This is a genomic window from Candidatus Benthicola sp., assembly GCF_058719085.1.
In genome coordinates this window covers 1-57,671 of record NZ_JBZQEK010000068.1, presented here as the reverse complement: position 1 = coordinate 57,671, position 57,671 = coordinate 1, and the positions used below count along the sequence as shown (strand labels likewise).

General features: G+C 67.7%; 53 protein-coding genes and 1 tRNA gene (1 of these 54 running past the window's edge). 3 read left to right on the top strand and 51 right to left on the bottom strand.

The window, feature by feature from the left end:
- Positions 1-1,421 carry part of the coding region annotated (locus tag AC36XV_RS05720) for a TonB-dependent receptor domain-containing protein (protein WP_492202719.1) on the top strand (this coding region is incomplete at its 5' end). 353 nt of the annotated region lie to the left of the window's left edge, so 1,421 of the 1,774 annotated nt are shown.
- Between the two features lie 91 nt (positions 1,422-1,512).
- Here the strand turns inward: AC36XV_RS05720 and fbp are convergent.
- The 4 genes from fbp to miaB are packed head-to-tail and all read right to left on the bottom strand — an operon-like array spanning position 1,513 to position 6,730.
- Positions 1,513-2,517 carry a class 1 fructose-bisphosphatase gene (fbp, locus tag AC36XV_RS05715; protein WP_492202718.1) on the bottom strand — a complete coding sequence of 335 codons (1,005 nt, stop codon included), beginning with the start codon at positions 2,515-2,517 and terminating at the stop codon, positions 1,513-1,515.
- A 39-nt stretch (positions 2,518-2,556) separates the two neighbouring features.
- The gene (locus tag AC36XV_RS05710) at positions 2,557-5,022 is read right to left on the bottom strand and encodes a DNA internalization-related competence protein ComEC/Rec2 (protein ID WP_492202717.1); all 2,466 of its coding nucleotides are present in this window, start codon (positions 5,020-5,022) and stop codon (positions 2,557-2,559) included.
- A 59-nt stretch (positions 5,023-5,081) separates the two neighbouring features.
- A complete protein-coding gene (locus tag AC36XV_RS05705; protein ID WP_492202716.1) occupies positions 5,082-5,348 on the bottom strand; it encodes a lipopolysaccharide assembly protein LapA domain-containing protein in 267 nt (88 codons plus the stop codon).
- A complete protein-coding gene (gene miaB, locus AC36XV_RS05700; protein WP_492202715.1) occupies positions 5,345-6,730 on the bottom strand; it encodes a tRNA (N6-isopentenyl adenosine(37)-C2)-methylthiotransferase MiaB in 1,386 nt (461 codons plus the stop codon). The genes AC36XV_RS05705 and miaB overlap by 4 nt, the downstream gene beginning before the upstream one ends.
- A 172-nt stretch (positions 6,731-6,902) precedes the next feature.
- On the opposite strand from miaB, the gene AC36XV_RS05695 reads away from it, so the two are divergent.
- The gene (locus AC36XV_RS05695; RefSeq protein WP_492202714.1) at positions 6,903-7,643 is read left to right on the top strand and encodes an alpha/beta fold hydrolase; all 741 of its coding nucleotides are present in this window, start codon (positions 6,903-6,905) and stop codon (positions 7,641-7,643) included.
- 29 nt (positions 7,644-7,672) lie between these two features.
- On the opposite strand, the gene AC36XV_RS05690 is transcribed toward AC36XV_RS05695, so the two are convergent.
- The 4 genes from AC36XV_RS05690 to alr form a co-directional block, all read right to left on the bottom strand.
- Positions 7,673-8,770 carry a hypothetical protein gene (locus tag AC36XV_RS05690; RefSeq protein ID WP_492202713.1) on the bottom strand — a complete coding sequence of 366 codons (1,098 nt, stop codon included), beginning with the start codon at positions 8,768-8,770 and terminating at the stop codon, positions 7,673-7,675.
- 110 nt (positions 8,771-8,880) lie between these two features.
- Positions 8,881-10,152, bottom strand: a complete 1,272-nt coding sequence (locus AC36XV_RS05685; protein WP_492202712.1) for a hypothetical protein — start codon at positions 10,150-10,152, stop codon at positions 8,881-8,883.
- Positions 10,149-10,580, bottom strand: a complete 432-nt coding sequence (locus AC36XV_RS05680; RefSeq protein WP_492202711.1) for a cytidine deaminase — start codon at positions 10,578-10,580, stop codon at positions 10,149-10,151. Before AC36XV_RS05680 ends, AC36XV_RS05685 begins: the two co-directional genes overlap by 4 nt.
- Positions 10,581-10,623: 43 nt before the next feature.
- Entirely contained in the window at positions 10,624-11,769 is a 1,146-nt protein-coding gene (alr, locus tag AC36XV_RS05675) for an alanine racemase (RefSeq protein ID WP_492202721.1), read from the bottom strand.
- Between the two features lie 86 nt (positions 11,770-11,855).
- Between alr and mazG the strand changes: the two genes are divergently transcribed.
- The gene (mazG, locus tag AC36XV_RS05670; protein ID WP_492202710.1) at positions 11,856-12,689 is read left to right on the top strand and encodes a nucleoside triphosphate pyrophosphohydrolase; all 834 of its coding nucleotides are present in this window, start codon (positions 11,856-11,858) and stop codon (positions 12,687-12,689) included.
- On the opposite strand, the gene AC36XV_RS05665 is transcribed toward mazG, so the two are convergent.
- The 43 genes from AC36XV_RS05665 to frr all read right to left on the bottom strand — a co-directional run bounded on the left by AC36XV_RS05665 (position 12,676) and on the right by frr (position 57,580).
- Entirely contained in the window at positions 12,676-12,957 is a 282-nt protein-coding gene (locus AC36XV_RS05665) for a hypothetical protein (RefSeq protein WP_492202709.1), read from the bottom strand. The genes mazG and AC36XV_RS05665 overlap by 14 nt on opposite strands.
- A 70-nt stretch (positions 12,958-13,027) precedes the next feature.
- Positions 13,028-14,329 (bottom strand): asparagine--tRNA ligase, encoded by a 1,302-nt coding sequence (gene asnS / locus AC36XV_RS05660; RefSeq protein WP_492202708.1) that lies wholly within the window; start codon positions 14,327-14,329, stop codon positions 13,028-13,030.
- A 73-nt stretch (positions 14,330-14,402) separates the two neighbouring features.
- Complete coding sequence (gene recG, locus AC36XV_RS05655) at positions 14,403-16,481, bottom strand: ATP-dependent DNA helicase RecG (protein ID WP_492202707.1); 2,079 nt, start codon at positions 16,479-16,481, stop codon at positions 14,403-14,405.
- A gap of 1 nt (position 16,482) precedes the next feature.
- Positions 16,483-17,439, bottom strand: coding sequence for a signal recognition particle-docking protein FtsY (gene ftsY, locus AC36XV_RS05650; RefSeq protein ID WP_492202706.1), 957 nt, complete (start codon positions 17,437-17,439; stop codon positions 16,483-16,485).
- 14 nt (positions 17,440-17,453) lie between these two features.
- A complete protein-coding gene (locus AC36XV_RS05645) occupies positions 17,454-19,403 on the bottom strand; it encodes a hypothetical protein (protein WP_492202705.1) in 1,950 nt (649 codons plus the stop codon).
- A gap of 92 nt (positions 19,404-19,495) precedes the next feature.
- On the bottom strand, positions 19,496-20,848 hold the full coding sequence (locus AC36XV_RS05640) for a M23 family metallopeptidase (protein ID WP_492202704.1): 1,353 nt from the start codon (positions 20,846-20,848) through the stop codon (positions 19,496-19,498).
- Between the two features lie 39 nt (positions 20,849-20,887).
- On the bottom strand, positions 20,888-22,141 hold the full coding sequence (ftsZ, locus tag AC36XV_RS05635; RefSeq protein WP_492202703.1) for a cell division protein FtsZ: 1,254 nt from the start codon (positions 22,139-22,141) through the stop codon (positions 20,888-20,890).
- Positions 22,120-23,346: a cell division protein FtsA gene (ftsA, locus tag AC36XV_RS05630; protein ID WP_492202702.1), complete on the bottom strand. Its 1,227-nt coding sequence runs from the start codon at positions 23,344-23,346 to the stop codon at positions 22,120-22,122. The genes ftsZ and ftsA overlap by 22 nt, the downstream gene beginning before the upstream one ends.
- Positions 23,343-24,077 carry a cell division protein FtsQ/DivIB gene (locus tag AC36XV_RS05625; RefSeq protein ID WP_492202701.1) on the bottom strand — a complete coding sequence of 245 codons (735 nt, stop codon included), beginning with the start codon at positions 24,075-24,077 and terminating at the stop codon, positions 23,343-23,345. Before AC36XV_RS05625 ends, ftsA begins: the two co-directional genes overlap by 4 nt.
- On the bottom strand, positions 24,074-24,967 hold the full coding sequence (murB, locus tag AC36XV_RS05620) for a UDP-N-acetylmuramate dehydrogenase (RefSeq protein WP_492202700.1): 894 nt from the start codon (positions 24,965-24,967) through the stop codon (positions 24,074-24,076). The genes AC36XV_RS05625 and murB overlap by 4 nt, the downstream gene beginning before the upstream one ends.
- Positions 24,954-26,345, bottom strand: a complete 1,392-nt coding sequence (murC, locus tag AC36XV_RS05615) for a UDP-N-acetylmuramate--L-alanine ligase (RefSeq protein WP_492202699.1) — start codon at positions 26,343-26,345, stop codon at positions 24,954-24,956. The genes murB and murC overlap by 14 nt, the downstream gene beginning before the upstream one ends.
- Positions 26,338-27,450 carry a UDP-N-acetylglucosamine--N-acetylmuramyl-(pentapeptide) pyrophosphoryl-undecaprenol N-acetylglucosamine transferase gene (locus AC36XV_RS05610; protein WP_492202698.1) on the bottom strand — a complete coding sequence of 371 codons (1,113 nt, stop codon included), beginning with the start codon at positions 27,448-27,450 and terminating at the stop codon, positions 26,338-26,340. Before AC36XV_RS05610 ends, murC begins: the two co-directional genes overlap by 8 nt.
- Positions 27,451-27,453: 3 nt before the next feature.
- The gene (gene ftsW, locus AC36XV_RS05605) at positions 27,454-28,602 is read right to left on the bottom strand and encodes a putative lipid II flippase FtsW (protein ID WP_492202697.1); all 1,149 of its coding nucleotides are present in this window, start codon (positions 28,600-28,602) and stop codon (positions 27,454-27,456) included.
- Positions 28,599-29,999: a UDP-N-acetylmuramoyl-L-alanine--D-glutamate ligase gene (gene murD, locus AC36XV_RS05600; protein WP_492202696.1), complete on the bottom strand. Its 1,401-nt coding sequence runs from the start codon at positions 29,997-29,999 to the stop codon at positions 28,599-28,601. Before murD ends, ftsW begins: the two co-directional genes overlap by 4 nt.
- Complete coding sequence (gene mraY, locus AC36XV_RS05595; RefSeq protein ID WP_492202695.1) at positions 29,996-31,102, bottom strand: phospho-N-acetylmuramoyl-pentapeptide-transferase; 1,107 nt, start codon at positions 31,100-31,102, stop codon at positions 29,996-29,998. Before mraY ends, murD begins: the two co-directional genes overlap by 4 nt.
- Entirely contained in the window at positions 31,102-32,460 is a 1,359-nt protein-coding gene (locus AC36XV_RS05590; protein ID WP_492202694.1) for a UDP-N-acetylmuramoyl-tripeptide--D-alanyl-D-alanine ligase, read from the bottom strand. Before AC36XV_RS05590 ends, mraY begins: the two co-directional genes overlap by 1 nt.
- A complete protein-coding gene (locus AC36XV_RS05585) occupies positions 32,457-33,920 on the bottom strand; it encodes a UDP-N-acetylmuramoyl-L-alanyl-D-glutamate--2,6-diaminopimelate ligase (protein WP_492202693.1) in 1,464 nt (487 codons plus the stop codon). The genes AC36XV_RS05590 and AC36XV_RS05585 overlap by 4 nt, the downstream gene beginning before the upstream one ends.
- 70 nt (positions 33,921-33,990) lie before the next feature.
- Positions 33,991-35,946 (bottom strand): penicillin-binding protein, encoded by a 1,956-nt coding sequence (locus AC36XV_RS05580; RefSeq protein WP_492202692.1) that lies wholly within the window; start codon positions 35,944-35,946, stop codon positions 33,991-33,993.
- A gap of 16 nt (positions 35,947-35,962) precedes the next feature.
- Positions 35,963-36,325 carry a hypothetical protein gene (locus tag AC36XV_RS05575; RefSeq protein ID WP_492202691.1) on the bottom strand — a complete coding sequence of 121 codons (363 nt, stop codon included), beginning with the start codon at positions 36,323-36,325 and terminating at the stop codon, positions 35,963-35,965.
- Complete coding sequence (gene rsmH, locus AC36XV_RS05570) at positions 36,322-37,260, bottom strand: 16S rRNA (cytosine(1402)-N(4))-methyltransferase RsmH (protein WP_492202690.1); 939 nt, start codon at positions 37,258-37,260, stop codon at positions 36,322-36,324. Before rsmH ends, AC36XV_RS05575 begins: the two co-directional genes overlap by 4 nt.
- 30 nt (positions 37,261-37,290) lie before the next feature.
- Entirely contained in the window at positions 37,291-37,722 is a 432-nt protein-coding gene (locus tag AC36XV_RS05565; RefSeq protein ID WP_492202689.1) for a division/cell wall cluster transcriptional repressor MraZ, read from the bottom strand.
- A 220-nt stretch (positions 37,723-37,942) separates the two neighbouring features.
- A complete protein-coding gene (locus tag AC36XV_RS05560) occupies positions 37,943-39,697 on the bottom strand; it encodes a tetratricopeptide repeat protein (RefSeq protein WP_492202688.1) in 1,755 nt (584 codons plus the stop codon).
- A gap of 110 nt (positions 39,698-39,807) precedes the next feature.
- Positions 39,808-39,882 (bottom strand) — tRNA-Val (locus tag AC36XV_RS05555).
- 6 nt (positions 39,883-39,888) lie between these two features.
- Entirely contained in the window at positions 39,889-40,149 is a 261-nt protein-coding gene (locus AC36XV_RS05550; protein WP_492202687.1) for a hypothetical protein, read from the bottom strand.
- Position 40,150: 1 nt separating this feature from the next.
- Complete coding sequence (locus AC36XV_RS05545) at positions 40,151-41,155, bottom strand: peptidase MA family metallohydrolase (RefSeq protein WP_492202686.1); 1,005 nt, start codon at positions 41,153-41,155, stop codon at positions 40,151-40,153.
- 38 nt (positions 41,156-41,193) lie between these two features.
- Positions 41,194-42,168, bottom strand: coding sequence for an RluA family pseudouridine synthase (locus tag AC36XV_RS05540; RefSeq protein ID WP_492202720.1), 975 nt, complete (start codon positions 42,166-42,168; stop codon positions 41,194-41,196).
- On the bottom strand, positions 42,140-42,691 hold the full coding sequence (gene lspA / locus AC36XV_RS05535) for a signal peptidase II (protein ID WP_492202685.1): 552 nt from the start codon (positions 42,689-42,691) through the stop codon (positions 42,140-42,142). Before lspA ends, AC36XV_RS05540 begins: the two co-directional genes overlap by 29 nt.
- Complete coding sequence (locus tag AC36XV_RS05530) at positions 42,678-43,061, bottom strand: TraR/DksA family transcriptional regulator (protein WP_492202684.1); 384 nt, start codon at positions 43,059-43,061, stop codon at positions 42,678-42,680. The genes lspA and AC36XV_RS05530 overlap by 14 nt, the downstream gene beginning before the upstream one ends.
- A 34-nt stretch (positions 43,062-43,095) precedes the next feature.
- On the bottom strand, positions 43,096-46,338 hold the full coding sequence (gene ileS / locus AC36XV_RS05525; protein ID WP_492202683.1) for an isoleucine--tRNA ligase: 3,243 nt from the start codon (positions 46,336-46,338) through the stop codon (positions 43,096-43,098).
- Between the two features lie 28 nt (positions 46,339-46,366).
- On the bottom strand, positions 46,367-47,197 hold the full coding sequence (locus AC36XV_RS05520) for a purine-nucleoside phosphorylase (RefSeq protein ID WP_492202682.1): 831 nt from the start codon (positions 47,195-47,197) through the stop codon (positions 46,367-46,369).
- Positions 47,194-47,754, bottom strand: coding sequence for a DivIVA domain-containing protein (locus AC36XV_RS05515; protein ID WP_492202681.1), 561 nt, complete (start codon positions 47,752-47,754; stop codon positions 47,194-47,196). The genes AC36XV_RS05520 and AC36XV_RS05515 overlap by 4 nt, the downstream gene beginning before the upstream one ends.
- Positions 47,751-48,455, bottom strand: coding sequence for a YggS family pyridoxal phosphate-dependent enzyme (locus AC36XV_RS05510; RefSeq protein ID WP_492202680.1), 705 nt, complete (start codon positions 48,453-48,455; stop codon positions 47,751-47,753). Before AC36XV_RS05510 ends, AC36XV_RS05515 begins: the two co-directional genes overlap by 4 nt.
- A 128-nt stretch (positions 48,456-48,583) precedes the next feature.
- The gene (locus AC36XV_RS05505; protein ID WP_492202679.1) at positions 48,584-49,309 is read right to left on the bottom strand and encodes an energy transducer TonB; all 726 of its coding nucleotides are present in this window, start codon (positions 49,307-49,309) and stop codon (positions 48,584-48,586) included.
- Positions 49,310-49,313: 4 nt separating this feature from the next.
- The gene (locus AC36XV_RS05500) at positions 49,314-49,754 is read right to left on the bottom strand and encodes an ExbD/TolR family protein (RefSeq protein ID WP_492202678.1); all 441 of its coding nucleotides are present in this window, start codon (positions 49,752-49,754) and stop codon (positions 49,314-49,316) included.
- A gap of 3 nt (positions 49,755-49,757) precedes the next feature.
- The gene (locus AC36XV_RS05495) at positions 49,758-50,180 is read right to left on the bottom strand and encodes an ExbD/TolR family protein (RefSeq protein WP_492202677.1); all 423 of its coding nucleotides are present in this window, start codon (positions 50,178-50,180) and stop codon (positions 49,758-49,760) included.
- Between the two features lie 33 nt (positions 50,181-50,213).
- The gene (locus AC36XV_RS05490) at positions 50,214-50,888 is read right to left on the bottom strand and encodes a MotA/TolQ/ExbB proton channel family protein (protein ID WP_492202676.1); all 675 of its coding nucleotides are present in this window, start codon (positions 50,886-50,888) and stop codon (positions 50,214-50,216) included.
- A 100-nt stretch (positions 50,889-50,988) separates the two neighbouring features.
- Positions 50,989-51,846 (bottom strand): diadenylate cyclase CdaA, encoded by an 858-nt coding sequence (cdaA, locus tag AC36XV_RS05485; RefSeq protein WP_492202675.1) that lies wholly within the window; start codon positions 51,844-51,846, stop codon positions 50,989-50,991.
- Positions 51,843-52,724 (bottom strand): dihydropteroate synthase, encoded by an 882-nt coding sequence (gene folP, locus AC36XV_RS05480; RefSeq protein ID WP_492202674.1) that lies wholly within the window; start codon positions 52,722-52,724, stop codon positions 51,843-51,845. The genes cdaA and folP overlap by 4 nt, the downstream gene beginning before the upstream one ends.
- 7 nt (positions 52,725-52,731) lie before the next feature.
- Positions 52,732-54,726 carry an ATP-dependent zinc metalloprotease FtsH gene (gene ftsH / locus AC36XV_RS05475; protein ID WP_492202673.1) on the bottom strand — a complete coding sequence of 665 codons (1,995 nt, stop codon included), beginning with the start codon at positions 54,724-54,726 and terminating at the stop codon, positions 52,732-52,734.
- Positions 54,727-54,758: 32 nt separating this feature from the next.
- Entirely contained in the window at positions 54,759-55,343 is a 585-nt protein-coding gene (hpt, locus tag AC36XV_RS05470; RefSeq protein ID WP_492202672.1) for a hypoxanthine phosphoribosyltransferase, read from the bottom strand.
- A complete protein-coding gene (tilS, locus tag AC36XV_RS05465; protein ID WP_492202671.1) occupies positions 55,336-56,742 on the bottom strand; it encodes a tRNA lysidine(34) synthetase TilS in 1,407 nt (468 codons plus the stop codon). The genes hpt and tilS overlap by 8 nt, the downstream gene beginning before the upstream one ends.
- On the bottom strand, positions 56,700-57,026 hold the full coding sequence (locus AC36XV_RS05460; RefSeq protein ID WP_492202670.1) for a hypothetical protein: 327 nt from the start codon (positions 57,024-57,026) through the stop codon (positions 56,700-56,702). The genes tilS and AC36XV_RS05460 overlap by 43 nt, the downstream gene beginning before the upstream one ends.
- Positions 57,023-57,580 carry a ribosome recycling factor gene (gene frr / locus AC36XV_RS05455; protein ID WP_492202669.1) on the bottom strand — a complete coding sequence of 186 codons (558 nt, stop codon included), beginning with the start codon at positions 57,578-57,580 and terminating at the stop codon, positions 57,023-57,025. The genes AC36XV_RS05460 and frr overlap by 4 nt, the downstream gene beginning before the upstream one ends.
- Positions 57,581-57,671 lie beyond the last annotated feature (91 nt).

The following is a 57,671-nucleotide window of genomic DNA, read 5'->3' as shown; positions in this document are numbered from 1 at the left end:
TGTTCAACCCGCGCGTCGGGTTCAACTGGGACATCGACGCCGAGCAGACGCAGCAGCTGCGCGGCGGAGTCGGAATGTTCACCGGTAACCCGGCGTACGTGTGGGTGTCGAACGCGTTCAGCAACAACGGTACCGGGATCGGGATTCTGCAGTGCGGCCCGAGCAACCCGAACGGCTTCGCGCCGGCCTTCAATCCGGATCCGTTCAGCCAGAACCTGAGCTGCGTCGACGCAGCCGGGAACCCCACGGTGGGCATCGGGGATGGCGACTTTCTCGGCGAGATCGACCTGATCTCGGGCGACACCAAGTACCCGCAGGTCATGCGCGCGAACCTCGCCTACGACCGTCGGCTCCCGAAGGACTTCCTGCTGACGCTGGAAGGCATCTTCAACTGGGGCGTGAACGACTACTTCATCGTGAACCGCAACTACGCGGCCGACGGGTCGGGAAGCGCCTTCGCCACCGATCCGAACACCGGCCGCGTGCTCTACGGCACTCAGCTGGACGATGGACGGTCGCTGCCCAACTACTTCCGGTCCAACGTGTACGGCACCGGCAGCGTGGGCGTGTTCGAGCTTCAGAACACGAGCGAGAACTACTCGTACAACCTCACGGCCGGCGTGCAGAAGTTCATCGGGCAGGATCTTCGTCTGACGGCGGCCTACACGTACTCGCACGCCGAAGACGTCCAGAGCTTCACCTCCAGCCGCGCCACGTCGAACTGGCGGTTCGGCCGGGTGAACGCGGGCGACCAGCTGGTGGACGTGGCGACGACGTCGTCGTTCGACCGCCCCAGCAAGGTCACGGCTTCGGCCACCTACGAGTTTCCGTGGAAGGACTGGCCGACCAAGCTGTCCCTGATCTACATCGGCTACTCGGGCACACCGTACACCTACGTCTCGGGCGGCTCCAGCGGTCGGGGCGACCTGAACGCGGACGGATTCAACGGGAACGACCCGGTGTACGTGATCACCGGACCCAACGATCCGCTCATGAACTTCAACAGCACGGCGGACGCGCAGGAGTATGACGCTCTGATCGCGGCGAATCCGTGTCTGAACGAGCAGCGTGGACAGATCATGGAGCGGAACAGCTGCCGGAACCCGTGGCAGAACTTCCTCGACCTGATGGTCAGCCAGGGGCTCCCGCCGATCGCCGGCAACAACCGGTTCTCGGTGCAGCTGGGGATCTACAACCTCCTCAACCTGCTGAACAGCGATTGGGGCCTGATCGAAACGGCCGGCGGCGGCGTGTTCTCGACGCAGACGATCGTGCGGGTGACCGATTCGGAGAACGGCGTGCCAAACTTCGACTACAGCGGTCCGACGCCGGAGGACACGTTCGTCAACAACGGCGACACGAGGAACTCGTGGCAGCTGCAGCTGTCGATTCGCTACGAGTTCGGATCCGAGATCTTCTGATCGCGCACTGACACACGGCTGAGAAGCCCATAACGAGCGGGGGGCCGGCGATCGTCGCCGGCCCCCCGTTCTTCATTCCGGCCGCGCCCGACTACGGGTCCCGCGCCAGGTACTCCCCGGCCAGCTCCACCCACTCACGGTTGCCCATATACAGAGGCGTACGCTCGTGAAGCTCTACGGGCTCGATGGACAGGATGTCGCGCCTTCCGTCCGTCGCGCGCCCCCCTGCCTGCTTGCAGATCATCGCCAGCGGGGCGGCCTCGTACAGCAGCCGGAGCTTCCCGTTCGGGTTCTTGCTGTCGGCCGGATACATGAAGATGCCGCCGTACAGGAGGGTGCGGTGGAAATCCGCCACCAGGGAGCCGACGTACCGGTGCGAGAAGCCGCCTCCGCTTCCGTTGTCTCCCCGGAAATACCCGATCAGCTCCTGCTGGCCCGGACCCCAGCGCCCGAAGTTGCCCTCGTTGGCGCTGTAGATCTTCTTGCCGGGCTCGGGGATGCGGATATCCCTGTGAGACAGCAGAAACTCCCCGATGGAGGGATCGAGCGTGAAACCCGCCACGCCGTTCCCCGTCGTGTAGACCAGAACGGTCGAGGATCCGTACATCACGTAGCCCGCGGCCACCTGTCGGTAGCCCCGCTGAAGACAGTCCTCCAGGGTACCGTCCCGCCCCTCGCTCACCCGGCGGTGAATCGAGAAGATGGTCCCGATCGAGATGTTGGCGTCGATGTTCGAGCTGCCGTCCAGGGGATCGAACAGGAGCACGTACTCCCCGGTCGGGAACCGCTCCGGGATGCGGATCAGCCCTTCCTCCTCCTCGGAGGCCATCACGCACAGCTGACCGTTGTGATCCATGGCGTTGAACACGACATCGTGCGCGTACTCGTCCAGCTTGCGGACCTCTTCGCCGTGCACGTTCTCCGTGCCGGTCATCCCGAGGATGTCCACCAGCCCGGCCTTCGTCACCTCGCGGTGGATCAGCTTCGCGGCGAGGGTGAGGTCGTACAGGATGTTGGAGAGAGCCCCCGTTGCACCGGGATGGCTGCGTTCCTGCTCGATGATGAAGCGTCCGAGGGTGACGACGTATCGGTCCATACCAGCCTCCACGGGGTGAGCCCTGCGACACGCTATTTCTCATCCGTCCCGAACGTCAAGACGCGTGCCACCCGCGCGGAACGGCTGCCAGGCCGGTTCTCCCCTGATTCTCCAGCCACTGCGAGGATCGACCTCGATGCAGACCGTACCCTCACGATCCGTTCTCCAGACGCGCGGTACCGATGCGGCCTCCAGGCGGTGAAGAACCGTGGGGTGCGGATGTCCATATGCGTTTCCGCGCCCGGCGGAGATCACCGCGAGGGACGGGCGGACCGCTCCGAGAAAGGCAGCAGACGTCGAGGTCCGGCTTCCGTGGTGCCCGATCTTCAGCACGTCGGCGCGCAGCGAATCCGGCCCCCAGGCGGACAGGATGACCCGTTCCTCCTCACTCGTGGCATCGCCGGTGTTGAGATAGACCAGCGCTCCATCGATGGATACGCGCAACACCAGGCTCGTCTCGTTCGCCTTCGGAGCGGGGGCCTCCGGGGACGAGGCAGTCTGAGATCCGGAATCGAGCGGGCCGAGCACGCGCACGCTGACGTTGTCGAGTCGGTAGAAATCTCCGGGCCTGGCAGACATCCACCGCATCCCTTCCTCCCTGACCAGGGCCAGAAACCGCTCGTAGGCGGGCGTAAACACCGGGTGACCGGAGTCGAGAACGCGAAACACCCCCATGCCCTCGTGAACGGCCGGAAAGCCGCCAACATGATCGAGATCCGGGTGCGACAGCACGAAGAGATCGATGCGACGGGCCCCGAATCGCCTGAGCAGGGGCAGTATCACGTCGCGTCCGGCATCGCGGCGGCCGAAGCTCGGTCCGGCGTCGAACAGGATCCACCGCCCCTTCGCGGTCCGGAGGGCGGCGGCATCTCCCTGGCCGACGTCCACGGTGCACAGCAAGGCGGCCCCCCCGTATCCGTACCGCTGCAGCGCCGGCCCTCCGAGGAGCACGGCCGCGCCCAGGGCCGCGGGCCACAGACCCGGACGGAGTCGCCTCCACCTCAGGCTGCTCCAGCCGCCGACGCAGAGGAGCAGGGCGCCGAACCAGAACCACCACCCGGGCGTCGCCACGCGGATGTGTCCCCCTGGCAGACCGGCGATCCACTGAACCAGCATGACCATCCAGCGGAGAATGACGGTGGCCGCCGCAGCACCGAGCTCCCGCAGGGGAGAAGGCAAGAACAGGGTCATGGCCAGCGCTGCGATGGCTGCGGCCACGAGCGGGGTTCCGGCGAAGTGGGATGCCAGGGCGATCGGGGCCGCATGCTGAAAATGTGCTGCCGAGATCGGAGCCGTGGCCAGAAAGGCGCCGAGACTGCTGAAGCAGGCCAGCCCGACGAGCCGCAGATGTCTGCGCATACCTCGCGGTAGTCGACTCATCCACCGAAGCGTGCCGCCCGTGGTCGTCCCGGCGAGACTCGACCGTTCGAGGCTTCTCCATGTGGCGGCGCCGGCCCCGAGACCTGCGAAGCCCGCGAAGGACAGCTGAAAGCCGGGCTCCACGAGCGCCAGCGGATCGCGGATCAGAACGATGACCGCCGCGAGACCGAGCACGTCCCAGGGTCTTGCTCTGAGCCCCCGCGTCTGCGCCGACGACCAGCCAGCCAGGAGAATGCTCGCGCGAACCGCGGAGGGCGGAGCGCCGATCGCTCCGACGTACAGAGCCACCAACAGCGTCGCCCCCACCGCCGCACCGGACGGTCCGAGGGCCGATCGCAGGAGGAGAACCAGGGCGCCCGCGATCAGGCCGACATGCAGACCGGAGATGGCCAGCAGATGGGCGAGTCCAGCATCGGCGAACTGGCGGCGGACCTCGCCCGGCAGCTCGTCTCGTTCGGACAGGACCAGCGCCCGCGCGATCGGGCGGACGTCCGATGGAAGGCTCCGTTGCAGGCGCTCCGACGCGGCGGCTCGCGCGCGCACCAGGATCCCGCCGACCCCGGATCCATACGTCGCCGTCCCCGCGGGCGCGGGAACCGGACCTCCCAGTCGGCCGACCACGATTCCCTCGCGGTTCGGGCGTCGCGGCCAGTTCCCACGGTGACCCAGTCCGACCCACTCGCCCCGCACCTGTACGCTGGCCCCGACGGGCAACCGGTTCGCCACGGAGTCGATCCGGGCGATCAACCGATCGATCCGGCAGTGCCGGCCGTCGGGCACCCGCTCGACGAGTGCGCTGGCCAGCGTGATTCGGACCGAGCGACCCGGAGCCGTCGCCTCGCGCACCACTCCGAGTGCCCGGATTCCGTCACCGCTGTTCAGATCACGCGTACAGGCGCTCCGAACCGGCAGGGCCGCGGCCGCTCCGATCAGGAGACCCGCGAGCACAGCGCTCGAGAAAGGCCCGATCGTCCCGCGAAGTGTTCGGGGTCCGGGCCTGCGCGCAAAGCGCACCACGAAGAGGAGGGAGAGGATCGCGAGAGCGAAACCGGACCCGGGAAGGGCAAAGCGACGGACGGGGATCCACGGATACGATTGCAGACCGACGGCGATGCCGAGGGCCATCGCCAGGGCGAGGAGAAGGAGGGGCGCGGCGCGGCGGGGGCTGACGCCGGATCGGCGGCTCAGGGCTCCTCGGACGCGCCGCCGAGCGCGTCACGGTATCGCTTCAACATTCGCCGTGTCCGGAGGTCCGCCCTCAGGCCGGCCAGGAACACGAGCAGCATCCCGATCGCGATCGATCCGAACACCACCACGGGCAGCGACAGCGAGTCGATCGTCACGATCCACAGTCTCACCGGCACGCGGATTCCGCCGTTCTGGACCGCGAACAGCGCGGCCACGGCCGAGAAGGCGGCGACCAGCACCATGCGTCGTCCCACCGAGCTCACGTCACCACCGTCCCTCGAAAGGTGGCCCCGGTGGTGGAATCCAACCGGACGGTGCGGTAGGTATTCGTCCATGTCTCCGGTCCCGGGAAGGCCACCACCTTGCCCGTATCCGTCCGGCCGAGCACGTCGCCGTCGCTTCGCGCGCGACGCTCCACCAGAACCTCGGCCACCGCGCCCACCTCCGACTCGTTGATCTGGCGCTGAATGCGGCGGTGCAGGCCGATCACGTCCTCGAGGCGCCGGGCCGCGATGTCGTCGGCCACGAAGTCGGCGGCGGGGAATCGCGTGGCCGGCGTCCCGTCCCGCGGCGAATACCGGTACAGAAAGGCGTCATCGAAGCGAACGGACTCGAGCAGGGAGACGGTCTGCTGGTAGTCGGCCTCCGTCTCGCCGGGGAAGCCGACGATCACATCGGTGCTGAGCGCGATACCCGGGACACCCTCTCGCACCCGGTCGACGGTTTCCAGGAACCGCTCCGCCGTGTATCGACGCACCATGCGACGGAGTACTCGATTCGAGCCCGACTGGACCGGCAGGTGCAGCTGCGGGCACACGGCCGGTTCCTCGGCCATCACCCGGATCATCGCGGGCGTCACATCGTTCGGATGCGGCGACGTGAACCGGACTCGCCGCACACCCTCCACCTTCGCCACTGCGCCGAGCAGTCGAGCGAAGTCCCAGTCTCCCGATCGGTAGGAATTCACCGTCTGCCCGAGCAGGGTCACCTCCGTATATCCGTCCTCGACGGCCGCTCTCACCTCGGCGAGAACGGCTTCCGGATCGCGGTTCTTCTCCGCGCCTCGCACGTAGGGCACGATGCAGAAGGTGCAGCGGTGATCGCAGCCGCGCTGAACCGTGACCCACGCGGTCACCCCCTCCCGCCGCACAGCGGAAATGCCCTCGTACCCCTCGCGCTCATCCAGCGCGAGCAGCGCCTGCCCCCGGGACACGCCTCCGAATCGAATCTCCTCGACGAGCTCGCCCAGCCTCCGGTACGAGTCAGGGCCCGCCACGATGTCCACTCCCGAGGTGTCGTCCAGGAGACGCTCCCCCATTCGCTGGGCCATGCATCCCGTCACCGCGAGCACGAGATCGGGACGGTGTCGGCGAACGGCCTGCAATTGTCCGATCCGTCCGAGGACCCGCGTCTCCGCATGTTCGCGGATGGCGCACGTGTTGATCACGATCACATCGGCGCGTGAAGGATCGTCGACCGTGACGTAGCCCCTGCGAGCCAGCGCACCGGCCATGATCTCGGAATCGCCGATGTTCATCTGGCAGCCATACGTTTCGATGAACGCGCGGCGGCTCGCCGGAACCGGACCCGGCGGCCCGGTTCCTTCCTTGCGACGCAACGAGACCCACGCGGTCGTGCTCGCCAAGCTCGCTCTCCAGCAGGGTAGAGGGTTCGATCAATCCGTTATCAACCGAATGAACCTACCGGGCGGGGCGGGCGCGGTCCACAGACACGGCAGGCCGCGGGCGCGGCCGGCCGCCGTGGTCATGGCCGCAGCGCATTGCCTGCACCGGTGACCGTTCGTAGGATCCCGGATCATGGCGAGGCACGAGCGATTCCGGTACGGCGACCTCGAGGTGCCGGTGGAACTCCTCGGGGAGGGAGAGCCCCTGGTCTTCCTTCCGGGGCTCGGGGTGCACCCGAGGTACTATCGGGAGGGCCTCGCCCGGCTCGCGAGTCACTTCACGGTGGTCGTGCCGGACCTGTCCTTCCAGACTCACCCGAGCCTTCCCGAACGAGTGGACCCGTATCGGGATCTCCTCGAGGCCCTGGCCGATCGCTACGCGCCAGCCGCCTGCCGCGTCGGCCACTCCTACGGTGGTTTCCTGGCCCTGCTCGGCTCGGCTCCTGCCGTCGCCCTGTCGCCTCTGATCCCCCTCGACGTCGGCTGGGCAAGCAAGTTCGGCCGAGCGGTCCGCCTCCAGCTCAGGGAGTACCTCGGCCTGGAGGGACGACGGGGAGTGCCCTGGGCCTGGAACATCTTCCGGGACTACGTGGGCACCGCGATCCGCCGCCCTGCCTCCCTGTTTCCGGCCGTGTCGGAGACGCTGCACTGCCTCACGAGCGCCTTTCGGCCCACGGCACCGAACGCACACATCGTGGTCGCGGATTTCGACCACCTGTACCGGCCGGACGAGTACGAGACGTTTCTCGCCCGATCCCCGGGCACCCGGATCGTCGTCCGGCGGGTCCCGAGGGGTCATGCGTGGCCGGTGACCCACCCCGATCTGCTGGAGCGCGAGGTGCTGCGGGCCGTGGGAGAGAGCCGGGCCGCCTGAAGAGGAGCCCGGGCGGCGGCGAGCGGCCGCTATTGCGTGCTGATGCCCACCGAAAACGAGAAACGCTGGAAGTCTTCCTGCGTTCCCGTGGTGGCGAGATCCCCGCGACTGCCGATCTCGCCGGAGAAATCGATCGCGGCCCGACCCTCGGCCAGCCGCAGGCCAAAGCCGAACGTGAAGGCCTGTTCGGACAACGGCTCGAACCCGCGCTCGTAGAACGGCAGGTCGGTGTACCGGTAGCCGGCCCGCAGAGGTGTGGGCATTCCGAGCAGACGGAACCCGATGTACTCCGCTCCGCCACCGATCCAGGTCACGTCCGCTGATTCTGCGCCGAGCACCGACACGTCCGTGTCCGACCAGCCCTGCCAGCCGCCGGCGACGGTCACGAGCAGGGACTCCGTGAGGGCGGCGCTGCCTCCTCCCGCGAACTCGACCGGCAGGTCGAACTCGATCGTCGGAAGAGCGATTCCGAAGGTGTCCTTCTTCGCTTCCAGATTCGTGTAGGTCGTGACCGCGGCCGACAGCACCAGGCGTCGTCCCAGTTCACCGGTCACGCCGGCCCGGAAGCGCCACCCGTTGAAGGCCCAGCGCGCATCCCCCGTGGCGCCGCCGATCTCGTTGGACGGATCCCCTACGGCGGGATCGAACACCCTGCGCAGGACCTGTCGCAGGCTGCCCGTCACGACGCTCCCCTCGACGCCGACGGCCAGGGGACCGAATCGCCGCACGAGGTCGAGCCCGATCGAGCTGACTCCGCCGTCGTTCTGTCGCCTCTCGGAGTACGGATAATCGCCGAACCCCGTGCGCAGAGTGTCGGTCAGCACGACGTCCCAGTCCTGGTCCAGCTCCGAGTTGATGTTGAAGCCCACGGTCCATTCCCGGTACGGCAGAACCCCCTGAACGACCGCGTAGCGGCTTCGACCGGTGGACTGGTTCCCCTCGGCCGTCATGAGCGTGACGGACTCCGGCGCCAGGGTACCGCCGATCGCCGGACTGTTGAACAGGGCCAGATCGGCGGGATTCCGCGAGGAAAACGAGCCCCCGAAGAGCCCCATGCCCGTCCCCCCGAGGGCGGCCGCCCGGGCGTCGAGAGAGGGGACCGGATACCCGAGCCCGAGATCCGTCACCGGAGTCTGCCCGGCGAGAAGCGACGGAGCGCACAGCACGGCCAGGACCGCGAGACAGGCTCGCCTGCGCGCGCCGACCGCAGGTCGAAGTCGAGAACCGCGCCGCGCGATCACGGAAACAGGAAGGACGGGTTCGGAGTGAACAGCAGGTGAACCACCGGTTGCAGCCCGGGACCGTCCTCGGCGGAGAAGAACTCCCAGTACCCGAACTGGCGATTCTCCGGCACGGGCAGAATCCCGACCGCGAAGTCGGGGATCGAGTCCGCCGGCGACTGGCTCCAGAAGCGAACCAGCGCGGTGATGTCGTACTGCATGGTGACCCCGCCCGCGAGCGAATCAGGACGGAACAGGATCTGTCCCCCGAGGAGCTGACCGATCGGGGTCTTCTCACCGAACACGAACGGATCGGCGAGCAATCGGACCGCCTGAGCGAAGGCGTTCTCCTTCAGGGGAAACGGTTCGGGCGGAGCGGACGTCGGTCTGAATTCCAGCGTTGCGCGGTTGATCGTGGCTCCGCGGAGCTCGAGAAGACCGAGGCTGTCGGGGAGCTCAAACGTCATGTAGTACCGCGCCGAAGGCATGCCGGCGAGGCGCAGCCGGGTGGTCGGGTCCGGCGTCGAAGGATCGAAGATGAACGAGGCCGGCACGGCCCCGCGTGCGACCGACACCACCGTGTCGAGGCTCTGCAGCGCAGCCCCGGTGAGCAGCGCGATGTTCACCGTGCGAAGCTGGCCGGGAGAACCCGAGGCGACGATCGCGAACCCCGGCTCCCCGTCGGCGTCCCTCCACGCGGTGAGCAGGGAGTCCGCATCGACATCCAGCGTGACCCGGACGGTGTCGAGAAGTCCCCCCCCTTCCCCGTCCCTGAAGCTCACCGTGTCGACGCCCAGGCGGACGTCGAGATCGCCACCCGGCGTGGTCCACGGTTCTCCGGTGCGCGCCAGCTGCCAGGTGACGTCCCCGGCATCGAAGCCGCGGGACAGCGACCAGACCGCGATCTCCATCTCGCCCTCGGGGACCACCGAGGCGATCGTGTCGACGGTGATTCGGATCGCCGCCGAGGTGAAGCTGTCGATCGCCACTCTCGCCGTGTCGACGAACAGGGAGTCGGGGATGGTGCTGAAGCGACCGAGGGGCCGGGACGCCAGGTCTTCCTGATTCGCCAGAATCTGGTAGGCGGCGGAGCTCGGCGTCGAGAATCCCCAGTACGTCGTGTCACGCCACGACGGAAGGTCTCCAGCCTCCAGGTAGACCTCGACCGTGGGCGTCGAGTATCCGGGAGCGGAGGCTGCGTCCGCGGCCGTGATGGGATCCTCCGTGCACGCGCCGACACCCAGCGCCAGGCCGATCACCAGGAGGGCGCAAGCGTGGCTACGGGTCAAGGGTGCCCCTCCGGAGCCGGGCGATCTCCCCCTCGCGGCGCATGCTCTTCGAGCCGGAACTGCGCCGGCAGGAGCTCCGACAGTCGCCACTCCCGGGTCCGGCCGCTCCGTCCCTCGCTCACGATCGCCACGTCCGGTTCGAACTCCGACAGCGCCTGTCGGCATGCGCCGCAGGGAGGTACCGGCTCTTCCGAGTCCGAGTAGATGTACACTCCGCGCAGCGACCTCTCACCGGCCCGCACGGCCGCGCCCAGTGCCACTCGCTCCGCGCACATGGTGAGGGAAAAAGAGGCGTTCTCGACGTTGCACCCGCCGTGGATCGATCCGCTGGACGTCTCGACCGCCGCCCCCACCCGGAATCCCGAGTAGGGCGCGTACGCCCGTTCGATAGCCCGATGGGCCTCGGTCCGAAGTGCCTGGCGACTCATCTCAAGGACCATCGACCCTCGGTTCCCACCTCTCGCGTGCCCATCATCCAGACCCGACCCTCTCCTCGCCCCCGTCTCGTTCCACCTCCAGCCGCGGCAACCGATCACCGAAGCCGGTCAGAATCTCGTAGTCGATCGTGCCGCACGTGCTGGCCATCTCCTCCAGACCGATCTCGGCTTCACCGTCGCGGCCCAGAAGCGTGGCGACATCTCCGGGAACAACGTCCTCCCGGCCCGTAATGTCGACCACGACGGTGTCCATACACACGACGCCACGAATCGGTGCCTCCACCCCTCGGAGGATCGCCCGGCCGCGATTCGAGAGCTCCCGCCGAATGCCATCGGCATACCCGATGCCGAGCGTGGCGAGCCGGGCGCGGTGCGGGGCCTTCCAGGTGGCCCCGTAGCTCACGGTCGTGCCCGCCGGCACTTCGCGCACATCGAGCACTCGTGCCCGCACCGACGCGACCGGATGAGCTCTCGGCTCCCAGCCGCCTCCACCGTACAGGTAGATGCCGGGTCGCACCAGATCGGCCTCCAGCCCCTCTTCGAGCAACGCGGCCGCGCTGTTTGCCGCGTGCCGCAGACCCGGGTCGACACCCGCTCTTCTCAGCTCGTTCAGAGCCGCCTCGAAACGGGCCCACTGCTCCCGGGTCGCCTCGGATGACCGATCCGCCGAGTGGAAATGGGTCATCGTCCCGGCGAGCCGAAGGCATCCCCCGGCCAGAACCCGCGCCACCTCGGGCGCCCACTCCTTCGCGGACTGCCACCCGGCGCCGAAGCGACCCATGCCGGTGTCCACCTCCAGGTGCACCGACAGCGACTGCCCGGCCAGACTCGCCTCGCAAGCGACGAGCGCCTCGACGCCGGGAATGACCGGCTCGAGGCGCTCTACCGCAAGACTCGGGAGGTCACGGGGCAGAGTCGCGGCGAACACGAGGACCGGCCCGTCCCAGCCCGCGCGGCGCAACGCCCTGCCCTCCTCCGTAGTCGCGACGCCGAAGCCCCAGGGTCGAACGGGAATCAGCGCCCGCACGACCCGCTCCATCCCGATCCCGTAGGCATCCGCCTTCACCATGGGGAGGAGACGGCAGCGGTCCCCGACGCGACTCGCGATGACCTCAATATTCCTGCGCAACGCGCCCAGATCCACCTCCATCCAGGCGCGCTCGGTCGCTTCCATTGGCACGTTGTTCAAGGCGCGCATAGTATATCCGGCCTATGTCCAGCGAGCAACAGATTCCGGGACCGAACGGGACCGAAGCGGAACATCTGGTGACAGCCCGACCGACCGACTCGAGTCTCGGACGGGCTCTCGCCCTGGTTCGTTATCTTCGCCTGCACTGCGAGTGGGACGCCAGACAGACTCCGGAGAGCCTGCGGCCGTACCTCCTCGAAGAGGCGCACGAGGTCGCCGACGCCGTGCTCCTCGGCCAGGACGAGCCTCTGCTCTCGGAGCTCGGGGATCTGTTGCTCAACATCGCCTTCCAGATCGTGCTCGCCGAGGAACGGGGCGCCTTCGACTCGGCGGGGGTGGTCTCCGCCATGGAAGGCAAGATGCGCCGGCGCCACCCCCACGTGTACGGAGATGCGGAAGAGGCGCCCGACTGGGAGGCCATGAAGGCCGAGCAGCGATCCGCGGCCGCAGCGGGAACGACCGGGGCGAGCGAGTCCGACCCCTTCGAGGGGATTCCTCCCGGCCTGGAGCCGTTGAGCCGATCCCTGCGCATGCAGGATCGAGCCGCCGGACTGAACTTCGACTGGCCGGATGTCGGCGGGGCCCTCGAGAAGCTCGAGGAGGAACTGAGCGAGGTGCGCGAGGCCCTCGAGGCGACACGACCTGCCAGCGAGCGTTCCGCGACCGCCCGCCCGGACTCCAGGGTAGAAGACGAGATCGGCGATCTTCTGTTCGCCGCGGTCAACGTGGCACGGCTCGCCGGCGTTCACCCGAGCACGGCCCTGGAACGTGCGGCCGCGAAGTTCGCCGGGCGGTTCCGTGCTCTGCTTCAGCTAGCGGGCGAAGCGGGCCTCGATCCGGGGCAGGCGAGCCTGGAGGAGCTGGATGGGTTGTGGGAACGGGTGAAAGAGACCGGCCTCACCCGCCCGTGATCTGCTTCACCTGCTTCTGGCCGCTGCGCACCCCCGCTCCCACGACCACCCCGTAGACGATCGCCGTGAACGGGCCGAGCACGGGTAGAAGTGCCACGACGGGGGCCGCCACAAGAGCGCCGGCGACGCCGGCAATCCACGGTGCGGCAGGCTTCTGCGCCGAGTCCACGAAACGAAGCCGCGTCCGCACGAAGTCCCTGACCTTCACGTAGCTGATGCCCATCCCGGCCCCGGCCGCGGCGAGCATCAATGCTGCAATGAGCTCCATGTTGCCTCCTCTCGCCCGCTCTACGGGTTCAAAGGGCGATTCGTTTCAGCAGGTCCCGTGAGCGAGCCCCTCAGGGGGTCAGCCGGGTCATCATCCGCGGAAACGCGATGGTCTCGCGCAGGTGCGGAACGCCGCAGATCCAGGCCACCGTTCGCTCCAGGCCGAGCCCGAAGCCGCTGTGGGGGAAGGTGCCGTAGCGCCTCAGGTCCAGGTACCAGCCGTAGGCGTCCTCCGGCAGCCCCTCTTCCCGGATGCGCGACCGGAGCCGCTCGTAGTCGTCCTCCCGCTGACTGCCTCCGATGATCTCGCCGTAGCCCTCCGGCGCCAGCAGATCGTTGCACTTGACCGTGCGCGGGTCGTCCGGGTTCTCCTTCATGTAGAAGGCCTTCGCCTCGCGCGGATAATCGTAGACGAACAGGGGTCGGTCCCGACCGTCGGTGAGCACGGTCTCGTGCTCGGCGCCGAGATCGGAACCCCACTCGATCTCCGTCCCCTGGAGTCGCAGCTCTTCGACCGCCTCGGTATAGCTGAGGCGGTCGAAGGGAGGACGCACGTTGAGGAGCTTCTCCACGTCCCGCTCCAGCTCTTCCAGCTCGGGCATCTTACGGTCGATCACCCGTTCCACGAGATACGAGACGAGCTCCTCCTGCAAACGCATGTTGCCCTCGGAGTCGAGCCAGGCGACCTCGGGCTCGACCATCCAGAACTCCGTCAGGTGCCGGCGGGTCTTCGACTTCTCCGCCCGGAACGTGGGGCCGAAGCAATACACCTTGCCCAGCGCCGCCGCGGCGGCCTCGACGTACAGCTGTCCCGTCTGAGCCAGGTAGGCATTGCCGAGATCGAAATACTCGGTGCTGAAAAGCGTGCCGGCCGACTCACCGATCGACCCGGTGAGGATGGGCGAGTCCACCAGAACGAAGTCGCGGTCGTAGAAGAAGTCCCGGATGGCCTTCACGATCTCGTCCCGCACGCGCATGATCGCGGCCTGGCGTCCGTGCCGCAGCCACAGGTGGCGATGGTTGAGAAGAAAGTCCACGCCGTGTTCCTTGGGCTGGATCGGATACTCCTCCGAGCCACCGACGAGCTCGATCGCGCGGGCCGTGATCTCGTATCCACCGGGTGCGCGGTCGTCCTGACGAACCAGCCCCCTGACTCTCAGGCTGCTCTCGAGGGACAGCGCGCCCACGGTCTCCCAGGACTCGTCATCGACCTCGTTCCGAGCCACGACGACCTGGACCGTGCCGGTCCCGTCCCTGAGGCCCACGAAGGCGATCTTTCCGCTCGAGCGAAACTGGGCGACCCAACCGAAGAGGGTCGCCTCTTCTCCGGCGCGGTCCGCCAAATCGCAGACTGAGGTCAGACTGGATTCCATGTCTGTGGACTTTCCGTGGTTGGGATCGGCTCGCGGCGCCGAAGCTAGGACGCCGGGCCCGGCCTCGTCAACGTCAACCGACGGCATACAGAGCCGCCTGGTCCGCATATCTCTCCTCGAGCACCCGGGCAAAGGGCCGGTATCGTCGCGAGGCGAGCTGCGGGTCCTCCTCCACCATTCTGCGCGCCCGGTCCCGCGCGTGCTCCAGGAGCTCCTGGTCCTGCTCGAGGTCCGCGAACCGCAGCGCCGGGAGCCCGTGCTGCTCGGCGCCGAACAGGTTGCCCTGACCCCTGAGGCGAAGATCTTCCCGGGCGATCTCGAACCCATCGCTCGTTCGAGCGAACGCCCGGAGACGATCGGGTGGCACCTCTCCGGAGTAGAAGGCCACGCAGTAGGACTGCTCCGCGCCGCGGCCGACCCGGCCGCGAAGCTGATGCAGCTGAGCGAGACCGAACCTGTCGGCGTGCTCGATCAGCATTACGGTCGCGTTGGGAACATCGATGCCCACCTCGATGACGGTCGTGGCCACGAGCAGGTGGGTCTCTCCTTCAAGGAACCGGCGCATGACCGACTCCTTCTCGGTCGCGGCCAGCCTTCCATGCAGGAGCTCCAGCCGGAATTCCGGGAACAGCGAGGACAGCTCCTCCACCGCCCGGGTGGCGGCTGCCGCCTCTACCCGGTCGGACTCATCGATCAGTGGATATACGACGTATCCCTGCCGGCCCTCGGACAGCTGGCCGCGAAGGAACTCGAAGGCAGCCGTCCGGTCTCCGGGCCCTCGGACCCCGGTGATGATCTCCCGGCGTCCGGGCGGCATCTCGTCGATGACCGAGAGATCGAGATCACCGTACAGGGCGAGCGCCAGGGACCTCGGAATGGGAGTCGCCGACATCACGAGCGTGTCGGCCGCCCCACCCGCGTCCCGGAGGGCGCGTCTCTGCTCGACGCCGAACCGGTGCTGCTCATCGATCACGACGAGTCCCGGCCGCCCGAAGTCGACGCCTTCCTGGATGAGTGCATGGGTTCCCACGATCACATCCGCCTCCCCGGTGCGGATGTCGTCGAGCCGTCGCTCCCGCGTCCGACCGGTGATCGACCCGGTGAGCAGACGCGGCTCGACACCCACCGGACGAAGCAGATCGGACAGCGTTCTCAGGTGCTGTTCGGCAAGAAGCTCGGTGGGAGCCATGAGCACGGCCTGACGGCCACCGTCCACCGCGCGCACCATGGCCGCCGCAGCCACCACGGTCTTGCCGCTGCCGACGTCGCCCTGGAGCAGCCGGTACATTCGACCCGGCGTCTCCATGTCAGTGCGAATCTCGGTCCAGGCCTTCCGCTGAGCGGCCGTGAGCTCGTACGGCAGAGAGCGGAGCAGCCGTTCGGTCCGGGCTGGCGGAGCGTCATGCGTCACTCCGGCATCGCGCGTCCGGTAGCTGTGACGCGCCCGGGCGTGCAGAAGCTGCAGGAAGAAGAGCTCCTCGTATGCGAGGCGTCTCCTTGCCGCGCCCACCCGTGACAGGTCCTCTGGACGGTGCAACTGCTCGAGGGCATTCCGCAGGTCCATGAGCCCTACGGCCCTGCGCCATTCCGAGTCGAAGAGCTCGCCCGCCTCGACATCCCCCAGAAGCTCGTCGAGGTTGGTCTCCACGATCGTGCGGATCTGCCGATGGCTGAGTCCCTCCGTGGCGGGATAGACGGGAAACACCCGACCGCTCCCGGACTCTCCTTCGGCTTCGCCGGCGAGCACCGTGTGTTCTCTGGGTCGCATCTGGCGCCCGTGGTAGAACCCCACGGGACCCGAGGCGAGGATGAGGTCGCCCTTTCGGATCGTGTTGTCGAGCCACGGTTGTCCCGGCCACGCGCACTCGATCAGTCCCGTCTCGTCCCGCAGCACGGCGTGAAAGATCCTCAGCCGGCTCCGGGTGGGAATGACCCCTTTCGACACCACCCGCCCGATGATCGTCGCGTCATCGCCCGGTCGAAGGGATCCGATCCCCGCGACGGTCGTCGCATCCTCGTACCGATGCGGGATGTGATACAGCAGATCACGGGCCGTCGTCACGCCGAGCCGCGCGAGACGTTCCGCGCGCCTCGGGCCCACCCCCTTGAGGTACTGGACGGGACGCTGCAGATCGCTCGACCGGGGCGCCATCTCAAGCCAGGAGCTTGTCCAGGTAGCCCTGAACGTCGAACGGCTCGAGGTCCTCCTCGCCTTCGCCCGTCCCGAGCCACAGGATCGGCACGCCGAACTGTCGGCTCACGGCGACCGCCGTTCCGCCACGGGCCGAGCTGTCGAACTTCGTGAGCACGATGCCCGTCAGGGGCAGGCCCTGTCCGAAGTCTCGAACCTGGTTGAGCACGTTCTGCCCGGCCGTCGCATCGACGACGAGGAGCCGCTCGTGGGGCCCTCCGGCGATCTGCCGTCCGATCACCCGGTCGATCTTCCGAAGCTCCTCCATCAGGTTCGCCTGCGTGTGCAGCCTCCCGGCCGTGTCCACCAGGAGAACGTCGGATCCACGAGATCGAGCGGCCTCCGCCGCATCGAACGCGACCGCCGCCGGATCGCCCCCGGCCTGACCTCCCACGAAGCCCACGCCCAGTCGCTCCGCCCACACGCGCAGCTGCTCCTGGGCCCCGCTGCGGAAGGTGTCCGTGGCGGCGAGCGTGACGTCCATTCCTTCGTCCCGGGCCCTGCGCGCCAGCTTGGCCACCGTCGTGGTCTTGCCCGTTCCGTTCACTCCAAGCACGAGAATCGTGTACGGCCGCAGGCCGTCGGGCGTCCGAAACGACGCCTCGCCCGGAGGCGAGCGGTCTTCCTCCCGCAGCGGGGCCAGCAGGATCTCCCGGATTCCATCGGCCAGACGATCTCTCAGCTGCGCCTCCGTCTTCACCTTTCCGCGCCGCGCAGCGGTCTCCAAACCCTCAACGAGCTCCATCGTCGCGTCCACGCCGAAGTCCGCTTCGAGCAGGATCCTCTCGAGCTCCTCGATCGAATCATCGTCGATCCCACGAACGAGCACGGAGACATCGGTCAGCGACACATCGACGATCTTCTGCCACAGCGAACGCCGCCGCGGTCCTCCCCGGAAGCTCAGTCCCTCACCTTCCACTCCACCTCCTCTTGTCACTTCAAACCCACGCGTCGCCGCCAGAGCCATTCCGCGCACAACAGACCGAGCGCGACGGCGAACGGCCACACCGGTGGCCGGGCCCGTCGCTCTTCCGGACCCCCACTTCGAGCCGCGGCGGCCGAGCGAAGCTCCGGGGCCGTCGGTCTGGGAACATACTCGAGGCTCGCGTTGCCGTGTACCGGTCGGACGAGGCGGAACGGATTCCCGTCTACCGTGCCCGTGGCCACGATCCGGACCTCTCCCGCGCCTGCGGGCGGTCCCCGGATGTTCTCTCCGGGCACCGGCAGCGAGTCCGACCAGATCACTCTGCCTGCCGGGTCCTCGATCCGGAGGGAGAGATCGCGCACCGCTGGAGACGCCCGCCATACGAGCGAATCGCCGGCCCGCGGTCGAGGGTCGACGAGCTCGATCGGCCGCAGGACGGCGCGTTCGGTGAGCCATCGACCGAGACCCTCGTACAGCCCCCTGTACAGGGCCGATCCCTCTCCGGGTCGCGTTGCCCAGCGCCAGGTCCCCTCACCGAGGATCGCGGCCCGGCGGAGGTCCTCGTCGGAATGCAGGACCACGATCGGCCGGCTGTCATCGACGCGATCGCTGCCCCCCGTCAGGGCCCATCGAGCCTGGCCCGGGGCGGAGCGGAACAGGCGCGTGACGGGAGGGAGCTCGCCCGCGTCGACGCCGATCAGCGTCGCACCGAGGGGACCGGGTGGCACCGGCGTCTCGACGAACCATTCCCCGTCGAGGGGTTCCATGGCACGAATGCCCGTCCCGGGAACCGTCCCCGGTCCCCGCACGAGGAACAGCACGGCCGGTCGCCGGCGGGCGGCCTCGTCCAACCACCGCGGGAGACCATCGGGCTCTCCCTGGATCACGAGCAGCGTGGCGGCGCTCACCGCCCGGCGGACCTCCGACTCGCTGGCCGTGCCGACCTCACGTGGACCCGTACGGACCCACGACTCCGCCCCCAGGCGGATGAATCCCCGGGCGCCTCCGGGGATCGACCGATCCAGCAGCGGCACCAGATAGCGGCTTTCCCAGTCCGGTGACGTCGAGAGGAACACCGCTCCCCCGGGCACGGGATTCACTTCGATCCAGGTGCGGAACCGGGCCGCCGAGTCCCACGGCGCATCCAGGCTCTCGAGCGAGAGATCCAGGGCTCGCCACTCCAGCGTGTCGCCGGCCGGACCCGCGGGCAGTCGGAGAACGGCGCCGGCCGTTCGCCCGGGCGCCGGAGTCGCGAGCCGTATCGCCGGCCCCGGACGATCCCCGAAGCGAGCCACGATTCGCACCGAGTCGGATACGGGTCCTGCCGCCACGATTCGGGCGCGCACATCGAAGGTGTCGCCCGCCTCCACCACGCGCGGGACGGAAACGGTCTGAATGGCGGCTCGCGGCAGCGGTCCCGCCACGGCAATCTCCGCCAGACCGATCCCGAGTCGGTCCGCCAGTTGCCGACTCGCCTCCCGATCCTCGAGCTCGCCGTCCGTCACGAGGATGAGGGAATCGGCCCCCGCGGCCCGCGCGGCCTCGATGGCTTCCAGCGCTCTCGAAACCGATTCGGTCGCCACCACGTCCTCGAGGGAATCCGGATCCAGTCGAACCGCCCCGGATCCGAGCGACCACACGACCGCGTCGGTCCGGTGGCGCCGCAGATCCTCCACCGCGGCGATGGCCGCGTCCAACCGCGAGCGGGGTTCTGACTCGCCAGAGGGAAGCCGCATGCTGAGTGAACGGTCGAGCAGGATCGCCACGGAGGACGACTCGTCGTACTCGCCGCGCAGCGCGGGAAGCCACGGAGAGGACAGAAGCAGGAAGAGCGCCGTGGCGCGAAGGGCCGCGGCGACACCCCGTCCACGCACCTTCTCCTCCCTCCTCGCGTACCACCACCACGTGATGGCGCTGGCGAGCAGGGCGGCGGCCGGCAAGGCGACCCACGGACTCACGAACGCACTCCGGATCGACGGAAGGTCATGGCGTGGGAGTATAGGCGAGTCGGCAACGGCGGGGGAGGCGCAGGTACCGCCGCTCGGAGAGGTCAGTCGGCGGCGACGGGCCCCACCAGGTCGGGAGTCGGAGTCGGAAGCGGAACCCCCCCGAGGACATCCAGCGCCGCGTCGCGATTCCGCTCGAAGGCGTCCCTGTACTGTTCCTCGAGCGCCGGGGCGGACGGCAGGTTCATGGTCGATGGGTTCCGGTGCGTGCCGTTCTGTAGAAACTCGTAGTGCAGGTGGGGCCCGGTGGCGAGGCCCGTCGATCCGACGCGGCCGATCACCTGGCCCTGGTCGACCCTGGCGCCCACGCGGATCCCGGCCGCGATGGAGCTCAGGTGGGCGTACCTCGTGTGGATTCCGCGCGTGTGTCGAATCTCGACCATTCGGCCGAAGTTCCCCCACGTTCCGGCGCGCGTGACGGTCCCTGAAGCGGTGGCCTTCACCGGCGTCCCGTGGGGGGCCCCGTAGTCGGTCCCGCGGTGCGCGCGATACTGCTTCAGGACCGGGTGAAACCTGCGGTTCGAGAAGCCGCTGGTGATCCGGTAGGGAACCGGATAACGCAGGAAGACGCCCTTCAGGGCCTCCCCATCCACGTCGAAGTACTCTCGGTGGCCTCCGGGTCTGGTGAACGGAAGAGCCGACAGGACCTTTCCCTGGTTCCGCAGCTCGATCGCCAGGAATCGGCGGGTCCGGACCGAGCCGTCCGGCCTCACCTCGCGCTCGATGGCCACCCGAAACGCGTCGCCGCGCCGGATGTCGCGGGTGAAATCCACCTTCCAGGCGAACACGTCGGCCAGATCGTACACGTACTCCTGGAATTCGCCTTCAGCCAGCCGGTCCACTTCCCCGAACAGCCGGGCGAACCACAGGCTGGACTCGATGAGCCCCCCCAGAACGAGGGTATCGACCTGCACGGGCACGGTCCGCACATCGCCGACCCACTCTGCCCCGGTCGAGGCCAGAGCCAGCAGTGAGTCAGGATTCAGCTGCAGAAGCACCTGATCTGCCTCGCCATCCGGTGGACCGGTGAGCCGCATGACCACGCCGGGCCTGAACGACCGCGGGCTCTTGAAGTCCCGAACCACCTGTATGAGCTCGTGGATACGAGAGGCGGACAGGCCGTGATCCCCGAGCACTTCTGCCAGCGTCTCCCCGGTCCGCAGGGTGTCGTACACGCTCTCGGGAGGAGGTGGAGCGGGAACGTACACCGTGCGAACGACCTGCCCGTCCGGTCCGGCCGGAGATCGGAGCATGAACCACAGTCCGGAGCCGGCGAGCAGCAGGAGCGCCGAGGCGACCGCGATCGGAACCGGAACGCGGAAACGCGTTCCCGGCGGCAGCCCCTTCGGGTCGCCCCGTCCCAGTTCCGGCGGAGGTCTCGTCCTGGCGAAACGCAATGGCCTTCTTCCTTGTGAAAAGCCGAAAAACCGGTGAAATCAGTCCATCTGTCGCCGGATGAACGTCGGGATCTCGAGGTCTTCCACGTGCGACCGGCCCGTGAACGCGCTCCCGATCTCGGGAAGGGGTCGGGCGATCGGCCTCGGATCGCCTCCGATCACGGACACGAGCCGCGGTCGTACGATCGGCTCGCTCTCGACGGGGACGACCTTCAGAGCCGGTGCGGGCTCGTCTTCGACCTGCTCGCCGAACCCCGTGGCGATCACCGTGACACGGAGCTTCCCTTCGAGGTTCGGGTCATGCACGGCACCGAAGATCATCTCGGCCTCGTCTCCCGCCGCCTCCTGCACGATCGAGTTTACCGTCGTCACCTCATCGATGGCCAGATCCATGCCACCCGAGATGTTGACGAGCACTCCCGTCGCGCCGTTTATCGATACACTGTCGAGCAGAGGCGAGCAAATGGCCTGCTGCGCCGCTTCGACCGCCCGGTCGTCCCCGGTCGCCTCTCCCGTACCCATGAGGGCTGCGCCGCGGTTCGACATGACCGTTCGCACGTCCGCGAAGTCGACGTTGACTTCACCGGTCACACTGATCAGGTCCGAGATGCCCTGGGTCGCGTGGAGGAGCACCTCGTCCGCCTTCTTCAGGGCGGCCCGGAACGTCGTGCCCTTCCCCACCACCGACAGCAGCTTTTCGTTCGGCACGACGATCATCGTGTCGACCGACCTGCGCAGGTCTCGCAGGCCCATCTCGGCGTGACGCATGCGCTTCTTGCCTTCGAAGTTGAACGGACGGGTGACGATCGCGATGACCAGCGCTCCCATCTCGCTGGCGATCTGCCCGACCCGCGGGGCAGCCCCGGTACCCGTCCCACCTCCCATCCCGGCCGTGACGAAGACCAGGTCCGCTCCTTCCAGGGCCTTGCGAACTTCCTCCTCGTTCTCGGCCACGGCCTGACGACCGACCTCGGGCCGGGCCCCTGCGCCCAGGCCACGCGTCAGCTTGCGGCCGATCTGAAGGCTGAGGTGCGCAGAGCAGTTCTTGAGGGCCTGCGCGTCCGTGTTGATGGCGACGAACTCGACTCCGTCGAGGTTCTCGTCGATCATCCGGTTGACGGCGTTTCCACCGGCCCCTCCGACGCCCACCACCTTCATGCGTGCGTTGCGCGTCGTCTCGTGCTCGAACTCGAATACCATCTGTCCCTCCCGACTCGTTTGAAGGTCCATCTTCGCTCCGATCTCCAGTCCTGCTCCATCGAGCTCGCGATTCAGAAGAAATCGCGCAGCCAATCCGCCATTCGCGTCAGAGTCCGCTTCGCCAATCCGCCTCCGGTCTCCGCGACCCGCATCCGGCCGTACAGGGCGAGCCCGGTGGCCGCGGAGAGCCCCGGGTCCCTTGTCGCCTCCACGACACCCTCGAGTCCTGAGCCGGGCAGGCCCATCGACACCGGCATGTTGAAGACGCTCTGGGCCAGCTCGACGATGCCTGCCAGCTTCGCTCCTCCACCCGTCAGCACCACGCCGCCCGGCAGGGACCCGAGAAGCTCCTTTTCTTCGAGCGCCTCGTACACGAGCCCGAACATCTCGTCGAGGCGCTGCTCGATGATGTGCGCCAGGAGCTCGCGGGATACCTCGCGGGTGCGTCCGGGCGTCGGACCCGCGATCTCGAGCTTCTCATCCTCGGCAATCATCCGGGTCGTGGCGGAGCCCTGGCTCCTCTTCAGCTCCTCGGCATCCCCGGGCGGAATCCCGAGTCCCTTCACGATGTCGCTGGTCACCGTCGCTCCCCCCCACGGGAGCGTGGCCACCAGGTGAAGTCGGCCGTGGCTGTAGACCAGCATTTCGGTGGCCGCATGGCCGATCTCGAGCAGGACGACCCCCGCCTGCCGCACCTCGTCCGAAAGCACCGACAGGCTCGTCGCGAGGGGTGAGAACACCAGCTCTTCCACCCGGTATCCGGCCCGGTCGATGGCCTTGCGCAAGTTCTGGCAGGCCGGCGAGCCGGCCGTGACCACGCAGACCTCGGATTCGAGCCGAACGGCCTCCATACCGCGGGGATCCTGGATCCCGGCCTGGCCGTCGACCGCGTAGTCCTGCGCGATCGCGTGGAGCAACTCCCGATCCGGGGGGATGACGATGGCCCGAGCAACCTCGTGGACCCGATCGACGTCCCGCTGGTCGATCTCCTCCCGCGTCACCGCCACCACTCCCGACGAGGCTCCGACTTCGATGTGGTCCCCCGTAATTCCGGCGTACACCGGACCGGCCTCGAGGCCGGCCATGTCCTCCGCTGCTCGCAGGGCCTCGCGGATCGATTCGGTCGCGGCCTCGATGTGCGTCACGTTTCGGTTCCGCACGCCCTCGGTATGTGCGGTGCCGATCCCGAGGATCCGGACCGGATCTCCGGCCGAGGCCAGGCCGCCGGTTTCCACGAGCACCGCGGAGGTCGTCGCGGACCCGACACTGAGGCCGGCGAGGCACCGGGGCGCGATCATGCCTTCCCCCTGAGCTCGACCACCACCTGGTCACGGAAACGGGCGTCGACGGAAGTGACCCGACCACGCTCCGAGCACGCACGGATCGCGTCCTCGGCTCGCAGAAAGGCGAGCTCCGCGTCATCGAGAGGAAGGAGGAGACGCTCCACGTGACTGCCCCGCAGCAGTCGAAGCTCGACGGCATCGCCCGTTGTCTGATGGACTTCGGATACCTGGTGCACGAAGTCGGGGCTCAGTCGGTCCAGCCGATCGATGACCGCCAGCGCACGACGCGAGTCTTCGTCGGCCACCCGTCCGCCCTCCACGCTCGCCCCCAGCAGAATCGGCAGATCGAGCGCATGCTGGCTCGGGTCGATCGGCAGCAGATCGCCGCGTCCGTCCACCGGCTCGAGAGCCGGTGCCGAAACGAGGGCCACCGGCCTCACCTCGCGAAGCTCGAGCCGAAGACGGCTGAATCCCTGCCTGCGAACGCGGGCGTCCTCGATCAGCGGGTGGCTCTCGAGACGCGCCTCCGCCTCGGAGTGATCATCCCAGATCGAGGTCCCGGGGGGAATCGCCGCCAGTGCACGCGCCTCCTCCTCATCTACGAAGCGAGCGCCGGTCACGTCGATGCCTGCCGCGTCAAAGGCGGGAATCGTTCGAAACACGGCCGGGCCCCAGACGGGGCTGCCCGCGCCGATGAGGGTGGCGGCCGCGAGAGCGAGCACTCGGCGACGCGTCGTGCGGCTCACTCGGCGCCCCCCACGGAAGCCAGCTCGGCTTCGTCGAATCCCCACAGGCAGATTTCGGGTTGTAGCCAGATCCCCGTGTCCTCGTGGACGCGACGGCGGGTCTCGGACATGAGCCAGAGGACGTCCGCGGCCGACGCGCCTCCGGTATTGGCGATGAAGTTGGCGTGACGCTCCGTGATCCGGGCTCCGCCTCGAACCGCACCGCGCATTCCGGCGCGGTCCACGAGCTCCCAGGCCGACCCGTGCGGTGGGCCCGGGTTCTTCCAGATCGACCCGCACGAAGGGAGCTCGTACACCTGGGTGGCGACCTTACGCTTGCGCCGATCGGCGTGCGTGGCCTGGATCCGGGCCGGATCGCCCGGCGGGGCCGCGAAGCGGGCCGCCACGAACACCCAGGCCTCCGGCAAGTTGACCGCCCGATAGGTGGGAGCCACCTCCTCCGGAGTGAGGCGCACCTGCTCCCCGGACGGGGTCATGGCATCGGCCCAATGGACCCGATCCCACAGCCCCGTCTCGGTCGAGCCCGCGTTCATCCGCAGCCCGCCGCCCACCGAACCGGGGACGGCCTCGAGGAAGTCCCAACCGGCCCGACCCTCGCGCCGCGCATCGCCGACCAGAGACGGAAGCCCCGCCGCAGCTCCCGTCTCGATCGAGTCATCGGCCACCTCGAGGTGATCGAACTCGCCGGCCAGGGTCAGCACGGGCTCCGCCGTCCCACGATCCGCCACGAGCACGTTGGCGCCCCACCCGAGCACCCGGTATCCGGATTCCTCGCAGCTGCGCAGGGCGGACCGCAGCTCGCCGATCGTCGAGATCCGCGCGAGCCGCGGGGTCGGTCCCCCGATCCCGTACCGGGTGAGCGAAGAGAGCGGCACGTCAGGCTCCCACACCGTTCGCCTCCCTCTCCTGCACCACCTCGTGCGCGAGCCGCGTCACGTCGCCCGCCCCCATGAACACGACGACCGCGTCGGGGGTCAGCTCTTCGATCCACTCGACGACGTCTTCGGGTCGGATCGGCTGCACCCGATCGTCAGCGTCCGTCACCAGGGCGGACGTCACGCCCGGTATCGGCGCCTCCCGAGCGGGGTAGATCGGCAGCACTCGCGCGATGTCCGCCCCGGAGAGGGCGGCGGCGAAGTCGGGGCCCAGCCGCCGGGTGCGGCTGTACAGGTGAGGCTGGAACACCACGGCCACGGGGCGCCCCGGCCACGCTCGCCGCACCGCCTCGATGGAGACCCGGACCTCGGTGGGATAGTGCGCGTAGTCGTCGACGATCAGTCGCCCGTCGCGCTCGCCGAGCCTCTGCAGACGCCGGTTCACGCCCGTGAAGTCGGCCAGGGACTCGGCGAGGGCAGGCACCGGGGCTCCCAGTCGAAGTCCGACGGCGAGGGCTGCTCCCGCGTTCTGCGCATTGTGATCTCCGGGGGCACCCAGACGGAAATCAAACGACCCGTCCGCGCTCTCGAGGCGGCAGGTCTGACTCGTTCCTTCGCGGCCGAGCACACGGACCCGATAGTCCGCCCCGGCAGCCAGGCCATAGGTGGATACGGAATCGATCCCTCGCACCACCTCCTCCACCCCCGGGCCCTCGGCGCAGGCGAAGACCCCGTCGCGCCCGGCCGCGCGCAGGGCGAATTCGCGGAACGAGTCACGCAGGTGCTGCAGCCCGTCGTAGCACTCCAGGTGCTCGGGCTCGACCGAGGTGATCACGGCCAGACTGGGGTCGAGCTCGAGAAAAGATCGGTCGTATTCGTCGGCTTCCACGATCGCCACTCCGGAACCGATGCGGGCGTTTCCGCCCCACGCATCCACTCTTCCGCCCACGAGAACGGTGGGATCGAGATCCGCCGCCACGGTCACCTGCGCGGTCATGGCGGTCACCGTCGTCTTGCCGTGCGTCCCGGAAATCCCGATGAGTCGTCGTTCGTTGAGCAGTGCCCCCATGGCGCGGGCTCGCTTCAGCCGGGGAACGCCCGCCGCCGAAGCGGCCGCGAGGATCGGATGGTCGGCGGGGGCCGCCGAGGTGTACACGACCAGGTCCGCTCGCCCGACGGTCTCCAGGTCGCCCTCGCTCACGAGGTGGATTCCGTGGCGTGCGAGGTCACGGGACTCGGGCGTCGGGTGCGCGTCCGACCCGGTGACCCGGTAGCCCTCGGCCGACAGCAGAACGGCGAGGCCGCTCATCCCGGCGCCCGCGATGCCGAGCAGATAGACCGTCGCTCCCGGCGGGGGAAGCAGTGGACGCGAGGGTGGACGAACGTCAACCATCCGCGCATTCCTCGGAGCGACCCGCCAGCGCAAGCATCCGGGCCACGATGCGATCGGACGCATCGGGACGGCCTCGCCGCAGCGAAGCGGCGGCCATGGCGGACAGCTTCGTCGAATCGGCAAGCAGCTCCATGGCGCTTCTCAACAACTCAGGACCGGACACGGAATCCTCCTCGCGCATGAGTGCGGCACCCGCTTCTCGCATGGCCAACGCATTGAACCTCTGGTGATCCCCTGCGGCCGTCGGAAGCGGCACGAGAATGGAAGGCACCCCCGCCGCAGCCAGCTCGGCGCACGTCATGGCGCCGGACCGGCAGATGGCCAGCGAGGCTCGACCCAGTTGCGCCCCGAGCGAGGCGATGAACGGCGTGAGCCGGATGCGGGATGCCCAGCGGCCGTCCGCGATGCGCTCCCTCACGGTCTCGTAGTGCGCGGGACCCGTAACCCAGACGAGGGACACGTCCTCCGGCCACTCGCTCGTCTCCGCCAGCCCCACCGCCATGAGCTCGTTGAGGGCGCGTGCCCCCTGACTTCCGCCGAAGACGAGCAGTGTGCGTCCGGCCGGCCAGTCGAAACCGTGGGCCGGGGAACCGAGCTCCACCGGATTGCCGAACTCGAAGACCTCGGTCGTCCGACCGGGCCGGATCCGGGGACGCGCCTCGGGCAGGCCGAGGTGGATCTGGTCGACCCGGGACGCGAGGGCCCTCGTGACGAGGCCCGGCATGGCGTTCTGTTCCTGGATGGCGGTCGGGACGCCGCGAGCCACCGCCCAGGCGACCGCCGGTCCCGACGCGTAGCCGCCGGTGCCCACGACCAGGTGGGGGCGAAGGTCCGAGAAGGCCCTCTGAAGCCCCCCGAGAACGGCGGGCAAACGGTAAATGTGCCTCCAGTTCCGCCACGGGCGCGTCCGGTACACCGGCTCGAGGGGAAGCAGCCGATGGGGCCAACCGGACCCCGGAAGCACCTCGGCTTCCACGCCACGCCGGGCTCCGATCAGCAGCAGCTCCGCGTCCGGCTCCGCCCGGCGGAAGGCCGAGGCCAGGTTCATGGCCGGAACGAGGTGTCCGCCCGTCCCGCCTCCGGAAAGGAGGATGCGATACGCCACGGGTCAGATCCGACCTCCTTTCGAGACATTGAGCAGGATGCCGGTCGCGCCCAGCATCAGGATGAGGTTCGTTCCGCCCGCGGAGATGAACGGGAGATTGATGCCCGTCGTCGGCATGAGTCCGAGAGCCACGGCGATGTGGCCGAAGGCCGCGAAGGCTACCAGAGAGGTGATTCCGACCGCCACCAGCCGCCCGAACAGGTCCGGGGCCGCCCGGGCGATCCGCAGTCCGATGAGCCCCCAGGCGAGAAACAGGAGGATGACGAGGGCCGCCCCGATGAAGCCCCACTCCTCCGCGATGATCGAGAAGATGAAGTCGTTCTGTGGCTCCGGCAGATAGGACATCTTCAGGCTGCTTCGACCGAAACCCACTCCGAAGAGGCCACCCGACCCGACGGCCATGAGGGACTGCTTCAGCTGGTAGCCGCCCGCGGCCGCCGTCGAGTCCGGATTGAGAAAGGCCGTGACCCGGGCGGCCCGGTATCCGGCCCCGACGATCTGCATCCAGAGCACCGGCAGCGCCGCCAGCCCGAGAATCGCGAAGTGCCCGAACCGGGCCCCGGCGGCGAACAGGACCGCCGCCGCCACCGAGCCGATCATCAGGGTGGCGGAGAAGTGAGGCTCGAGGAGCACGAGGAGGCACACGGGGCCGAGCACCACCAGGAACGGGAGCAGGCCGTACCGAAAGCTGTGCAACCGGTCCTGCTTCTTGACCGCGACGGCCGCGGTCCACAACACGACGGCGATCTTGGCGAATTCCGACGGCTGCACCGTCACCCCGAGATCCAGCCAGCGTCGTGCACCGTTGATTCGCGGAGCGATCGATTCGGTTCCCGGGAGGACCATCGGAATCAGCAGAAGAACCGTCAGGCCGAGCACGGGCCAGGCCATTCTCCGGTACAGGCGATACGGGACGAAGCTCGCCACCGCGAGCATCACGAGCCCGATTCCGGCGCGGACCGCCTGCTGGAACAGGAAGTGACCATCCTCCAGACCTTCGACCTGAGCCACGTACGAGCTGGCGCTGTACACCGAGAGAAGACCGAAGGCGACCAGCGCCAGAGTCACGACGAACAGTGCGCGGCCCGCCAGGGACGGTCGCGAGCTCGCCGGGCGCATGGGCAGCAGGCCGGAAATCCGCTGGACGCTCACCGGTCCACGTCCTCTGCCGGGAGGGCCCGGAAAGCGGCCTCGAAGGCCCGACCGCGCTCCTGGTAGTTGGGGAACATGTCGTAGCTGCTGCAGGCGGGAGACAGGAGCACGACGTCTCCCGGCCGGGCGAGTGAGGCGGCGGTGCGAACGGCGGCCTCGATTCCGCTTTCCACGACGAGCGCCTCCACGGTGCCATCGAGGTCCGAGACGATGCGGGGCGCGGCTTCCCCGTAGGCCACGATGGCGCGCGCCGAATCGCGGAGGCTGGCGGCCAGGGTGGAGTACGGTTCGCCCTTGTGCCTTCCACCGAGGATCACGATCAACGGACGATCGAAGGACCCGAGCGCCACCGAAGCCGCCGAGACGTTCGTGGCCTTCGAGTCGTTGACCCACACGACGCCGTTTCGCTCCCCGATCGGCTGCAGCCGGTGCGCGAGCGGCTCGAAGGTCGAGAGCCCGGCGGAGATCGCATCCGGGCCGACGCCGGCGAGCGCGCTGGCCAGGCCGGCGGCGAGGGCGTTCGACACGTTGTGCGGCCCGAGGAGACGGAGATCGGAGGCCGGCATCCACTCGGCCTCCTCGTCGATTCGGCACCGGAGCCTCCCGGCGGCGTCGAGCCAGGCACCGAACTCCACCGGTCCTCCGGTCGAGAAGAGAAGACGACGGCCCGGTACGCCCCGGGCCAGCTCGAGCGCGGTCGGATCGTCGGCGTTCAGTACCCAGATCGAGTCGTCCGAGGCGCCCTCGAAGAGCCGCCGTTTGTCGGCGTAGTAGCTGTCGACGTTCGGATACCGGTCGAGATGATCGGGCGAGAGGTTGAGCAGCACTCCGATGTCCGGTCGGATGCTCTCCTGGTCGCCGAGCTGGAAGCTGGACAGCTCCAGCGCCACCCAGTCCGGCTGCGGCGACTGCAGGACGATTCGAGAGAGGGGAAGGCCGATGTTGCCGGCCGCCGCCGCGGTCAGACCTCCGGCCTTCATCAGATGCGCCGTCAGAGCGGTCGTGGTCGTCTTGCCGTTCGTCCCCGTGATGGCCACCACGCGGCTCTCGAGATCACGCCAGCCGAGCTCGACCTCCGCGATGGTCCGAATCCCCGCATCGCGAATCCTTCTCCGGATCTCGGAGGCCGGTCCGATCCCCGGGCTGACCACGACGACGTCCGCGTCGAGAATCCGGTCGATGTCGTGGCCTCCCGCTTCGGCGTCGATTCCGGCTGCCTGCAGCCGAACGGCCGCAGCCGAAGGGCCGGCCGCGCTCGAGACGTCGCTGGCGTACACGAGTCCGCCCCGGGCCGAGGCCAGGGTGGCGGCAGCTTCGCCCGACACGCCGAGGCCGAGAACCGCGACCTTCGATCCCGGCGTGAACGCCGGCTCGCGAACCCCGTCGATCCGCCTCATCGGACCTTCATGGTCGCCAGACCGGCGAGGGCGAAGATGATCGCCAGGATGTAGAAGCGGATGACCACACGGGTCTCGGGCCAGCCGAGCTGCTCGAAGTGATGATGCAACGGCGCCATTCGGAACACGCGGCGGCCCGTGCCGGTCCTCAGGCGCGTGTACTTGAAGAACGTGGTCTGGGTCATCACAGAGAGAACCTCGAGCACGAACATCCCACCGATGATGAAGAGCAAGAGCTCGGACTTGAGAAGCACCGCCACGGTGCCGATCGCGCCGCCCAGCGCGAGCGACCCCGTGTCTCCCATGAAGACGAGCGCCGGAGGTGCATTGAACCAGAGAAAGCCAATGGCCGATCCGGCCACCGCCACGGAGAACACCGTGAGCTCCCCCGCGCCGGGCAGGTACGGAAGCCCGAGGTAGAACGAAGTGTCCACGCGACCCATCACGTACGCGAACACGGCAAAGGCCAGCGCCGCGATGGCGCTGAGCCCCGCCGCCAGGCCGTCGAGGCCGTCCGTCAGATTCACGGCGTTCGCGCTTCCCGCGACCACGAGGGCCACGAACAGGGGAAACACGAGAGGAACGAAGACCAGGTGCACGTTCTTGAAGAACGGAACCAGGCGATGCGTGACCTCGTGGCCGGAGAGGGGGAGCAGGAGCAGCGTGAGCCCGAGCGCCACGCCGGCCACCATCTGCCACAGGAGCTTCTGACGGGCGATGAGGCCCCGCGACTCGTGGCGGACGACCTTCAGATAGTCGTCCCAGAACCCGATCGCGCCCATGACGAGGGTCACGATGACCGCGATGCTGACGTAGGGATCGAAGACCCGGGCCCACAGCGACGTGGATACGAGGATCGAGACGAGCATGATGACTCCCCCCATCGTCGGGGTGCCCGCCTTCTTCCGGTGCGATTTCGGCCCCTCGGCCCGGATCACCTGCCCGACGCGGCCCGTCTCGAGCCGTCGGATCACGGTCGGCCCGACGAGGAACGACACCAGCAGCGCGGTGACCATGGCGCCGGCCGCACGGAACGAGATGTACTGGAAGACGTTGAAGATGATGTGGCGATCCGCCAGCGGGAACAGGAGCTCGTACAGCATCAGCGATCTCCCCCCGTCAGCGCGTCCACGACTCCCTCGAGCCTCACCCCGCGCGAAGCCTTCACGAGGAGGACCTCGCTTCCTTCGAGTTGGCCTTCGAGCCGGTCCGCCGCCTCCGCCACGGTGTCGGGATAGAGCACCGTCGTCCCCTCCGGCGTGCCCACCCGCCGGAAGGCTTCCTGGAAGGATCCGATCGCCAGGATGACCGAAAACCCGGCGTCCAGCATCGCCCTGGCGACCTCTGCGTGCGCTTCGGCCTCGGCTGAGCCGAGCTCGAGCATGGTTCCGACGACGGCGGCCAGGGGTCGTCCGGGGAACGCCGTGGCGCAGTAGTCGATCGCCGCCGCAAAAGATTCGGGGTTGGCGTTGTAGCAGTCCGCCACGACGGTCAGGGCTCCGACCTGGAGGAGGGCGCTCCGATGCCCGACCGGACGATAGTCGGCAAGTCCCCTCGCCGCCGCTGCCGGATCCAGGCCGAGACGTACGGCGACGGCAGCGGCGATCAGGCCATCGCGAAGATGGTGCTCTCCGCCCGCAGGAATGCGGTAGTCGACTCCCGCCACCGTGAACTCCGAGGACTCCGCTCCGACCGACCAGCGATCCGGTCGGAACTCGCACTCCGCGCCGAGGCCGGCGGCCCAGGTGTCCGGCCGAAGTTCACGGGCCCTAGCCGGAAGCTCTGCCGGAAGCTCGCCCACCACGGCGTTTCCGTCCTCCGATGCACCGCGGAGCAGGTCCAGCTTCTCCTCGAGGACTCCAGCGAGGCTGCCGAGCCCCTCGAGATGTGCCGGACCCACGGTCGTGATGACCGCGTCATCCGGCTCGGCGATCTCGGCCAGGGTTCGAATCTCGCCCGGCTCGCTGGTTCCGATCTCGAGGACCCACAGTTCCTCCTCCGGTTCGGCCTCGAGGATGGAGAGAGGCAGTCCGATACGGTTGTTGAAGTTCCCCCGCGTCCCGTAGACCCGACGCTCGGATCGCAGCGCGCAGACGAGCATCTCCTTCACCGTCGTCTTGCCCGAGGAGCCGGTCACCCCCACCACACGAGCACCGCTGCGGCGCCGGTGAAAGCGGGCCAGCTGGCCCAGCGCCCGAACGGTGTCGGGAACGCGGAACATCGGGAGGCTCGAGCCCTCGTCCGTGAAGGATGAGGAGACGACGGCCCCGGCGGCGCCTCGCCGCTCGGCCTGCTCGACGAACTCGTGTCCGTCGAACCGCTCACCCTCGAGGGCCACGAAGAGGGCGCCGGGCTCGAGACGGCGTGTGTCGGTGGAGACGGAGCCAAACTCGACCACTCCGCCCGGAGCGTCGAGTTGGAGCGCGGAGGCAACCTCCACGGCCGTGAAGCGGGCGGTCATGGCGCCCTCCCCCGGTCGGTACGCGCCGCCACGATCGCCGCCTCGTCGAACGGAATGCGCTCACCGCCCACGTCCTGGTACGTCTCGTGTCCCTTTCCGGCGAGCAGGATCACATCGTCCGGTCGGGCGATGTCGAGCACGTATTCGATGGCTTCTTCACGGTCCAGAACGACCCGGTAGGAATCGGCAGGCATGTCACGGGCGATGTCACGACAGATGTCCCCCGGGTCCTCCGACCTCGGGTTGTCCGTGGTGAGCACCGCGAGATCGGTGAGGCGAGCGGCGATCGACCCCATCACCGGTCTCTTGGCTCGATCCCGATCTCCGCCGCAGCCGAAGACCACGTAGAGCTTCCCCGACGTCAGGGAGGAGAGCGTTCCGAGGACCCGCTCGTACGCGTCCGGCGTGTGCATGTAGTCCCGAATCACCAGCGCCGGCCGCTCGGCGAGCCTCTCCATCCGGCCAGGCACCTGGGGAGCCGTGGTCAGCCTCTCGGCCGCCTCGGCGGAGTCGAGACCGAGGCTGCACGCAGCCGCGGCAGCGGCCAGAGCGTTGTGCACGTTGAATTCCCCCAACAGGGGAAGGCGAACGTCCCCGTGTCCCCATGGAGTCTCCAGACGCCACTCGCTACCGCCCGCCGTGTGCCGGACCCCGGAGGCTCGAACCTCGGCGCCGGACGCGAGCCCGTACCGAAGCACAGGACGGCCCGAGAAGTCGTGGTCGGACCAGGCCGGGTCATCCGCATTCACGGCGCATACGCCGTCGGGAGCCACCTGCTCGGCGAGGCGCAGTTTTGCGTCCCGGTATTCGGAGAGGTTCGGGTGATAGTCGAGGTGCTCGTGCGTGAGGTTCGTGAATACCGCCGCATCGAAGCTCAGACCGGCCACCCGGCGCTGATCCAGAGCATGGGAGGACACTTCCATGGCGACGAACCGGGTATCGTCCGCGACCAGCTCCCGGAGCGTCTCCATCAGGTCCTGCGGATCCGGCGTGGTGAGCCGTCCGGGGTGCCGCTCCCCGGAACGATCGAACCACCCGAGGGTGCCGACGGCCGCGGCCGGGGCGACGCCCGCGAGAAGATGCCTCAGAATGAGAGCGGTGGTCGTCTTTCCGTTCGTGCCGGTGATTCCGACGAGCGACAGTCGGGACGCGGGATCACCGCTCACCAGCGCGGCGAGATGAACGACGGCCGCACGAGAGTCCCGGACCACCAGCTGCGGCAGATCGACCTCGACCCGTGGCCTTTCGACAAGGGCCGCGGCCGCTCCCGCAGCCGCGGCCCGTGCGACGAACTCGTGCCCGTCGAACGCGGTGCCGCCGAGGGCGCAGAAGAGGACACCGGGCCGCACCTCCCGCGAGTCGGTGACGAAGCCCGAGAACTCGGCGGGCGGATCCCCTTCCCACCGGGGGTCGAGCCCTCGGATCCGCAGTCGGTCCTCCAGGTCCTGTCTCTGTATCACGCCCGGTTTCGTTTCTCGTTTCCAGCCGTTCTTCGTGTCGGCTACGGAGGCCGCGGATCCCCTGTTCACGTCAGCGCAGGAGAATCGTCGCGCCGCGAACGACGCGTGTTCCGGCCGAGGGCTCCTGACGGGTCACCCGCCCTGCCCCCGTGAACTCGACTCGGAGCCCGAGAGCGTGGAGTCGGGACACGGCGATTCGCGTTTCCAGTCCCGTTACGTCGGGGAGAAGGCGCTCACGGTCGGCCGACCTCGAGGTCGCAACTCCCGGTGCATCGGCGAAGCGATACGGCGAAGGGGCGGCTTCGGCTCCGCGGGCCTCCCAATCCAGGCGAACCCGACGCATCGGTTGGGTCTCGGACTGGATCAGCCCCCGTCCACGGGTCGCGAGAATGGCCTGGACCACGGTTCGCATGACGGGCGCCGCCGTCAGACCGCCATACACGTGTCCCTTCGGGTCCTCGAGCTTCGCCATGATGACCAGGCGGGGTCGATCGACGGGCGTGTAGCCCACGAAGGACGCCGCGTAGCGCCGGTCTCCGTATCCGCCAGAGCCGGCGATCCGGGCCGTTCCCGTCTTGCCCGCGACCTTGAGCGTCGCGAGGGATGCCTCGGTCCCCGTACCTCCCTCGTCCACCACCGCCTGCAGGACACCCGAGACCGCTCGGGCCGTGGCCTGATCGATCACCCGGCGGATGGTGCGAGGTTGAAAACGCCATTCCGTGCCATCCGTCGACCTCACCTCGTGGACGAGAGCCGGTTCGAACAGCTCTCCGCCGTTGGCGAGGGCGCCGTACGCCATCACGAGCTGAAGCGAAGTGGTCGAAAGCTCGTAGCCGATGGCGAGCGAGGCGGGACTGAGGGCGGACCAGCGGTCGGGCCGACGCAGGAGTCCGCCCGATTCCCCGGGTAGAGCGATTCCCGTCGGAGTCCCGAACCCGAAGTCGCGCAGATAGCGGTACTGAACCCCGGGCTCGATCCGTTCGGCGAGCTTCGCGGACCCGATGTTGCTCGAGAACTGGATCACCTCGGCCACGCTGATCGTGTCGTGCGGGTGCACGTCGGAGATGACGCGGTGTGCGGTCCGGTATTCGCCGTGTTCCGCATAGACCGGCTCGTCGAGGCTGGCCAGCCCCTCGGCGAGCAGGGTGGCGAGGAGGAACGGCTTCACGGTCGATCCCGGCTCGTACGGCGCCGTAAAGGCGGGCACGGTCCCGGCGGCTCCCTCCCGACGGGAAGCGACCGCCAGCAACTCCCCCGTGTTCGGGTCGGCCATGATGACATCGCCACCCGACGAACCGGTCTCCTCGATCGCATTCTGGAGCGCGGCCTCGGCGATGGCCTGGAGGTCGGCATCAATGGTCAGATAGACATCCCTGCCAGGCGTCGCGGTTCGATCCCGATCGGCCGGGATCGGATACAGCTCGCCCCGGGCATCGCGGCGTCCGAGGAGCTGGCCGGGCGTGCCACGCAGGAGGGAGTCCAGAACGAGCTCGAGGCCCGAAACTCCCGACGCTTCGCCGGATACGCGTCCGAGCAGTTCCCGGGCGAGGTCTCCCTCCGGATACACGCGGGTGAGGACCGGCTCGAATTCGACCGCCGGTCCCACCGACCGGGACAGCGACTCGCGCACCGCCATGCTCACCTGGCCGATCGGGATCCAACCGGTCGACCGCCTCGTCAGACGCTCGGCCTGCGACCGCGTGAGCTCGAGCATCGAGGTGATCTTGCGCGCGTCCCGAGCCGGGTCGCCGGACTGAGCTGGCGCGAAGAAGGCTCGGTACTCCTGCCGGGAGAGCGCAAGCGCCTTTCCGTTGCGGTCGAGGATGCTTCCCCTGGCCGCCGGAAGCTCGATCGTCTCCGTCGTCTGGCTGAAGGCCTGGGCCTGCCAGCGATCTCCCTGGACGATCTGCAGCTGAGCCGCCCGACTCACGAATGCGGTGGCCAACACGGCGAGGACGGCCGCGAGACCGTGCGTCCGCCGAGCATGTGTCCGCTTCGAGATCTTGCGAGTCTTCTTCGTGGCCATTGCCCTCGCCCCCGCTCTAGGGCCCGACATCCGGCAGGTGAACCACCTCATCATCGGTGGCAGGCCGCATCCCCAGGTGTGCGGCCGCCACCAGAATCCGCTCCCGTGAGGCGAGCGAATCCACGCGCACGAGCTCCTCCGACAGCCGCGTCCTCAGCACTTCTTCCTCCGTTCGGAGGACATTGATCGACTCGGCCAGCCGGTTGCCCCGGGCCGTTCGGTTGACCGATACGATCAAGGAAGTCGTGAGGGCGACCAGCGCCAGGATCGTCACGAGCTGTCGGCGACGCATCCCGGGACGGCGCCTCTTGCTCCTGCGGCCGCCCGCCGGCTTCCTTCTCTTCGTCTTCTTCGTGCCCGCCTGTCGCGCCGGCGTCATGCCCGCTCCCACCCCCGCAGACGCGCGCTACGTGCCCGCGGGTTCGCCTCCACCTCGGCTTCGCCGGGACGCGCCGGCTTCCGAGTGAGCAGGCGCCCCAGTGCCCGTCCCCTGCACTGGCATACGGGCCACTCCGGCGGGCATATGCAGTCCTGACTCCACTCCCGGAACGTTCTTTTCACGATTCGGTCTTCCAGTGAGTGGTACGAGAGGACGACCAGCCGTCCCCCAGGTGCGAGCATCTGCCGGAGAACTTCGAGCCCTTCCCGGAGTGCCCCCAGCTCATCGTTCACGGCGATCCGAACGGCCTGAAACAGGCGAGCCTTGTCCCGTTCGGCCAGGGGACGACGGAGCGCCACCGAGGCGGCCGCCACCAGATCATCCGCCGTGCTCAGTGGCTCTCGCCGGCGTCGACGAATGATCTCCCGGGCCATGCCCCGCCACTTCCTCTCTTCCCCGAACTCCCGGAAGATCCGCCCCAGCTCTTCTTCCGTCGCCGTATTCAGTAAGTCGGCTGCGGTTCTCCAACCGCCGGCTGTCCCGCCCATCCGCATGTTCAACGGTGTGCCCCGGCGGAAGGAGAAACCGCGCGCCGTCGTATCGATCTGATGGGACGACACGCCCAGATCCAGAAGGGCCCCGTTCAGACCGACGTCTATGTGTTCCTTCAGCAGTTCTGCTGCGTCCCGGTAGTTGCCCTCCAGCACCGTGGCGCGATCCGAGTAGCGAGCGAGCTGCCGTCTCGCGGCAGTCACGGCCTCGCGATCGCGGTCCAGCCCGATCAGGCGCAGCGAAGAACTCGCATCGAGCATCCGTGCTGCGTGGCCCCCGCCCCCGATCGTCGCGTCGAGGAACCACCCTCCGCGCTCCGGCTCGAGCAGCTGCAGCACTTCCTCGACCATCACCGGCTCGTGCGAATAGCGCTGCTCGGTCATGCACCCTCGCCGACCGCCCGGAACCGGAGCTCAGGCGAAAATGCCGGCCAACCGATCGCCGAAGTCGTCTCCGGTATCGCTGATCGCCCGGGCGAATCGCTCCGGGTCCCAGATTTCGATCTTGTCTATGGCTCCAACCACCTGCGCTTCGTCCCGGATACCGGCACCTTCGCGCAGACGGTCTGGAATCAGGATGCGTCCCTGCTTGTCGGGTACGACGACGACAGCGTTCGCCGTGAGGCCGAGCATCGTGTGGCGGGCGCGAGGGGCGCTTCGGGCCAGGGTGCGCAACCGCTCCTGGACCTCGGTCCACGTCTCATCGGGATAGAGGGTGAGGGCGTCCGGCTGCGCCTGGATCAGGACGAAAGACTGGGTCCCGCTGTCCCGGCGAAATGCCGCCGGCAGCGTGACCCTGCCTTTCTCGTCCACCTGATACAGGTAGCTCCCGAGGTAGCCGCCCAATTCGCACCACCACTTTCAGGCAGGAGAGGAGATATCCCCACAGTTCTCCACTTTTCCCCACTGCGCCCCATTTTACCTGTCAGGTACGTGCAGCGCAACCCCGGTCCCCCACCGGGACCCGTAGACGCAAAAAGGCCCGGCGGAACTCGTAGTTCCGCCGGGCCCTGGCCCTGCCGATCGGGGAAGGAGCGTTCCCGCGGCGTCCTGAACGCCGGGGCGATCAGCCGCCGCAGTTCTTCCGGATGATCTGCTCCTGCCGGTAGATGTACACGTCCGTGCTCTCGCGAATCTGAGCCTGGCTCTGCGGCTGCTCCGATCCGGCACGGTCGAGGTTCGGCAGCACCTGCTGGAACTTCGACAGCGCGCGACGCGCCGGCTGGCAGGCCTCGTTCGTCTCGTTGCCCTGATCGATGGCCACTCCCTGCTGGTAGTAGCCATAGGCCGTGAAGAAGTAGAGCTGGTCCCGTACCCGGCCCGGACCGGCCATGCTCGTGCCGACCTCGAACATCCGAATCGCCTCGTCGTACTGGCCGTTCTTGAAGAAGTCGTTGTACCCACGTGCCAGAAGCTGCCCCGTGACGACCTCGACATCGGCGCCGCGCTCGACCGCCGTCCTCAGATCCGCCGTACCGCCCGTGGAGTCCCCGGCCCGCAGCTTCAGGAAGCCGCGTCGCAGGTAGGCGTTCGGATAGTCCGGATTGAGCTCCAGCGCCCGATTGAGCGCCGCGATCGCGTCATCGAACCGCTCCATGCGGCCGTAGATGTCGCTGCGGATGGACCACAGCCCCGCATCCTCCGGCATGAGCGTCTGCGCGCGGTCCGCGAACGCCAGCGCCGCGTCGTAGTCGCCGAGCTCCAGATTCGCGGCGATCACGTTCCTCAGGATCTCGGGGTTCATGTCCTCGCCCTTGAGCTCGAGGACGTGATCGTAGGCCTCGACCGCGAGCCGCACCGAGGCCGTGTCGGCGATCGCCCCCGCAGCGGGGTCCGCCGTTCCGCTTGCCGTGGTCCCCTTCTTGAGAGCCACGTTGCCGAGGAACTCCCACAGGTCCGCGTTGGTCGAGTCGATCGCGATGCCTTCCTGCAGCAACTCGATCGCCTCCACCTCGCCGCCCGCCTGCGCGAGCTCGAACGCGACCGTCATGCGCACGCTCGCGTCGCCGGGATTGAAGTTCAGGTATTCGCGATACAGCTCGACGGCCCGATCCATGTTGCCGAGCTGGGCGTGCGCGTACGCGAGAGCGTTCAGCGCGTCGACCTCGGCCGGGTTGTTCTGGATCACGAACTCCAGGTCTTCCACCGCGGCGGACCAGTCCTCCAGTCCCATGTAGACCCGGCCACGCAGATAGTGTCCGGCGGTGCTCTCCGGGTTCGTGGCGAGAGCTTCCTCGCAGTTGCGCAGCGCGTCCTCGTACTGCTCCGCAGCCAGGTAGTCCTGGCAGAAGAGAAGGGCGCGCCGATAGTCAACCTGCTCTCCGAAGGCAGACACGATCACTCCGGCGGCCTGTTCGACCTCGCGGTTGCCGTCTCCGGGGACCATGAACTCGGGCACCGCGACTTCGTCCCCGCTCTTCGAATCGACGAACGTGACGTTGAGGGCATTGCCGGCGCCGGAGGCGGACACGGTGCCGGTCATTACGACGTCGGCGTTCAAGCGGCCCGCAAGCTGCCTCCACTGGATCAGCCCCAGGTCTTCTTCCTTGAGCTTCAGACGACGGAGCTCATCCTTGACCTGGTCCCAGTCGATCGCCACCAGCGTCGGAATCGCCTCGAGTCCGTCCCGGACGTCCTCGGACACCTTCTTTCCGAAGTCCTTCTTGACTCCGGGGTCGCTCTGCAGCGGCGCGACGAGCACCCTCGCGCGCCCACCCGCGCCGCCGTCGTCCTGCGCCATCACGTTGACGGGGGCCCAGATGAGCGAAACGGCCGCCACCAGAAGGCTCCGTCCGCCCCAACTCAGAATCGCACGCTTCATGTTCCGGTCCTCGATATGTTCCGTAAAACCCGCACGGGGCGTACCTCCCCACGCCACCGTTACGACACTCGATCGCCGGGGATTGTTCCTCATCGCCGGTCGATCCCACATGGGCGAAGCTGGATTCGAACCAGCGACCTCCTGCTTGTAAGGCAGGCGCTCTGGACCAACTGAGCTATTCGCCCTCTTCCTCAGCGGCCGCGACGAAACCCGACCAGCAGCCCGGCGGGGATCAGCACGACGTAGCCCGCGAACAGGAGTAGCGGCGCGAGCACGACCGAGCCCCGGTCGAGGAAGAAGTATCCAAACAAAACGACCACGACCCCAGCCAGCAGGAGAACGGCGTTCCGAGTCTCCAGCAGGCCGAACAGCCGTGGACGCTGTACGCCGTTTCCGGCTTCGCCTCCGCGGTTCCCATCCATCGCGGAAGGATACCCGCTGAGCGTTGTCAAGTCAATCAGGATCGGGCGTCCTGCCCACCGCACCCGAGATCGTCGAATCGGGGTCTCGCACGGTCGACTCGGCCGGTCGTAGAGACCCGGGCTGGGGGTCGCCCGGCATCGGCGGCGCCGCGGCTGCCCGCTCCTCGTTCCGCAGCTTCTGGAGCCGCGCACGATCGACGCGCGCCCGACGCAGCGCCACGAACAGAACGAGGCCCGTGACCGCGAGCCAGAAAACCCCGGCCCGAGAGAGCAGGTAGAGCCATCCGTACCGATCGACGAGGGAGCGCTTCCAGCGCGTCTCGAACGCGTCCTCGGTGATCCCGTAGGTTTTGCGGAGGGCCTCGGCGAACGTCTGTCCCTCTGCGAGCCGACGGAACATCGCCGACAGGCCCGGCTCACCCCCCATCGAGACGAGCTCGTGAACGGCCGTATACGAGAGCAGATAACCGATCCTGGCGTCCATGGAGTGACGCCGGAAGCGCAGGTCGATCTGCTCCAGGGTGGCGGCGCCGTTTCGTAGAAAGGCGGACTGCAGTTGCCAGGCATCCTCGAAGTTCCATTCCCCGGACACGTACTGGGCGTACCCCTCCGTGAGCCATCGGGGGTAGTTTCCCGACGTGGCCGCACCGATCGCCAGGTGAGCGATCTCGTGTCGCAGGACGGTCTTCAGCCCGCCGGGACCTCCCAGCCCGGGGCCCGTTCGAAGCGCGATTCGACGGCTGGCCGGATGTGCCGTGCCGGCCACCCAGCTCTCCTCGTGACGAAGATCCTCGGGCACTCCGGAGGCGAGATCCGCGGTGATCCACAGCTCGAGGGAGTCGATGCCCACGTCGGTCAGCGATCCGATTCCGGGAAGTGCCCTCCAGACGGCCGGATCGGCAACCAGTGTCTCGCCGAGCCCGATCAGGTCCGGATCTCCCCGCACGACGACCCGCGATGGGGCTCCCGGCACCGCCTGAGGATCCACGGGAGATGTCAGAGTGCCGGCGGCAAGGATCGGCAGAAGCGACAGCATCCCCCGGAATCCCTGGAACCTCGGGTCCCTGCCCCTGATCACGATCGAGCCCGTGCCCACCGAACGGCCGCCGCCAACCCGTCCGGAAGCGGTGACGTGAATACGAGCTCCTCGCCGGTCACGGGGTGCACGAATCCCAGTCGGGCCGCGTGGAGAAACAGGCGACCGACCCGCCGGTGGAACTCCCGGGCCCACCGGGCCCCCGCTCCGGTCATCCCCCGGTGCCAGTCCGGTCCGTACACCGGGTCCCCGACCACTGGATGCCCGAGATGTCGGAGGTGAACACGGATCTGATGCGTGCGGCCCGTATGCAGTCGGACCGCCATGAGATCGGCCGCAGGCCATCGCTCGAGCCGCCGGAAACGGGTTCGGGCCGGGCGGCCCCCTTCCACCACGGCCATCCGTTTCCGGTTCGCCGGATCCCGGCCGATCGGGGCATCGACCGCGAAGTCGTCCTCCCCGACGTGACCCCAGCAAGCGGCGAGGTAGCCACGACGGACTTCCCGGCGCGCAATGGCTCGGCTCAGCTCGGTGTGCGCGATTTCGGTGCGTGCCACCACCATCAGACCACTGGTGTCCCGGTCGAGTCGGTGAACGATTCCGGGCCGGGTGGGCTCTCCGATCGGCGACAGCGACCCGAGGTGATGCAGCAGCGCGTTGACCAGGGTGCCGTCCCGGTGTCCGGCCGCTGGGTGGACGACGATCCCGGCCGGCTTGTCGACCACGGCCAGATGCTCGTCCCGATACACGATGTTCAGGGGAATGGCTTGAGCAACGATCGCCGTGTCGGCAGCCGCGGGCACGGTCACCGTCACCTCTTCGCCGGCTCGAAGGCGGCGGCTCTTGCGCGCAGGCGAGCCTCCGACGAGCACCAGCCCCTCGGAGATGAGCTCTGCGATTCGGCTGCGGCTCAGACGCAAACGATCGGCCAGATACGCATCCAGCCGATCGTCCCGATCGTCATCGACCCGAAAGCGATGAACCTCAGCCGGTTCCCGGCTCCGGTTCGTCAGCGTGCCTCTCCTCCAGGTAGAAAGAGACGAGTAGAAGGACCGCTCCGATGCTCACGGCCATGTCGGCCACGTTGAAGATCGGCCAGCGGTGGCGACCGATTCCGACGTCGAGAAAGTCCACCACGCCAGCCTCGAACCGGAACCGATCGATGATGTTGCCGATCGCTCCTCCGCTCACGAGCGCAACGGCCAGCAGCCGCAGGCGATCGCGAGCCGGCGTCGACCGGTAGATCAATCCGAGAACGACCAGGGCGACGAGGGCGAGCACCAGAAAGAACAAGCGCGAGTGCTCGCCGATGTTGATCCCGAAGGCGGCTCCCGGATTGTGCGTGTACGTGAGACGAAAGAAGTCGCCCACGACCGGAACGGAGTAGCCGTACGTGAGCGTGTTCATCGCCCACATCTTGGTCAGGTAGTCCAGGATGACGACCGTCCCCACGACGCCCGCCAGCAGAGTCTTCTTGTTCACCTCCGGAGCGAGTGCCCGCGATTCGGAGAGGGCGCCCGACTCAGCGAGAGACACCCGTCTCTTCCTTTTCCTTGCAGCGGATGCACTGAACCGTGTGCGGCAGGGCGTCGAGCCGCTCGAAGGAGATCTCTTCCCCGCAATCCTCGCAGACGCCGAAAGTGTCAGGCGACCGGTACAGACGCCTCAGGGCCTCATCGAGGTGATACAGGTATCGGCCTTCCTTGCTGGCAAACAGAAACGCCTTCTCGCGCTCCATTGCATCGGTCCCCTGATCGGCCATGTGAAAGCTGTAGGCCGAAAGATCGCCGTCCGACGCCTGCATACTGTTCGAAAAGGACTCGTCGTAGTGACCCAGGTCCTTGAGCGCCCTCTCCCTGAGCTTGAGGAGTCGCTTCTCGATGTGCTTCAGGTCCTTCTTCTTCATCCCGTTGCCCCGATCTCGCCTATATAGGCATGTATCAGCCCGTTCGGTCCGCGGATTCCGAACCGTCCATGCGGCTCAGTCCGAGGATCACGCTTTCTCCATCCACTTCAACGGACGCCGAGTGCGCGAGGTCCGTCGTCTCCGCCGCATCCAGCGTCCATCCGACAGCCAGCGTCTCGCCGGCAATGTACTCCCGGTGCTGCCGTACGGCCCGCTGCAGGCGTTCCGATCCGATCACCATTCCGAGGTGAATGCGATCGCTCACCTGCAGTCCCGAGTCGCGCCGCAGTCTCTGTACGCGGCTCACCAGCTCACGGGCCAGCCCCTCCGCCTCGAGCTCCTCGGTGACCGTCGTGTCGAGGCCCACCAGATAGCCGCCCTGGCTCTGAACCGTCAGGTGACCGGAGGCCTCTTCCAGCACCTGCACCTCGTCCGGCCGGATCTCCACCTCCTCATCGTCCACCCGAACGGTCACGACCTCTCCGATCCCGAGCCGACGAACCGAATCCGCGTCCAACTCCGTCACGGCCCGGGCGATCCGAGGCGTTCGACCGCCATGCCTCGGCCCCAACTGCGCAAAGTCCGGTTTCGCGGACAGCCGCACAATATCGCCACTTCCGGACGGGAATACAACTTCCTTCACGTTCAGTTCCTGAAGCAGGATCGCTTCCAGCTCCGGACCCGGCCTCGATCCGCCCGGGATGATCGCCTGAAGCGTTCCGAGCGGCTGCCGTACCCGGACGCCCGCTGCCTCACGGGCCGCCCGGCCGAGCGTGGAGAGGCGCCGCACGTCCTCCATGCGTCGCTCGAGATCCGGGTCACTCCACCCGAACCCGTCGGGAAAGTCCGCCAGGTGCACCGAACCGCCCGTGAGTCGGCGGTGAAGCCAGTCCGTCAGAAACGGCGAGATGGGCGCGAGCACCAGCGACGTGACGGTCAGTGCCCGGTACAGGGTCGAGAACGCATCGTCGGTGCTGCTCCGCGCCTCCCGGTCGTCCGCTCTCGCTCCGGTGGCCCAGAATCGATCCCTCGTCTGCCGGACGTACCAGTTGGAGAGGTCGTCGAGGACGAACGAACTGATCCGTCTCGCCGCCCGCGTGAGGTCGAGGGACTCGTAGTCGTCCCGCACGGCGGCCACCAGACCGTCGATCCGGCTCAACAGCCACCGATCCACGGCCTCCCGGGACGAGGGCTCGGAGGGATCCGCCGTCTCGTGGTTCCAGCCTTCCAGATCCGCATACATCGCGAAGAAGCGGTAGGTGCTGCGCAGCGTGTCGAACAGCTTGCGGTTCGTCTCCCGCAAAGCGTCGCCGTCCCACTTCTTCGGCAGCCACGGATTGCTCGAGGAAAGCAGATAGAATCGGAGAGCATCGGCGCCGTACTCGGACACCGTGTCCCATGGGTCGACGACGTTCCCGCGGGACTTGGACATCTTCTGACCGTCCTGATCCAGGATCAGGTCGTTGACGACCACGCTCCGGTACGCCGGTTGCTCGAATACGAGGGTCGAGATGGCGAGCAGCGAATAGAACCACCCGCGCGTCTGGTCCACGCCTTCGGCGATGAAATCTGCCGGAAAGTGCGACTCGAATTCCGCTTCGTTCTCGAACGGATAGTGCCATTGGGCGAACGGCATGGAGCCCGAGTCGAACCAGGCGTCCATGACCTCCGGAACGCGCCGCATGACACCGCCGCAAGCCTCGTGACCGCACGGCCACGTGAGTTCGTCGATATAGGGGCGGTGCGGGTCGAACCCCTCCGGCAGGTCTCCCGCGTGGCTCTCCAGTTGAGAAAAACCACCGATGACGTCGAGGTGTTCAGGGTCGCGATCGCACACCCATACCGGCAGAGGGGTCCCCCAGTACCGGTCGCGCGACACCGCCCAGTCCACGTTGCCGGCCAACCACTCGCCCATCCGACCTGAGCCCATCTCCGGAGGATGCCAGTCGACCGAATCGTTGTTCGCGAGAAGCCGCTCCCGCGCCGCGGTGGTGCGGATGTACCACGAATCCCGGGCCATGTAGAGGAGCGCGCTGTCGCACCGCCAGCAGTGCGGATAGCTGTGCTCGTACATCTGCCTTCGATAGAGGCGATCCGCTTCCGCGAGACCCTCGATGATCGCGCGGTCCGTATCGGGGTCCTTCACGAAGCGTCCCGCCAGCCCACCGGGCACCCGCTCCACGAAGCGGCCATCCGAATCGACGGTGTGCTGCATGGGCAGACCGGCCCGGGCCCCCAGCTCGAAGTCGTCCTCACCGTACATCACGGCCGTGTGGACCACGCCCGTTCCGTCCTCCACGGTCACGAAGTCCGCTTCCAGCACGGTCCACGCTGCGGGGTGGTCCGCAGCCTCGACCGCACCCGGAAACAGGGGTTCGTATCGGAGGCCGGCGAGTTCCTTTCCAGAAACGACCTCGAGGACATCGTACGGGTGACGGAGGACATCTCCGGCGCGTGCGGAGGCGACGATGAGCTCTTCACCGACCCGCGCGCCGCGAGGAATACCGTCACCCGCCTCGTTCGGCTCGCGCACCCGGACGCGCAGGTACTCGATCTCCGGACCGACCGCGAGGGCCACGTTACCCGGAAGAGTCCATGGCGTGGTCGTCCAGCTCAGGATCGATGCCCCGGCCTCGTCGTCCCGCAGCCTGAACTTCACGTACACGGACGGCTCCGAGACCGTCCGGTAGCCCTGCGCCACTTCGTGGCTCGACAGCCCGGTACCGCACCGCGGGCAATACGGGAGAACCTTGTATCCCTTGTACAGGAGACCCTTTTCGTGAATGCGCGCCAGGGCCCACCACACCGACTCGATGTACCGCTCCGTGCAGGTGACGTATGCGTTGGCATAGTCGAGCCAGTATCCGATGCGTCTCGATAGACGCTCCCAGTCCTCCTTGTACGTGAACAGGTTCTCGCGACAGATCTCGTTGAAGCGGGCGATTCCGATGCGCTCGATCTCCGGCTTTCCCGAGATCCCGAGCTGCTTTTCCGCCTCGATCTCGACCGGCAGACCGTGCGTGTCCCAACCCGCGATCCGGGTGACGTGACGCCCGTCCATTGCCTGGAAGCGGGCGACCGTGTCCTTGATCGTGCGGGCGAGCACGTGATGGACCCCGGGTCGACCGTTCGCCGTGGGGGGGCCCTCGTAGAACACGAACTCCCGAGCGCCCTCTCGGAGCTCGAGGCTGCGGTGAAACGTGTCCTCGGCCTCCCACGTGTCGAGCACTTCCTGCTCGAGGTCGACGGCTCGTTCGGGAAGCGGACGGTAACTCATCGGCGTTCAGGCTCCGGATTTCATGATTTCAGGCGCGGGCGACCGTGGCCCGGACGAGGTGACCGAGATCCGGCTCCGCTTCCCCGGCCACCCGGACGATGGTCTCGATGTCCGCCGGTTCGAGCGCATCCGGCAGGCACGCATCGGTGATGATCGACAGTGCGAGCACCCGAATCCCCACCTGACGGGCGACGATCACCTCCGGCACGGTCGACATTCCGACGATGTCGGCGCCGAGCGCCCGCAGCATCCGATACTCGGCTGCGGTTTCCAGGCAGGGACCGGCCACGGCCACGTACACGCCTTCGCGAAGGCGGATACCGAGCCGGAGAGCCTCCTCCCTCGCGATACGGGCGAGATCCTCGTCGTATGCCCTCGACATGTCGGGAAAACGAGGCAGCGCCGGGTCCACGTGAGCTCCGACGAGCGGGTTGTCGCCCAGCAGGTTGATGTGGTCCGTGATCAGCACCAGATCTCCCGGCTCCCACAGGGGATTCATGCCACCGCTCACGTTGGACACGATCATCCGCTCCACGCCCAGCGCCCGCAGGACCCGCACCGGCAAGGTGACGTCAGCCAGGCGGTATCCTTCGTACAGGTGGGTGCGCCCCTGCATCACGGCGACGGTCCGTCCTTCCAGCGCTCCGAAGATCAGGCGACCCGCGTGCGTCTCCACCGTGGAAGGCGGAAATCCCGGCAGGCGCCCGTATTCGATCGCGATCGGGTCGATCAACTCGTCTGCGAGTCCGCTCAGTCCCGTGCCGAGAATGATGCCCATCTCCGGCCTGCGGTCCGTGACCTCCCGGACGGCCTGAACGCCGTCCGCCACGCTTTGCGCGACCGGCGCCGCGTCGATCACTCCGCGCCTGTCCCATCCCCGGGCGTCGCGACCGGTTCTCCGGGATCGGGGGAACCGGACTCGGCCGCCCCCGCGCCAGCGGCCGGGGCGGGTCGCTCGAGCCGCTCTTCCTCCTGCTCCACCTCGCCGAGGAATCGCTCGAGCAGCGAGCGCATCCCGCGGAGGAAACTCGCCCTCCGAGCCTGCAGCTCGTTCAGGATCCTCTCGGAATCGTGAACGTCCGTGCGGGCCTTCATCAGGAGGCGCTCGCTCTGCTGCTCGGCCTCCCGGAGTCTCAGGCTGGCCTGCTTCTCGGCCTGCATCCTCGCTTCCTCGCGCAGCTCCTGTGCCGCGATGAGCGCTTCGTTGAGTGCCCGCTCCCGTTCTTCGAACCCCACCAGGCGTTCTCGCAGGAGACGGACCTCCTCCCTGAGCCGAACCTCCTCCTGCACCACCGAGTCGAGGCGATCCGCCACGAGATCGAGGAACGCGTCGACCTGGGCCGGCTCGTACCCGCGAACGGTGCGGCGCAGGTCATCCTTCTTCTTTCTCACGTCCAGCGGCGTAAGGTCCATCATACCTCCGGTCTCTCCCCCAGCAGCACGGTCCCGAGCCGGAGCTCGGTGCTGCCCTCCTCGATGGCGATCTCGAAGTCGTTGCTCATACCCATCGACAGCCCCGACGCCTGAAACCCCGGAATCTCCCGCCGACACCTCTCCAGGCACTCCCGCGTCCGGGCGAACGTCTGCCTCAACACCTTCACGTCCGTCGTGTACGGTGCCATCGTCATGAGCCCTTCGACTCGGAGCCTGTCCAGCTCCATGATCCTGCCGACGGCGTCCACCAGCTCGGCGGGCTCGAATCCGCCCTTCTGCTCCTCCCCGGCCGCGTTCACCTGTACGAAGACCGCCAGCTCCTCGCGCGATCGGCGCTCGGCGTCGGCCTGCAGGCGGCGGGCGAGCCGAAGCGAGTCCACCGACTCGATGGCATCGAAGAGCTCGACCGCGCGTCCCGCCTTGTTTCTCTGAAGGTGCCCGATCATATGCCACTTCAGACCCAAGCGCCCGAGCTCCGCCTGTTTGGCGTCCGTCTCGCCGACGCGGTTCTCGCCGATCGCCTCGAAGCCGATCGAAGCAACCGCGCGGATGACCTCCGGACCGTGTCCCTTGGTCACGGGAAGCACCCTGACGTCCGCCGCGTCACGGCCCGCCCGGCCGGCGGCCCGTTCGATGACGTCGCGGATTTCATCCGCCCGGTCCCTGATCTGCGTCTCGTTCACGGCGGGAGTCTACGGCGGGTCAAGGGGAGCGGCAACGGAATGCCCGACCGATCCGATCCCAAAAAGAGTGGAGCCGCCCGCCGTTCGGCAAGCGGCTCCACCGGAAGCCGGGTCGCGCCGCAGGCGCGTCAGCGCGTGACGCTGAAGTCGATCGGCTGCGCGATCCAGACCCCGACAGGCTTGTCCCGGTTCATGGCCGGGGAAAACTGCATCTGCTCGACGATCTGCTCGGCCGCGCTGTCCAGGGCCGGGTAGCCGCTGGACGTGTTGATCTGCGAGCGAGCTGCGTTGCCCTGCTCATCCACGAACACCCAGAGGAGCACTCGCCCTCCGATGCCCGCCTCCTTGAGCATCGGCGGATACAGGCGCTCCAGGAGCTGGCGAATCTCCCGGCCGTTCTTCAGCCTCGGCTCCACGTCGCGTGCGATGTACGACGGGGTGGCCGAGGGATCCGCTCCCTGCGGGGGCGGCGGGAGGTTCTCGACCGGGTTTTCTTCGAAGGTGGTCGGCGCGATCGTGATGTCTTCGCTGACTTCCGCGGCCGCTACGCGCGGCGTCGCCGGACGAGCGATCTGCTCGGGAGGAGGAGGAATCTTCACCTCCGGCGGAAGCTCGATCGCAGCGAGCTCCTCCGAGACGACACCCAGATCCGCTGCCTCGAGCTGCGGGAAGAACTCGAACACCGCGAAATGAACCGCGGTCGCCACGATCACGCACAGGTACGTGAGACCGGCGTAGCTCTGCTTGAAGCGGTCGTTCGCGGGCAGGAACGCGGCCGCGCTCGCCCGTTTCGCCTCCCGGGCCTTCCGGGCCTCATCCCGGCTCGTGATCTTCTGTTCATCATGTGGGTTCACGAGACTACCTCCTGGCCCTCTGGACCCGCTGCTCCACGCGCGTGGCGAACGTCACCCGGACGGCGCCGGACGCCTGCAACTGCTCCGTGATCGTGTTGATCTGGCTGTAGGGAACATCCCTGTCGCCACGGATCGCCACCACGAGCTCACGGTTCTCGGCGTAGATCGGCCGTACCACGTCGGCGATGTTGTCGTACGGAACCACCTGGTCGTTGATGTACACCGTTCCATCCGGCTCGACCCAGATGTGAAGGATGTTCTTGCGTTTCTCGTCGATCTTCTCGGTGGCTTCCGCGGTCGTCCACTCGATGGTCCGCTTCTTCTCCTTCCGGAACACCGTCGACACCATGAAGAAGATCAGCAGCAGGAACGCGATGTCCGCCAGGGACGACGAGGGGATGTCCTCGCTTGCACCCGACTTGCGCTCGAAGCCCTTCTTGGCCATGCCTTACTCCTCGAGAATCTGCAGAGAGATGCGTTCGGCTCCCGCCTTCTTCACTTCATCCAGTACGTTCACCATGTGCCGGTAGGCGGCATTCGGATCGGTCTTGACCGCCGCGATCAGGTTGGCGTTCTGCGCGAGCTCCTGGCGGAGGATGATCTCCACCTGTCGGTACTGAACGACCTGCTCCTGCTCGCTCTCCCCACGCTTCACGACCACCGATCCGTCCGGCCGGACGATGAAGAAGATGAGGTTCTTCGCCGACACGTCCTGCTCCTCGGACTGCTCCGGGAGGACGATCGGAAGACCCTTCTCCTCGTTGAACACGGTGGTGGTCAGAAAAAACACCAGGAGAAGGAAGGCGATGTCCGCCATCGAGGCCGTCGGAATCTCATCCGACACGCGCTCCTTACGATTCAGAATCGGCATGCTGCGTCCCCTCGCTCTTCGGCTTGACCGTCGTCAGCCCTGCGCTCCACCGGCCTTTGCTTCGGCGCGCTTGCGGGCCTCGGCGTTCCAGATCAGGTCCAGGACCGCCTGCGCGCCCTTCTCCATGTCCATGATCAGGGTATCGATCCGGCTCACGAACCAGTTGTAGAAGATGTTGACCGGGATGGCGATCGCCAGGCCCGAAGCCGTGGTGATCAGCGCCACCTTGATCCCCGAGGCCACCAGCGCGGGCTCCACCTGCCCGGCGGCCTCGATCGCCGCAAACGCCGCGATCATGCCGATCACCGTGCCCAGAAAGCCCAGCATCGGGGCCACGTTGGCGATGGTGGCCAGGACGTTCATCCCGCGCTCCAGAAAATCGAGCTCGATGCTGCCGGTGGTCGAAATGGCCTTCTCGATGTCCTTGCCCTGCTGATTGTCCTTGACCCGGGTCAGACCCGAGACGAGGATCGCCGCCACCGGGCCGCGGGTCTCCCGCGCCGTCTGCATGGCCTCGTCCAGCCTGCCCGTCGTCCCGAGCTCCTCGATCGACTGCAGGAGCTTCTGGGAATCCAGGTGGGCGACCAGCAGGGTCCACCCCTTGGCCAGGATGACGCCGAGCGCCACCAGCGAGCAAAGGACCAGGGGAATCATCATGAAACCCCCGTCACGGAAGATCGTCAGCAGTTCATAGCTGGTGTCTTGCACCCGAGCCGTCTCCGTTATGCGTTGACGAAATCACCAATTCGTCCGAGGAAACCTAGTTTACCGGCACACACGGGCACAGTCAACGCGATTCCTGCACGCCTCATTCGCCTCCTGCGGCCACTACACCGGAGCGATCCACCGGGTCCAGGGCGGGAGCGGAGGCGGGCCCCTCCACGGACGTCTCCTCTTCCCCGCCGGCCGCGAGCCTCGATTCGAGGTCGTCGGGCCGCAGCCCGCGGTACAGCACGCCCCTGTGCGCCAGCGAGATCTGGCCGGACTCCTCCGAGATCACCACGACCAGGGCATCGGTTTCCTCCGATAGACCGAGTGCCGCCCGATGGCGGGTTCCGAGGGACCGCTCGAGTCTCGGCGACTCCGAGAGACGCAGGATGACCGACCCCGCGTACGCCACCTGGTCGCGCCGCACGATGACGGCCCCGTCGTGGAGAGGCGAGTACGGAGTAAAGATCGTGGTGAGCAGTTCGGCGGTCACCTGCGCGTTGATCGGCGTGCCGTGATCGACGTGGTTGGCGAGATCGACCTGCCGTTCGACGGCGATGATCCCCCCGATCTTCGCCTTGGCCAGGCGATCCGAGGCTTTCACGATCTCTTCCACGACCTCCTGCTGCTCCTTGCGGGCGAACAGCTGGAAGAGCCTGGATCGGCCGAGCCGTGCCAGCGCCGCCCGGATCTCCTGCTGGAAGATGACGATCAGCGCGAAGGCGCCGTAGGTGAACACCTGGGACAGGATGTACGGGATGAGACGGAGACCCGCGGCCTGCGCGAGGACGTACACCGAGACCAGCAGGACGAACCCGAGAAGCACCTGGAAGGCTCTCGTGCCCGTGTACATGAGAAGGATCCTGTACACGAGCCACGCCACGATGAGGATCTCGGCCAGGTCCTTCACCGCGAACTGATCCAGCAGGAACCGGACGTAATCGAAGATCGCGCTCATCCCGGCACGCTCACTGCAGCGGTCCGCACCGCCCACGCAACGTCGAGAGCCCGCCGCACCGCCCGGACGTCGTGCACCCGGAACAATCTCGCTCCCCGTTCCAGCGCCGCCAGACACGCCGCGATCGTCCCCTCGACCCGGTCCCCCACGTTCACATCGAGAAGCTTGCCGAGGAACGACTTCCGCGACGGTCCGACGAGGATCGGACGACCGAGCGACTGGAGTTCTCCGATGCGTCCGATGAGCTCGAGGTTGCCTTCGAGGGACTTGCCGAAGCCGATCCCCGGGTCCACCACCAGCCGGTCGGGTTCGCAGCCTCGCTCGAGTGCGATCGCGATCGAGCCCCGCAGACCCTCCCGCACTTCACCGATCAGATCGGCGTACAAGGTATCGCTCTGCATCGTCTCCGGCGTGCCGCGCATGTGCATCAGGATCAGCCCCATCCCGTACTTCGCGGCCACGTCGGCCAGAGTCGGCTCGAAACGCAGCCCCGAGATATCGTTGAGGACGACCGCACCCGCCTCGGCTGCACGCTCGGCCACGACCGCCCTCCGGGTGTCGACCGAGACGGGGATGCCGCGTCCCGCCAGCGCGGACACCACAGAACCGATGCGGCCCCACTCCTCGTCCGCCTCGACCGGTCGAGCGCCGGGTCGGGTCGACTCACCCCCCACATCGATGAGTTCCGCCCCGTCATCCAGCATCCTCTCGGCCGCGGCCACCGCCGCTGCCGAGCTCCGATAGGCGCCGCCATCCGAGAAGGAGTCCGGCGTGAGATTGAGGATCCCGAGGACGATCGGCCGATCGACGCGAATCCCGTCGTCTCTCACCATCCAGCGGTGCGGGTCGGCGATCACCGATCGATCGTGTCCGGGCACGGCGACCTCACGCCAGAGCCGGCGAGGGTTCTCCTCCTCCCCCCGTCTCTTCGCGAGGGAGGTCCGACGCCCGGCTCGTGCCGGGAGAAGCGGGAAGCTCGGCCGGCCCGGCGGGCTGTGCTCCGCGAAGCGGAGGGAGAGCGCCGCCGTCCTCGAGCGTGCGGACGTCGTCCGCATCCAGCGTCTCCCGCTCGAGCAACGCCTCGGCGATCGAGGTCAGCAGGTCTCTGTTCTCCGTGAGCACCCGCTCCGCCTTTCGGTAGGCTTCATCGAGCAGCCGCTTGATCTCGGCGTCCACCAGCTCGGCTGTCTTGTCCGAGACCTCCCGTCGCTGGCTGAACTCCCGGCCGAGGAAGATCTCGTGCTCCTGCTCGCCGACGGCGATGGGTCCGAGCGCTTCCGACATTCCGAATTGCGTCACCATGCGGCGCGCGATCCCGGTCGCCCTCTCGATGTCGTTGCCCGCACCGGTCGTGATCTTCGCCGACCCGAAGATCATCTCCTCGGCGACGCGCCCGCCGAACAACATCACGAGCTGGCCCTCGAGCCACTCCTTGGTGTAGTTGTGCCGGTCCTCCTCCGGGAGCGAGGCCGTCACTCCGAGGGCCCTTCCCCTGGGCACGATGGTGACCTTGTGAAGCGGATCGAGTCCGGGCACGCGGCGAGCGATCACCGCGTGTCCTGCCTCGTGATAGGCCGTCACCCGTCGCTCTTCCTCCGAGATCACCATGCTCCTGCGCTCGGCGCCGAGCATGACCTTGTCCTTGGCGGCCTCGAAGTCGTCCATGTAGACCCGGTCCTTGTCGTGCCGGGCCGCGAGAAGCGCGGCCTCGTTCACGATGTTGGCGAGGTCGGCGCCCGACAGGCCGGGCGTCCCCTTGGCCAGGACCTTGAGATCCACGTCGTCCGACAGGGGGATCTCCTTGGTGTGAACGCGCAGGATGCCCTCCCGGCCGTTCACGTCCGGGCTGTCGACCACGATCTGTCGATCGAACCGGCCAGGTCGAAGAAGCGCCGGATCGAGAACATCGGGCCGGTTCGTCGCCGCGAGAAGGATGACGCCCTCGTTGGACTCGAAGCCATCCATCTCGACGAGCAGCTGATTGAGGGTCTGCTCGCGCTCGTCGTGGCCCCCGCCGAGCCCGGCGCCACGGTGCCTGCCCACGGCATCGATCTCGTCGATGAAGATGATGCACGGAGCGTGCGACTTGCCCTGCTCGAAGAGGTCCCGGACCCGGCTCGCCCCCACGCCGACGAACATCTCGACGAAATCGGAGCCGCTCATGGAGAAGAACGGCCGTCCCGCCTCACCGGCCACAGCCCTCGCGAGGAGGGTCTTCCCGGTGCCCGGCGGTCCCACGAGCAGGGCCCCCTTCGGAAGGCGGCCGCCGAGCCGACGGAACTTGGCCGGATCCTTCAGGAACTCGATGATCTCCTTCAGATCTTCCTTGGCCTCGTCCGCCCCCGCCACGTCCGCGAAGGTGACCTGTGGGGTGTCCCCCGTGAGGAGCTTCGCCTTCGATTTGCCGAAGCTGAAGGCGCGCGATCCTCCGGCCTGCATCTGCCGGAAGAAGAAGAACCACAGGCCGATGATGAGGATCCACGGAAGGACCGAGATCAGGTAGTTGACCCAGTTTGCCCCCGCCTCTTCGGCCTTCACCTCGACCCCGGAAGCCTCCAGCCCATCGATGAGCTCCTGGCTCGCTTCGGTCGGAAGAAGCGTGTGGAACTCGCTCACGGGCTGACCCTCGACCTGCATCGGAGCCCTGAGCTCGCCCTCGACCTTCCGGCCCTCGGTGAAGGTCACGGAACGAACGTTCTCGGCATCCAGCTGCTCACGAAACTCCGTGTACGTGAGCTCCCGCTGCATCTGCCGGCTCGTTTCCATCACCTGGAAGATGGCGAGCGGAATCAGTATCACGAGGGCCCAGAAGGATGCGGTGCGCAGAAAGCGCCCCGCCTTCGGGTCCCGGTTTCCGTCTTCGGGATTGGTCTTAGCCACGTCTGTCTATCCTGTACCGTGCGAACGCCGGGTCATATGCTGGCCACGAAGGGGAGATGTCTGAAATCCTCCGCATGGTCAAGCCCGTAGCCGACGAGAAAATCGGTCGGCGCATCGAAGCCGACCCACCGGGGCTCGAGCTCCAGACCCTCGGCGATGTTCTTGTGTAGCAGCGCGCAAAGCTCCACGGAGGCCGGCGAGCGGCTCTCCAGCGCCCGCGCGAGCCGGTTGATCGTATTCCCGCTGTCCACGATGTCCTCGACCAGGATGACGTGCCTGCCCTCGATCGGCGCCGTCGGATCGTAAAGCAGCTTCACGTCTCCCGACGAGGTCATCCCGGACCCGTAGCTGGAGGCCACGATGAAGTCCATGTGCAACGGACGGTCGATGTGCCGGACCAGGTCGCTCATGAAGATGAACGATCCCTTGAGCAGCCCCAGCACGAGCACGTCGTCACCGGGACCGTAGTGGGCGGCGATCTCCGCTCCCATCTCCCGTACCCGGCCGGCGATGGCATCCGCGCTGAACACGACGCGCTTGAGCTCGCGTCCGCCGGTTCTCGCCATCAGACCTTCCGGGGTCAGGTACGGCGCCCCTTCCCGCGCGTGATCATTCATCGTCGAGCTCGAACTCCAGGAAGGAGGGCCGGTCATCCGACTCCCGCCGCGCATCGGCTGCGGTCAGTCCATCGATCCAGAGCACGTTCCCATCCCGGTCCGCCAGCACCGGAATCCGGTCGCGCTCGCTCGCCGGAATGCGACGGTCGGCGAACAGTTTCTTCAGCTTCCTCGTGCCACCGGGCAGACGAATCCGGTCTCCCGGCTGCCAGCCGCGGAATGTCAACGGATAATGACCCGGGTGCACGGCGACGGCAATCCGTCCCGAAGGGATCGTCCGTCTCGTCGACGGCCGCCACCGAAGGCGAACGGTGCGACCGGGAAGCGACAGGCGACCCGAGCCCGGTTCGCGACCGACCGGCACCGCCTGCGGCCGGGGCCGATCCCGCCCGGGACCGATCGCGATGCGGCCGTACTCCCGGGACACCTCCAGTCCGCCTCCGATCGTCACGTAGCCGCCGCTGTGGCCCTCCGTGATAAACGCTACCGCAGCACGGGTTCCTCCGGCGGTCAGGCGTACTCCGGCCTCGCCCGCGATCCTGCGAACCAGAGCGGCAAGCAGTTCAGGCCCCGCCGCGCGCACTTCGGCGAGCCTGAGCTCGATCCGACCGCCGCGGCACGGACCCGCTCTCGTGGCCTCGATCAGACCGTCGACCACTCGCTCGAGGAGATCGTGCGCCCTGCGAGCCGAGGTCGCCAGCGAGAGCAGGCGATGCACGGTGTCCGGCGCCAGAGACGGCAACACCTTCGTGCGCAGCCTGGACCGGGTCCAGCGCGTGTCGAGATTGGAGGGGTCCTCGATCCACGTCGATTCCGATTCTCGCAGATACGCCTCGAGCTCCGCCCGACGAAGGTCCAGCATGGGACGAACGAGAGCGCCACGCCGCTCCGGGATTCCCGCCAGTCCCCGCAGACCCGTTCCCCGCATGAGGTGGAAGAGAACCGTTTCGGCCTGGTCATCGGCCTGGTGTCCCAGCGCGATGCGATCCGCCCGGCGCTCCTCCCTCAATCGCTCCAGCCACGCAAGGCGCGCGGCCCGCAGGTCGGCCTGGGTCGTCCTCAGGAGACCGGCGGGACGGCCGAGATGAAACGCGACCCCGAGGGAGTGGGCGACGGAAGCGGCGAAGGCGGCGTCGGCGGCGGAGCGGGGGCGGACGCCGTGATCGAAATGGGCGGCCTCGACGTGGATCGCCAGATCACCCGACGTCTCGAGCAGGAGACGAAGCAGCGCGGTGGAATCCGGCCCGCCGGAAAGCGCCACCAGGACGCGCGTTCCTGGAGGAATCAGGTCCGCGTCGCGTTCGAGGGCTGCCCGGAAGACCTTCGCGACCTCCCGGTGTTCCGATCCGTCGTTCGCTACGGCTTCCCCCTGTCCGGCCCCAAGAGGCGGTCTCGCCACGTTCCCGCGCTCCGATCGAACCTCAGCGTCTCGGGGACGGTCACCCGGACCGCCGCCGGGGTCCGCTCCGTCTGCGCCGCATCGTCCGCCGCCTCGGACCGAGGAGCGGGAGACTTCGCATCGATCACGGCGCCCTTCTGGCTCGGAGCGAGGGTCCGGCTTCTTCCGAACACGTAGACGTCGAACGCCCGTTTCACGTCGATCCGGGACGGCAGGCCGGGCCTCGGCGCCACGGACTCCACTCCCGGCTCCGGGGCGGTCGAGAAGCGAGGTGTTTCGGTCATACCTCCATCACTTCCTTTTCCTTGCGCTCGAGCATCTCGTCCAGCTTCTTGATGTGCCCGTCGGTCAGTTCCTGGAGCATGTCGAGCTCCCGGCGCATCTCGTCCTCGGAGATGTCCCCGTCCTTCTTCTGACGCTCGATCTCCGACTTCGCCTTGTGCCGCGCGTGCCGGACGGCGACCCGTCCCTCTTCCGTCATGCGGTGGAGCACCTTCACCATCTCCCGCCGGCGCTCCTCGGTAAGAGGCGGAATGCTGACCCGGATGATGTTGCCGTCCACGGACGGATTGAGCCCGAGGTCCGCCGATTGGATGGCCTTCGACACCGTATTCACCAGGTTCGTGTCCCAGGGCTGCACGACCAGCAACTGCGGCTCGGGCGCCGTGACCGTCGCCGTCTGCTTGAGCGGCATCTTCGAACCGTAGGCATCGACCTGGACCGTATCGAGCAGCGAGGGCGCCGCCTTCCCCGTCCGGACGGTGGCGAACTCCCTCGAGATCGCTTCGAGGTTCTTGTCCATCTGCAGGGAAGCTTCTTTCAGCGTCTGGCTGACCATCGGGTCTCCCCCTTCAGGTTACGAGTGTGCCGATCCGCTCGCCGCGCAACGCAGCCAGGATCGCCCCGGGCTTGCCGATGTTGAGTACGAT

Excerpts from the sequence above, each read along its gene's own strand:
- cdaA (WP_492202675.1), bottom strand. The coding sequence starts at position 51,846 with ATGAGCGCGATCTTCGATTACGTCCGGTTCCTGCTGGATCAGTTCGCG.
- frr (WP_492202669.1), bottom strand. The coding sequence starts at position 57,580 with ATGGTCAGCCAGACGCTGAAAGAAGCTTCCCTGCAGATGGACAAGAAC.
- AC36XV_RS05665 (WP_492202709.1), bottom strand. The coding sequence starts at position 12,957 with ATGGAGCTCATTGCAGCATTGATGCTCGCCGCGGCCGGGGCCGGGATG.
- AC36XV_RS05545 (WP_492202686.1), bottom strand. The coding sequence starts at position 41,155 with ATGCTGTCGCTTCTGCCGATCCTTGCCGCCGGCACTCTGACATCTCCC.
- AC36XV_RS05575 (WP_492202691.1), bottom strand. The coding sequence starts at position 36,325 with ATGACGCCGGCGCGACAGGCGGGCACGAAGAAGACGAAGAGAAGGAAG.
- AC36XV_RS05530 (WP_492202684.1), bottom strand. The coding sequence starts at position 43,061 with ATGAAGAAGAAGGACCTGAAGCACATCGAGAAGCGACTCCTCAAGCTC.
- rsmH (WP_492202690.1), bottom strand. The coding sequence starts at position 37,260 with ATGACCGAGCAGCGCTATTCGCACGAGCCGGTGATGGTCGAGGAAGTG.
- murD (WP_492202696.1), bottom strand. The coding sequence starts at position 29,999 with ATGAGGCGGATCGACGGGGTTCGCGAGCCGGCGTTCACGCCGGGATCG.
- AC36XV_RS05695 (WP_492202714.1), top strand. The coding sequence starts at position 6,903 with ATGGCGAGGCACGAGCGATTCCGGTACGGCGACCTCGAGGTGCCGGTG.
- AC36XV_RS05460 (WP_492202670.1), bottom strand. The coding sequence starts at position 57,026 with ATGACCGAAACACCTCGCTTCTCGACCGCCCCGGAGCCGGGAGTGGAG.
- AC36XV_RS05580 (WP_492202692.1), bottom strand. The coding sequence starts at position 35,946 with ATGGCCACGAAGAAGACTCGCAAGATCTCGAAGCGGACACATGCTCGG.
- AC36XV_RS05710 (WP_492202717.1), bottom strand. The coding sequence starts at position 5,022 with ATGGCCCTCGGCATCGCCGTCGGTCTGCAATCGTATCCGTGGATCCCC.
- recG (WP_492202707.1), bottom strand. The coding sequence starts at position 16,481 with ATGGCGCCCCGGTCGAGCGATCTGCAGCGTCCCGTCCAGTACCTCAAG.
- AC36XV_RS05590 (WP_492202694.1), bottom strand. The coding sequence starts at position 32,460 with ATGACCGCCCGCTTCACGGCCGTGGAGGTTGCCTCCGCGCTCCAACTC.
- asnS (WP_492202708.1), bottom strand. The coding sequence starts at position 14,329 with ATGGAATCCAGTCTGACCTCAGTCTGCGATTTGGCGGACCGCGCCGGA.
- AC36XV_RS05560 (WP_492202688.1), bottom strand. The coding sequence starts at position 39,697 with ATGAAGCGTGCGATTCTGAGTTGGGGCGGACGGAGCCTTCTGGTGGCG.
- ftsA (WP_492202702.1), bottom strand. The coding sequence starts at position 23,346 with ATGATCGCGCCCCGGTGCCTCGCCGGCCTCAGTGTCGGGTCCGCGACG.
- ileS (WP_492202683.1), bottom strand. The coding sequence starts at position 46,338 with ATGAGTTACCGTCCGCTTCCCGAACGAGCCGTCGACCTCGAGCAGGAA.
- mraY (WP_492202695.1), bottom strand. The coding sequence starts at position 31,102 with ATGCTGTACGAGCTCCTGTTCCCGCTGGCGGATCGCCACATCATCTTC.
- hpt (WP_492202672.1), bottom strand. The coding sequence starts at position 55,343 with ATGAATGATCACGCGCGGGAAGGGGCGCCGTACCTGACCCCGGAAGGT.
- AC36XV_RS05500 (WP_492202678.1), bottom strand. The coding sequence starts at position 49,754 with ATGGCCAAGAAGGGCTTCGAGCGCAAGTCGGGTGCAAGCGAGGACATC.
- fbp (WP_492202718.1), bottom strand. The coding sequence starts at position 2,517 with ATGGACCGATACGTCGTCACCCTCGGACGCTTCATCATCGAGCAGGAA.
- AC36XV_RS05680 (WP_492202711.1), bottom strand. The coding sequence starts at position 10,580 with ATGAGTCGCCAGGCACTTCGGACCGAGGCCCATCGGGCTATCGAACGG.
- AC36XV_RS05515 (WP_492202681.1), bottom strand. The coding sequence starts at position 47,754 with ATGATGGACCTTACGCCGCTGGACGTGAGAAAGAAGAAGGATGACCTG.
- murC (WP_492202699.1), bottom strand. The coding sequence starts at position 26,345 with ATGGTTGACGTTCGTCCACCCTCGCGTCCACTGCTTCCCCCGCCGGGA.
- AC36XV_RS05495 (WP_492202677.1), bottom strand. The coding sequence starts at position 50,180 with ATGCCGATTCTGAATCGTAAGGAGCGCGTGTCGGATGAGATTCCGACG.